Here is a 56,625-nt window from a genome sequence, read left to right on the forward strand (position 1 = left end):
ACCTGGCTGGACGACCAGGACCAGGGCGAATTCGACGCGCTCATCATGGGCTGGCTGGGGAACCTCGACCCGGACGACTACTACTACGCCCAGCACCACAGCGAAGGCCCCTCCAACGCGCAGGGCTACGCCAACCCGGACGTCGACGAGCTGCTGGACGCCGGCCGGCAGGAACTCGACGAGGACCGTCGCCGGGAGCTCTACGCCGAGGCCGCCACCCTCATCGCCGACGATGTCAGCTACCTCTACCTCTACAACCCCTCCGTCATCCAGGCGCACGCCCAGCGGCTGACCGGTTACGAGATGCGCTCGGACCGTGCCGTGCGCTTCCGCGACGTGAACCTGGAGGAGGACGCATGAGCGCCGCGCCGCAGAACGCCGCACCGGCTTCGCAGACCGCCTCCTCGAAGGTCCTCTCCTCCCCCGTCCTGCGGTTCCTGGCCCGCCGGCTGCTTTACACCGCGGTCGTCCTGCTGGGCGTCATGGTGGTGGTGTTCGCCCTCGTGCAGCTCGTTCCCGGCGATCCCATCCGCATCGCCCTGGGCACCCGCTACACGCCCGAGACCTACGCCGCCCTCCAGGCCGCCTCCGGACTGGACCGGCCACTGCCGGTGCAGTTCTTCTCCTACATCGGCTCAGCGCTCACGGGCGATCTGGGCGTGAGCTTCCGCAACGGCGCGCCGGTCACGCTGCTCCTGCTCGAACGGCTCCCGGCCACCTTGACGCTGGCGCTGGGCGGACTCGTCGTGGCGCTGCTGATCGCCATCCCGCTGGGCACCCTCGCGGCCCTGAAGGAGGGCGGCTGGGCCGATGGCGTCGTGCGGGTGCTCAGCCAGATCGGCGTGAGCGTCCCGGACTTCTGGATGGGCATGCTGCTGATCACGCTGTTCTCCACCGTGCTGGGCTGGCTGCCGTCGGCCGGCTACACCCCGTTCACGCAGGACCCGGCCGGCTGGCTCTCGCATCTACTGTTGCCGGCCGTCACCGTGGGCCTGGTCTCCGGGGCCATCATGACCCGGTATGTGCGTGCCGCCGTCCTGGACGTCGCCCATGCCGGCGTCATCCGCACCGCCCGCTCCAAGGGCCTGCGCCGGGCCGTCGTGCTCGGCCGTCACCTGGGACGCAACGCCCTGGTCCCGGTGCTCACCATCGCCGGCATCCAGCTGGCGACGCTGCTGGGCGGGGTGATCGTGGTGGAGGTGGTCTTCGCCTGGCCGGGGCTGGGCCGGATGATGTTCGACGCGGTCTCCTCCCGGGACTACCCCGTCATCCAGGGCGCTGTGCTGCTGATCGCGGTGATCTTCCTGCTCATCAACCTGATCGTCGATCTGCTCTACGCCATCGTCGACCCGAGGATCCGGCTGGCATGAACGCACACCCGACCACCGCCACAGAACAGGAGGGACGCCGATGAGTCAGCTCGCCCCCGGTGCCGGCGCCGCCTCCGGGCCCGCGCCTGAGACCGGGACTCCCGGCTCCCGCCGCGCCTCGGCGTGGCGGCTGCTGCTGTCCAGCCCCACCGGCGCGGCCGGGCTCGTGGTGCTCGCGGTCCTCATCCTGGCCGCCGTGACCGCCAGATGGCTGGCGCCCTACGGGCCCAATGACATCGACGTCCCCAATGCCCTGGCCCCGCCCAGCGGACGCAACTGGCTCGGCACGGACGAGCTGGGCCGGGACGTGTTCTCCCGGGTGCTGCTGGCGGCTGAAGTCTCCCTGCAGGTGGCGCTCGTGAGCGTCGCCATCGCCCTCGTGGTGGGCGTGACCTTCGGAGTGATCGCCGGGTATGCCGGCGGCTGGCTGGACCTGGTGGTGATGCGCAGCGCCGATGTCCTCTTCGCCTTCCCCATCCTGCTGCTGGCCCTGGCCATCGTCGCGATCCAGGGGCCGGCGATCTCCTCGGTGATGATCGCCATCGGCGTCGTCTACACCCCGATCTTCGCCCGGGTCGCCAGAGCCAGCACCCTCTCGCTGCGGCAGGAGCCCTACGTCCAGGCCGCCCGCACGATGGGCGTGCCCACCTGGCAGATCCTGCTGCGGCACATCCTGCCGGGCATCAGCGGGCCGGTGACGGTGCAGACCTCGATCTCCCTGGCGTTCGCGATCCTCTCCGAGGCGGCGCTGTCCTTCTTAGGTCTGGGCGTGCAGCCGCCCAATCCCTCCTGGGGCCGGATGCTGTTCGACGCGCAGGGCTTCCTCGCCTCCGCCTGGTGGATGGCGGTGTTCCCGGGACTGGCGATCCTGGTGACGGTGCTGGCGTTCAACCTCGTGGGCGACGCCGTCCGCGATGTGCTCGACCCGCGTCAGCGCAGCATGATCGAGAGCCGGAGGAAGCGATGAGCGCGCAAGGCCCCGTGCGGCCAGGCGCGCCCCTGCTGGAGGTCCGCGACCTGCACGTGACTCTGAGCGGGAAGAAGATCATCGACGGCGTGAGCCTCTCGGTCGAACGCGGCCGGTCGCTCGGCATCGTCGGGGAGTCCGGCTCCGGTAAGTCCGTCACAGTGCTCTCGGCGACGGGCCTGCTGGATGCGCCCCGCACCGAGATCAGCGGAACGGCCGCCGTGGACGGGAGGCCGGTCATCGGCGCCTCCCCTCAGGCCTTGCGGCAGCTGCACGGGCCCTCGGTCGGTTTCGTCTTCCAGGACCCCGCCACCAGCCTGAACCCTCTCCTGACCCTGGAACGGCAGCTGACCGAGGGGCCGCAGACCCATCTGGGCCTGACCCGGCGGCAGGCACGCAGCCGTGCCCTGGAACTGCTCGATGCCGTGGGCCTGCCGGATCCGGAGTCCCGGCTGGAGGCGTACCCGCATCAGCTCTCCGGCGGGCAGAAGCAGCGCGTGATGATCGCGGTGGCACTCGCCTGCGATCCGGCGCTGCTGGTGGCGGACGAGCCCACCACGGCACTCGACGTGACCACGCAGGCGCAGATCCTGCAGCTGGTGAACGACCTCAAGCGGGACCGGGACATGTCGGTGGTGTGGATCAGCCACGACCTGGGCGTGATCGGGCAGATCGCCGATGACGTCGCGGTGCTCTACCAGGGTCAGGTGGTGGAGCATGCGCCGGTGAAGGACATCTTCGACGCCCCGCAGCACGACTACACCCGGACCCTGCTGGCCGCCCGTCCCCGGCTCGGCGCCGCCCGGGACCTGGCGGCGGCACCGGCCGGCGACGACGCCCCGCTGCTGCAGATCAGCGATATGACGGTGGACTTCGAGCTGCGCACCAGCACCGGCAAGAAGACGGTCCGCGCCAACGAGGACGTCACGCTGCATGTGCGCCGTGGTGAGACGCTGGGCATCGTGGGCGAGTCCGGTTCGGGCAAGTCGACGATCGCCAATGTGCTCACCGGCCTGGTGACGCCGGTCTCCGGTGAGGTGCTGCTGGAGGGTGAGGACATCATCGGCGTGAAGGGACGTACCGCCAGGGAGGTCAGGCGAAGGATCGCGATGGTCTTCCAGGACCCCTATGCCGCGCTGAACCCCAGGAGGTCGGTGGCGGCATCGCTGGCCGAGGCGCTCGGCGCGGCGGGGTGGCGCGGGTCCGTCCGGCGTGGCGTTGCCTCCCGTGACGGTAACCGTTCCCGGGAAGGCAGCGCAGCGTCGATGCGGGACCGCGGGGCGGAGCTGCTGGAGTCGGTGAATCTGGACGGCTCGTTCCTGGACCGGTACCCGCACGAACTCTCCGGCGGCCAGCGGCAGCGGGTGTGCATCGCCCGGGCGCTGGCGCTCGATCCGGAGGTGCTGATCCTGGACGAGTCCACCGCCTCCCTGGACGTGTCGATCCAGTCGCAGGTGATCGAGTTGCTGCGCCGGCTGCAGGCCGAGCACGGCTTCGCCTATCTGTTCATCGCGCACGACCTGGCGGTGGTGGAGCAGATGAGCCACCGGATCGCCGTGATGAAGGACGGCCGCGTGGTGGAGGAGAACGAGGCCACCGAGCTCTACCGCGCCCCGCGCCAGCAGTACACCAGAGACCTCATCGCCGCCATCCCGCCCGAACGGCCGTCGTGAAACCTGGCACCTGTGCCACCGGTCCCCCAACGCCCCCCGAACACCACCAGTGCGAGGCGCGGCCGATCCGGAAAACACGACCGTGTTGTCAGAACAGCATCGTCGTGCCGAAACACCACCATCTACGGTGTAGTTCTGGCACTACGGTCGTGTCCTGTGACGCCGCTGGTGTGGCGCGGCACTGGGAGCGTACGGCGGTGCTACGCACCAGCGCATGATCGTCAATGTAGGGTTGCGCCATGATGATTCCCGCGGCCGCCGGCCCCCCGGCCTCACGCGGCGCCGCACGCGACCGCGTCACCCTGCTCGGCGGCGTGTTCCTCATGGCGCCGACGGCCGCGGATGTCTTCGCGATCTTCTCACCGCTGGAGTGGGTGATCGCCGGCACTCTTCCTGTTGTCCTGCTGGTGGCGGTCCTGGCACGGGCGCTCGTCCTGGCGGGAACCGTACTGCTTCTGGTCCGGCGCGGACCGGGGGCGCCTGGGCCGGTGTTGAAAGCAGCTGTGGTGACCGGTGCCCTCGCGCATCTTGTCTTCACGATCCTGGTGACCCAGTCCGCGAACCCGATCGGTGAAGTCCTGCTGATGATGACGACCGCCGCGTACCTGTTCATCCTCGGTCTCGTCGTGCTGCTGCGCGGTCTTCTGCCCGCCAGGTGACCGGAACGGCAACGGGAGACCGGCGGCTGCGGCGGCCGATCTCATGCCGCGCTACGTTGCGCGGCATAGTGGCTGTATGGACTTCGAACATTCCGTGGCGTTCAGGCTCAACCGCAGATGACCGCGAGCGCGCCCTACACCATTCGCCCGCCCGGGCGTTCTACACCCGCAACGGGGTCCGTCCCGATGGCGGGTGGCGCGAGGATCCTGACATCGAAGGACTGGCAGAGATCCGGATGCGCCGCTGAACCACTTCGTCAGGCGCTGGCGGTTCCCTGACAAGCGAAGCCGCAGGCGCTCACGAGCGGCGCCGGCGCGGGGCCGGGGCGTCCAGCTGGAAGTCCGGCCAGGGCTGCGGCAGCAGCTCGTCCATCGAGACGTCCAGAGCCTGGGCGATCGCCATCACGTGATTCAGGCTCGGATTGGCGGGCACACCCGGCGAGGTGGCGCCGCGTTCGAGCCGCTGCAGCGATGCACGGCTGATGCCGATCGCCGCGGCGACGTCCTCCTGCGAGGCGCCCCGGCGCGCACGCGCTTCGTGGATCGCGCGGCCCAGCCGCTCCATGTACTCTGCCCAGTCCTGCTGCGCTGTCGTCATGCAAGCACCCTACCGGCATGCAAGCACCCTACGGCGCGGCTTCGAGAGCCGACAACACACCGCCCGGCGAACTGGGGAACGTGGCCACACGCGCCGCGTCCTTGCCATGCCCGAAGAATAGGCGCATCCAGGCACCCAGTTAGGCCTCTCGCGCCCCAGCGTGGCGTGAGCCGCATCCCGCGCCCGGCACGCCGTGCGCGATCAGGTCGCCGCGAGCCGGGCCTTCTCCGCCTCGATATCGTAATCGGCGGCCGGCCACTGCGGGTCGATGTCCTCCAGGGTCTCCAGCAGCAGCGCCTGCACGGCCAGCCGCGCGTACCATCGGCGGTCTGCGGGCACCACGAACCAGGGCGCAGCGGGAGTGGACGTCCGGGCGATGGCGACCTCATAGGCGCGTTGGTAGTCGTCCCACAGAAGCCGCTCGTCTACATCCGAGGGATGGTATTTCCAGTGCTTGTCGGGCCGTTCCAGCCTGTTCTGCAGCCGCTCGCGCTGATGTTCCGGAGAGATGTGCAGCATCACCTTCACAATCCGCGTGCCGCCCGCCGCCAGGCGCTCCTCGAACTCCCGGATGGCCCCGTAGCGCCGCTCGATCTCCTCCTCCGGCGCGAGCCGGCGTACCCGCCCGATCAGGACGTCTTCGTAATGCGAGCGATCGAACACGCCGATGCGCCCCGCCCCCGGGACACGGCGCTCCACGCGCCAGAGGAAATCGTGGGCGAGTTCCTCCTCGGTGGGTGCTTTGAACGCCGCCAGATCGACGCCCTGGGGATCCACCGCTCCGATCACATGGCGGACGATCCCGCCTTTGCCGGAGGTGTCCATGCCCTGCAACACCAGGAGCACCGCGTCCTCCGCGCCGCCGCCCTCAGCAGCCGCGTACAGGCGCTCCTGGTAGTCGCCGAGCTGCTCGGCACCGGCGAACAGGTCACGCCGGCCCTCCCTTTTGTTCCCGTCGTATCCGGGTGTCGACTCCGGATCGATATCGCCCAGCCGCACGTCCTCCCCGACGAGGAGTGAGGCGCGGGCATCGGCGATCCATCGGCGTTGGCTCATGGCGACCATGAGGCCATTCTGCCAAGACATCGCGGGTTTGGTGACCCTGGTCACCATCGTGCCTCCGCGCGCGCCCGGCTGGACCTCCCGTCGCATGGCGAAGCTGATCAACTTCTTCGCCGCGCCTCCGCGCGCGCCCGGGCTGGACCCTGTGACGCGCGGGCGTAGTTCATGCTCGGCTGAGGCGCCGATGCCGCGATGAAGGGCCGGAGTGCGCATCTGCGCCGGGGTGAGCATCTGCGCCGAGGTGCTGCGGCCTGCTGGTCCCGGCGAAGCGCACACCCCTGGTCCGCGCTCCCGGCCGCCGGTAACGTGGCAGGCGGATCATCCGGCGGCACAGGGGGTTTCTTCGCATGCGCACGATCGTGATCACCGGCGGTAGCGACGGGATCGGCGCCGCCGCGGCCGAGCAGCTCGCCGGCCCTGGCGTCCGCCTGGTCCTGGTGGGCCGTTCGCCCGAGAAGACCCGGGCCGTCGCCGGACGGGTCGGCGCCGAGTATCACCTTGCAGACTTCAGCCGGCTCGACGAGGTCCGCGCGCTGGCAGACGCCCTGTTGGAACAGTACCCGCGCATCGACGTCCTGGCGAACAACGCCGGCGGGATGTTCCCCGGCCCCGAGCGCACGCAGGACGGCTTCGAGAGGACCTTCCAGGTGAACCATCTGGCCCCGTATCTACTTACCCACCAGCTGATCGACCGGCTGTTGGAGAGCAACGCGACCGTGGTGAACACCGCCAGCATCGCCGCCCGGCTCTACTCGCGGCTGGACCTGGAGGATCTGGGCGCCTGGGGTTCCTTCACGCCCACCCGCGCCTACGGGAACGCCAAGCTCGCCAACATCCTCTTCACCAAGGGACTGCACGAGCGCTACCACGCCTCCGGACTGTCCGCGGTGGCGTTCCACCCCGGTGTCGTGGCGACGAGCTTCGCCGCCGGCGCGGACAACTACTTCCGGTGGCTCTATCACGGGGCGGCAGCACGGTTCCTGACCTCGCCAGCGCAGGGTGGTGCCACGCTGGCGCATTTCGTCACCGGGCAACCGGGCACCGACTGGGACTCCGGGGAGTTCTACGGCTCGAACCGCAAGCCCGCCCGCACCGACCGCTCCGCCTACGATCCGTGGGTCATCCACGAGCACTGGGAACGCAGCGCCCGCCTGCTCGGCGTGCGCTGGCCCTAAGTCCCGCTGCCCGTCGAGGCAGACCCGCGACGTCGTGAGCCGCGCCGGGCTCACGGGCATCGTGAGGCCCCGGCACCGCGCGGTGCGCTTGACTGATTCCGGGTGTGCGCACTGATTCCCGGTGAGCTCACGCGGAATTTGTGCATCACGCCCGAATCAACGCGGGTGCGCCGGGCGGGCGGCAACGCTCAGACGCGGGAGAAGCCGAGTTCGCGGCCGACGACATCGGCCAGGTACTGCGCCTTGTCCCGCGCGATCTCCTCGGTCTCGGCCTCGACCATCACGCGGATGAGCGGCTCGGTGCCGGAGGCCCGCAGCAGCACGCGCCCGGTCTCCCCCAGCTCGGTCTCCACCTCAGCGACCGCACCGACGATGACCGCCTCGCTCACCCGGTTCTTGTCCACATCGGGCACGTTGATGAGCACCTGCGGCAGCTTGGCGATCTCCGCGGCCAGATCCGCCAGGGTCCGGCGCGAGTCCACCATCCGCCCGAGCAGGTGCAGCGCCGTCTGCACCCCGTCGCCGGTGGTGCCGTGGTCCAGCATCAGCAGATGCCCGGACTGCTCGCCCCCGAGCACGTACCCGTGCTCTAGCATCTCCTCTAGCACGTAACGGTCGCCCACCGCGGTCTGCACCACGTCGATGCCGTAGCGCTGCATCGCCAGGCGCAGTCCAAGATTCGACATCACGGTCGTCACCAGCGTGTTCTTCGCCAGCTTCCCGGACTCCTTCAGGCCGATCGCGAGGATGCCCATGATCTGGTCCCCGTCGACCAGCCGGCCCTGCGAATCCACCGCCAGGCATCTGTCGGCGTCACCGTCGAAGGCGACCCCGGCATCGGCGGCGTGCTCCAGGACCGCGGCCTGCAGGGGCTGGGTGTGAGTGGAGCCGATGCCGTCGTTGATGTTGTGGCCGTTGGGCTCGGCGCCCATCACGATCACCTCGGCACCGGCCTGCCGCAGCGCCGCCGGGCCCACGATGCTCGCGGCGCCATGGGCGCAGTCCACCACCACGCGCAGACCCGCCAGCGGCCGGTCACCGCCGAGCTGCGCCACCAGATGCTCGGTGTACTGGTCCGTCGCGGCCGGATAGCGCACCACGCGGCCGACGTCGGCGCCGGTGGGGCGTTCCCAGTCGGTGCCGATGAGCGCCTCGATCTCGTCCTCGACGTGATCGGGCAGCTTGGTGCCGCCGCGGGCGAAGAACTTGATGCCGTTGTCCGGCATGGGATTGTGCGAGGCGGAGAGCATCACGCCCAGATCTGCGTCGCTGCGCTGCACCGCGTAGGCCAGGCCTGGCGTGGGGAGCACGCCGGCGTCATGCACCTCGACCCCGGCGGAGGCCAGGCCCGCGCACACTGCCGCGGCCAGGAAGTCACCCGAGATGCGGGTGTCCCTCCCGACGACCGCCACCGGCCTGCGCCCGCTGCTGCGGCCGCTGGCGCCGAGCACGCGCGCCGCCGCCACGGAGACGTCCAGCGCCAGTTCGACGGTCACGTCCTTGTTCGCCAGGCCCCGGACGCCGTCCGTGCCGAAGAGACGGGCCATATGAAAGTTCTCCTTCGATCCACACCGCGCACTCCGCGGCGTTCCTCGGCCACCGGACAGCTGGACTGTCCCCGGCACCTTGTCGGTGCGTGCCGGCGCGCGTCCGGCGGCCCGGTCGTGCAGGAGGGCGTGAATGTCGGTGCCCGGTCCTCACCGGGTCCTCGGCGGCGCCCTCCAGCCCCGCCGAGTACTGCTGTCCACTCTACGACGGCGCCGTTCCCGGACGGCGGTGCCGCGCGGCCACCCGAAGCGACGGCATTCACCTGCCGAAGGCGGCGCTGTTCCGGTCACCGGCCTCGCGCGGCCGTCCCCGGCAGCGCAGTGCCGCTCGGCTGCCTCATGCCACCGCTTCGGCAGACGCGACAGCCCGAATCGTCACGGCCGGGCCGTCACCTCACAAGCCCGGCACCCGTGCCAGCAACGTCCGGCCATCGCGGACCAGGGCTCCCTGCACGCGTCGCCGCACACCGGGACTCTCCCCATCACGGGGCGGACGATGGGTCCGGCACCGGAACGCCGATGGCCCCACCGGAACCGATGGGGCCATCCGCGTGCGGGAAGATCAGCGCTTGCTGTACTGCGGCGCCTTACGGGCCTTCTTGAGGCCGGCCTTCTTGCGCTCCTTGGCCCGCGGGTCACGGGTCAGGAAGCCGGCCTTCTTCAGCTCGGCGCGGTTGTTCTCCTGGTCGATCGCGTTGAGCGAACGCGCCACGCCCAGGCGCACGGCGCCGGCCTGGCCGGAGGGGCCGCCGCCTTCGAGGCGCACATGCACGTCGAAGCGGCCTTCCAGGTCGAGCAGGCGGAACGGCTCGTTGACCAGCTGCTGGTGCAGCTTGTTCGGGAAGTACGTCTCCAGGTCACGGCCGTTGATGGTCCACTGACCGCTGCCGGGCACCAGGCGCACGCGGGCGATGGCCTGCTTGCGGCGGCCCACAGCCTGACCGGGGGCGGTCAGCGACTGACCGCGACCACCGGTCGCGGCGCCCGCGCCTGCGGGGGTCTCAGTGCTGTAGGAACTCAGGTTCTCGACGTCGTCGACGTCGACCGGGGTGTTGGCGTTGTTCTCAGCCACGGTTCTCCTCTTGGTTTCTCACTCGCCGGGCTAGACGCTTACTGGGCGACCTGGCTGATGGTGTACGGCTGGGGGTTCTGGGCACCGTGCGGGTGCTCGGCGCCCGAGTAGACCTTGAGCTTCTTGATCTGCTGGCGGCCCAGGCGGTTCTTGGGGATCATGCCCCAGACGGCCTTCTCCACGGCGCGCTCCGGGTGCGTGGCCAGCAGCTCGGCGTAGCTGACGCTCTTGAGGCCGCCCGGGTAGCCGGAGTGGCGGTAGGCCTGCTTCTGCTGCAGCTTGGAGCCGGTCAGCGCGACCTTGTCCGCGTTGATGACGATCACGAAATCGCCGGAGTCCACGTTCGGCGCGAACGTGGTCTTGTGCTTGCCGCGCAGCAGGCGGGCGACCTGCGAGGCGAGGCGGCCCAGCACGACATCGGTCGCGTCGACGACGTGCCACTGGCGCTGGATGTCGCCGGGCTTGGGTGTGTACGTGCGCACAGTCTTCAGCCTTACTTCTCGTTGTTGATGACCCGGATCAGCACACTAGGCCCCGGAAAATCCTCGGGGCCTGAATCGCATCTCCATGAAGTTGTCTTTCGCGCGCCCTTTTCGCCTGAGCCGGTCCGCTCAGGCTCCACGAGCCTTGAAGCGACGTACCGGCGCGCAGGCAGAGCGCGCAACACCGCACCACTGTACCGGAGGCACGCCCGGCGGCGCAAAGCGCGCTCACACCGGCCGCCAATGTTGCTCGGTAAGCTTGACGGGTGATGGCCCTGCTCCCGCCCGTGCCCGCCGGAAGCCCGGCGGCGCCTCGTCCTGCCGCGACGCGGCGACTGTGGCCGTCCCTGCCAGCGTACGCCGGCCGGTTCCTCCTGCTCGCCCTCACCCTGGCCCTCGCGCTCTTCACCCCGCTCCCGGCCGCCGGGTCGACCCCGGCCGGCGCGGCGGAGACCGCAGCCGGGACCGGCACCGCCGATGACGCCGCGCCCGTGGTCGTCTTCGGCGTGCCGGGACTGTCCGCCTCCGATGTCTCCGCCGCCGGGACGCCTCATCTGTGGTCGCTGGCGGAGCAGTCGGCGGTCGGCAACCTCGCGGTCCGCGCCGCCGCCTCCACCACCTGCCCGGGCGACGGATGGATGACGTTCAGCACCGGCCGGCGCGCGCTCCTGGCCCATCCCAGCAGCCCCCGCGGCACCTCGGCGCGCTGTGCCGTGGTCGCCGATCCCGTCCTGGAGGACGAGACCGACGCACGCGACGACGGCTACCGGGGCGCGGCGACGGCCCGCAACTGGGACCAGCAGCGGGAGGCGAACCTCACCGCCGCCTACAGCGCCTCCCCCGGCGCGCTCGGCCAGGCGCTCCAGGACGCCGGCGCCTCCGCCACCGCGATCGGCCCCGGCGCCGCGATCGCCCTGGCCGACGAGACCGGTGCGATCGACGACTACCGCTCCCCCGGCAGCGCGCTCGGCTCCGGCGAGGACCTCGCCGATCTGACCGTGATCGACGTCGGCGCCATCGGCACCGGCACCTGGGTCCGGGACGAGGGATTCACCACCGACATCGCCGGCTGGGACGAGGAGCGCACCGGGTACATCGACGATCACGGGGCGCCCGCGCATGAGGTGCAGGTCCGGGCCGCCGACGAGACGATCGGCCGCTATCTGGAGCAGCTGCCGCCGGAGGCCACCGTCGTGGTGGCCGGGCTGGCCGACTCCGCCACGCCATCGCGGCTGCGGTATCTGAGCATCAAAGAGGCTGACGTCGCCAGGGCGCCCGCGACGGGGCTGATCACCTCGCCATCGACCCGCCGCCCGGGTCTGAGCCAGCTGATCGACCTGGGACCGACGGTCATGACGCTCATGGCGCTGGAGCCCTCGCCCGCGTTCCAGGGCATGCCGGTCACCCAGAGTCGGGACGGGGCCGCCACCACGGACGAGCGCCTGGCCCAGCTGCGGCAGGACGCCCTGAGCGCCGCGACCATTCACCGCAGCGTGCAGGCGTTCTCCATCGGCGCGGACATCGCCCACTACCTCCTGGCCGCTGCCCTGGGCCTTCTTCTCTGGCGCCGATGGCGGGCCCCGCGGTGGAACTGGCTGGCCGGCTCGGTCCGGCTGGCACGGCGCCTGGCGTGGCTGGGGCTGGCGATGGCCGCGGTGCTCCCGGGCGTGTTCCTGGCCAGTCTGCTGCCGTGGTCGAAGGCCGCCTCCCCCGTGCTGGGCCTGGGCGCTGCCGTCGCCGCGGGCACCCTGGTGATGCTCATCCCGGTCCTGGTGGGACCGTGGCGTCATTCCTGGCGCGGACGCGCCGGTGCGCTCGGCGGCGCCACCGCGCTGCTGCTGGCCGCCGACATCGCCACCGGCTCGCATCTGCAGTTCAACTCGCTGCTGGGCTACAACTCCATCGTCGCCGGCCGGTTCTACGGCCTGAGCAATCAGGGCGTGGCGATCTTCATCGCGGCGGCGCTGATGGCGATGGCCGTCCTGGCTAGGTGGCTGATCGAACGCGGACGGCGCCGGCTGGCGCTCGTGCTGACGGCCACGGCGGGCCTGATCAGCACCGGGGTGCTGGGCAACCCCGCCTGGGGCGCCAAGTTCGGCGGCACCATCGCGACCCTGCTCGGTTTCATCGTGCTGGTGCTCATGCTGGCCGGGGTGCGGCTGAACCTCCGGCGCCTGACGCTCATCGGCCTGATCTCCCTGGGCACCCTGGTGGGCATCGCGGGCCTGGACTACCTGCGCCCGGCCGCCGACCGCTCGCACTTCGGCCTGTTCTTCGGCCAGCTCCTGAACGGCGAACTGCTCGAGGTCCTGCTGCGCAAGCTGCACGCGAATCTGTCCATCATCACGATCAACCCCATGATCGCGCTGGTGGTGCCCATCAGCATGATGGCCATCGTGCTGTTCCTCGGCTGGCTGCGCGTCTCCCGCCGATGGGGGCACCTGGCGGCCGGCTGGGCCGGACGACTGCCCGATGTGCTGGCCGACCGGAGCCTGCGCGCCGGGTTCACCGCCGTGCTGCTGGCGCTGCTGACCGGCATGCTCGTGGCCGACTCCGGCGTCGCGGTCCCGGCCACCGGCCTGATGTTCTTCCTGCCGCTGCTGCTGTGCCTGCACGCGCAGGCCACCGAAGACGCCGCGGCGGGTCCCTCTCAGGAGCAGGAGCCGGCAGGCCCGCCAGCCGCGGCGGCCCCAGCAGCGGCGGGACGCACGGAGCTGGCCGAGGCGCGGGAGCCGGAACCGGCCTTGGCAGGCCCTTCCCCGGCGGAGTATCCGCGGCTGGCGGCGCTGTGGGCCAGGTGGATGCCGCGGCTACGGCGGCGCCGGCACATCCTGGCCGTGGGCGCGCTGCTGGCCACCGCGGGCATGCTGGGCACGGGCATCGCGCTCAGTTCCCCGCCGGGAGCCACGGATGCCGCCGAGCCGCCGGGCGACCCGGTGGTGCTCATCGGCGTCTCCGGGCTGACCTGGGACGAAATCAGCCCCCGCGAGACGCCGGCGCTGCATCGCCTGGCCCGCGAGGGCGGCGTGGCCTCCCTGACCCCGCGCAGCGTCAACGCCGTCAGCTGCCACGCCGACGGCTGGCTGGCAGTCAACTCCGGCCGCCGCGCCGCGGACGAGCCGCGCGAGGTGTGCCGCGATCCCGGGGCTCCGCTGGATGGCCAGGTGCCGGACTGGGACGTGTACTCCTACCGCGCGGAACAGGACAACTACCGGCCGCCGCTGGGACTGCTGGCCGCCCAGACCCGGACCGTGCCCACGGCCGGCTTCGGCCCGGGAGCCGCGATCGCGCTGGCGGACGCCTCCGGCGGGGTCGAGGACTGGCAGCCCGTGCCGGAGAACACCGCGGTCCTGGGCGAACAGGTCGCCGAGGCCGCGGCTGAGGGCGGTCTCGTCCTCGTCGATCTGGGCAACACGGGTGAGGACGGCTACTCCATGAGCCGGCTGGACAGCCGCGTGGCGGCCGTCGAAGAGGCGCTGGAGTCCGTCCCAGGCGACCCGACCCTCGTCGTCGCCTCCCTCTCCGACGGCGGTGACGACAGCCATATGCAGTTCTTCGCCGCACGGGGAACCGCCTTCGACGGCGCCCAGCTGAGTTCGCAGTCCACCCGCCAGCCGGGCCTGACCCAGACCACCGATGTGCTGCCGACGCTGCTGGAGGAACTCGGCCTCCCCCTGCCCGACAGCCTCGCCGGCGCGCCGCTGCATCGCGTGGACGACTCCCCCGCCGCCTCGGCCGAGCGCATCCAGCTCATGCGCGACCGGGACACCGCCGTGCAGACGCAGCAGGCCCTGGCGACGTGGTTCTACCCGTTCTACGGCGGTCTCCTGGTACTGCTGGCCGGCGCAGCGGTGGCCCTGGCGAGGCTGGGCTACGGCGGCCTGCCCGCCTGGGTGCGGGTCCTGGGCATGTTCCTGGCGACGGTGCCGGTGTCCACCTACCTGGTGAACCTGGTCCCCTGGCAGCGGTCGAGCAACCCCGATGTGGCGATGCTGGGCGCCCTGCTGGGCTTCGCGCTGCTGTGCACGACCCTGGTGCTGCTCGGGCCGTGGCGACGCCGACTGGGCGGACCGCTGATGGCGGTGTCCGTGCTGACGGTGCTCGTCCTGGCCGCCGATGTGATCGCGGGCTCGCCGCTGCAGATGTCCACCATCATGGGCGAGCCCCTGCTCCTGGCCTCGCGGTTCTACGGCATCGGCAACTCCGCCTTCGCGCTGCTGAGCACGGCGCTCGTGATCGCCCTGACCTGCGCCGTGCAGCCGCTGCGGGGCCGGTTGTGGCGGGTGGCGGTCATCGGCGCTGCCGGCCTGGCGGCCTGCGTGCTGCTGGCCACCCCCGGCCTGGGCACCAAGTTCGGTTCGGTCCCGACCCTGATCGGCGGCCTGTCGGTGCTGCTGCTGGGAGCCACCGGCATCCGGCTGTCCTGGCGCCGGGTGGCGATCATCGGCGGTTCCGCCCTGACGGTGATGACGCTGGTCCTGTTCCTGGACTGGCTGCGGCCGGCGGGCCAGCGCACGCACTTCGGCCGGTTCTTCGCGACCATCCTGGACGGGCAGGCCGGCGCGGTGATCGCGCGGAAGATCGGCATGAACGTGGACATCCTCACCCAGAGCTGGTTCACCCTGCTGCTGCCGCTGCTCCTGGCAGTGGCGTTCTGGGCGCTGCTGAGCCCCCGCCTGTTCCGGCTCCGCCCGCTGGTGGACTGCTACGCGCGGATGCCGATGCTGCGCACCGGGATCGGCGCGGCGGTGGTGCTGCTGGTGATCGGCACCTTCGTCAACGACTCGGGGATCGTGCTCCCGGCGGTGGGGGCGCTGTTCCTGGCTCCGGCCATGGCCCATCTGATCGGGCAGGACCATCTGCTGCGGCAGCCGGGTTCACGACGGATCGAGAACTGAGGCCGCCACCCGGTCCCGCGCGGCGGCCAGACCGGCGCAGGCGGTCCAGCGCTGATGCGCCAGCCACAGCCGGTGCAGTCCCTTCTCCTCCAGCGTCGCCGAGGCGCCGAGCGTGTCGAACAGCTCCGTCGTCAGCCGCTCCGAGATGCCGGCGACAGCCACCAGGACCTCCTCCACCGGGGCGTGCCCGGCCAGGACCGCTCGCACGGCGGCACCGGCCAGGGCGGCCTCGGCGCGGCTGCCCGCCACCAGCTGGCGCATCTGGGGGTCATCGGCGATGCGGGCGGTATTGCCCTGCCGGATGGAGCGCGGACGTGAGGCCGTTGCGGCGGCCCCGATCCTGGCGCTGCTCTCGATCAGCACCGCAAGGCACAGCAGCGACGCGATGCGTCCCTGCCGGTCCTCAGGGTCCTGAGAGTCCTCGGTCCACCCTCCGGCGCCGAGCGAGGCAGCCGCGTCGTCCGCCCAGCGGCGGATTCGCTCCTCCCAGTCCGGGGCGGCCGGATCGACCACCGGGATCACCAGATCGGGCATCGTATCTCCACTTTCGTTCCGCCGTACGGGCATCACAGTGCATCGCCGTGCAGGGACAGCGGGAGGTTCGTCCCGGTCCATCCCGTCGCAACGTGACCATGACGGCGTCGCAACGCGACCATTACGGCTGAAAGTTACGCGGCCGGAGGCGTCACCGGCGTAGCCGCCCGTAACATCTCGACTCGTGTCCACCGCCGCTTCCGCCCCGTCCGTGCCCGGAACCCTCGCTGAGCGGTTCGCCCCCGCCGCAGCGCTGATGCGCCGCGCCGTGCGCGCCGGCTCCTCGGCAGGCCGTCCGCTGGCGGGCGATCCGCTCAAGGAACGCGCGGAAGCCGTGCGGCTTCTCGCGCAGCTGGGCTTCGGACGGCTCCGGCTGCCCCGCGCCGCCGGCGGCCTGGACGCCGATGTCCCGGCCCTGATGGATCTGCTGATCCATCTCTCCGCCGCGGACTCCGACACGGTCCAGGCCTGGCGCACGCACCTGCTGGTCACCGAGCGGAACCTCGTCCGGCCCGGCACTGCCGAGTCCTCCCGCTGGCTGGGACGGATCGCCTCCGGCGCGATGATCGGCGGCGGCTGGACCGAGCCCGGCGGCACCGCCACCGGGACCTTCGAGACGACCCTGGCCGCGGACGAGGCCGGCAATCTGCGCCTGGACGGCCGGAAGTTCTACTCCACCGGCAGCCTCTACGCCGACTGGCTGGAGTTCAGCGCCGTACGGCCCGGCGGCGAGTACGTCATCGCCGGCGTGCCCGCCTCCGCCCCCGGGGTGGAGCTGCGTGACGACTGGACCGGCTTCGGGCAGAAGTACACCGCGAGCGGCACCACCGTGCTCGGCGCCGTCCCGGTGGACCCGCGGGACGTGGTTGCCTGGGACACACAGCATCCCGCGCTGGAGGGGTGGCAGCAGGCGGTGCTGCTGGCGATCCTGGCCGGCATCGCCCAGGCTGCGGCGGAGACCGCGGCCGAGGCGCTCGAAGTCGCCGCCCGGTTCGGCGCGGACCTGCCCGGTGAGGACCTGCTGGGCCGGATCGGCCGGATCAGCGCCCGTGCCTACGGGGTGCGCGCGGTCGTGATGGAGCTGGCCCGCGAGTTGCAGGCCACCCACGAGGCGCTGGTGAACGCCTGGGAGGCTCAGCCCTGCGAGTCCGGAATCCCCGGAACCCCGCATTCTTCCCGGGAACCCGGAGCACTCCCCGGAGCTCCCGGCGCCTCGGTCGCCGCCCCGTCCGGACGTCCGGTCCCTTCCGGCACCGGAGACCTCAGCGAGATCCGCCGGCAGGCCGCGCGTGATGCGGACCTGGCCAGCGCGAAAGCGCACTCGCTCGTACTCCCGGAGGTCCTGGCCGCCACGAACGAGGCAGCCGCGGTCACCGGGCAGCTCGGCCTGTTCGACCGGCTGTCCGCGGACCGGCACTGGCGCAACGCCCGCACCCTGGGCTGCCACAATCCCGTCGTCTTCAAGGAGCGCATGATCACGGACATGGAGACTTTCGGCATCGCGCCCGGGCTCAGCCGGGAAGAACGGTCCTCAGCCCGGCAGGAGGCATGGACCAGGCTGCGGCAGGGCCAGGGGAAAGACCGGGAGCAGAAGGCTCACGACGGGACGCCCGGCACCCGCACTGCCGTGGCACAGCCCCGCCACGGCGGCCAGGACGGATCCGGCACCCGCGCCGCGCTGCTGAGCGCCCGGGCCACCGCCGAGCTCATCGCCGACCCGTCGCTGCTGGAGCGGGCCGCCGGGGTCCTGCATGACCGGGATGTCCGCGTCCTCGTGCTGCCGGACCGGCCGGCCTCCGACGGGACCGCCGGCACCGCCCCGGTCTTCGATCCGAGCATCGCCGCCGCGGTGCTGCTCTCCCGGCTGCCGGGCACCGCCTTCCTGATCCGCACGGAGGGGATCCCGCCGGGCGAGCTGCCCTACAACTTCGCCCGGCGGCTGGCCACCCTGGAGCATCTGTCCGGCGGCGCGGCAGGCTGGTGGCTGGACTCGCAGGACCACGCCCGGGACCGCGAGTTCGCCATCACGGTGCAGCAGCTGTGGGCCAGCTGGCCACTGGAGTCCGTCGCCACCTCCCAGGACGCACCGGCCTTCGCCGATGTCGCCCCCATCCGCCGGATCAACCGGGGCGGGGAGTTCGCCTCCGCCGGGCCACTCAACGTCCCCTCCAGCCCGCAGGGACTGCCCGTGGTGTTCTTCAGCGGCGGGCTGCAGGCCTCCGCCGGCGATCATCTCTACGCCGATGGCCACCTCGGCCAGGCAGGCCCGGCCAGCGGCGACGCCGGAACCGGCGAGGACGCGGGAACCACGGGGGCGACCGGCATCGGCGCCGAGGAGTGGCTGGCGGGCATCGACGCCCATCTGCTCACGCTGCCGGCCGGGCCTGGCGCCGGCGCGCAGACCCCGGACGGGACGCTGCGGGCGCTGCTGGGGCTCCCGGTGCCGGAACTGACGCCTCTTCCGGAGGCCGCTCCGCGATTCGATGTGCACGACGATGCCGACAAGGGGGCGCTGTGAGCCGCACGAGCGGACCGGTCACCGACCATATGGTGGTCAACGTCAACGTCCTGGGCGTGGGACAGCGTCCCGCCGCCTGGCGCAATCCAGAACTGCACGCCCGGTCCATCCTGGACCTGGACTACTGGCAGACCGTCGCCCGCACGGCGGAGAAGGCCCTGGTCGATGCGGTGTTCATCGCCGACCGTCCGGCGATGACGGACCCGCGGACCCGGCCGGTGCAGTACCTGGAGCCGACCGTGCAGCTGACCGCGATGGCCGCCGTCACCGAGCACGTGGGCTTCGTCGGCACCGCCTCCACCACCTTGAACACCCCGGAGGAGCTGGCGGCCCGGCTCTACTCCCTGCACGTGGCCTCCCGCGGCCGCTACGCCTGGAACGCGGTCACCACCTACGACCCCGAGGCGGTGCGGAACTTCGGCCATGCGGCGGTCGCCACGCGTGAGACCCGCTATGCCCGCGGCGAAGAGGTCATCCGCGCGGTACGGGCGCTCTGGGAGTCGGCCGGCACCGGCCAGACGGTCTCCTTCCACGGCGACTACGTGGACATGGAGGCGACGCTGCCGGCGGCCGTCACCTTCCCCGGTCATCCGGTGATCGTCCAGGCTGGCGGGTCGATGCCGGGCAAGCGCCTGGCCGGCCGGGTCGCCGATGCGGTGTACTCCGTCGAGCAGGACCTCGAGGCGGGCGTGGAGAGCCGGGAGCTGGTGCGCCGCATCGCCGCCGAGGAGGGCCGTTCCCCCGACGCCGTGCGGGTCTACCCGGGACTGGCCCTGGTCATCGGCAGCACCGAAGCCGAGGCCTGGGAGCGGTTCGATCACTGGGAGAACCTCGCTCCGCCCACCTACAGCCTGCAGGCGCTGTCCGCGGCACTGGGCGAGGATCTGAGCGACGTCGACCTGGATGCGCCGTTGCCGGCCAGGATCCTGGACGCCGAGCCGAGCCCGGAGGAGTTCTCCGGCTGGTCGCTGGGCTACCGGAACACCCTGGTGCGGATGGCCCGCCGGTCCGGCGCGCCGGTACGGAAGCTGCTGCGGGAGTTCGGCGGCTACGGGCAGCGCTTCCTGGCCGGGACGCCCGAGCAGATCGCCGACACCATGGAGGAGTGGTTCCGCGCCGGCGCCGCCGACGGCTTCAACCTGATGCTGGACCTGTTCCCCTCCGCGCTGGAGGACTACGCCGAGCAGGTCGTGCCCGAACTCCAGCGGCGCGGACTGATCCGCCGGGAGTACACCGAGGGAACGCTGCGGGACCGGTTCACCAGCCCTTGAGCCGCGCCGCGCCGGCAGAGGTCCCAGCGGGGCGCGGGCAGCGACGCGATCGCAGTGCTGGTCGATGTGATCGCAGTGCTGTGCGACGGGAGCCGAGGGAGTACGCCCCGGCCGGCGACGTGCTTGCCCGCCCACCAGCGGAGGTGCTTGCCCGGCCCACCAGAAAACAACACCGTCCTGCCAGAACCACACCGTAGACGGTGTGGTTCTGGCACTAAGGCGGTGTCCTGGCACGAAGGTCTGATTTTGCGGGCGATGCGGTGCCCTCGGATCTACGTCCCGGATGCTTCCCCACGGTGAGCGGGCCGCGCGGCTCGCTGGCCCGGGCACGCGGGGCTGCACAATCCTTCGGTCAGGGCACGCGGGCACCCGAAGCGGCACAATCCTTCAGTCGGGACACAGGGGCGCCCGAAGCGGCACAATCCTTCAGTCGGGACACAGGGGCGCCCGAAGCGGCACGGTCCTTCGGCTCAGGGCGCCCGCGGTACCGGACTCAGCGGCTCGCCTGGAGCGAATTCCCTTCTCCGGGAGGAAACGCCGGGGCCCAGTCGCCTCCGCTCGGCGGGGCGGCCGGCAGGCCGAGCGCCCACCGGAGCGTGCCGGCCGTCCGCGGGGCGGCACTGCTGAAGCCGGGTCCTTCATCGGCGGATGCGGCGTACCGGCGCTCCGCCCCGTCACGGCGTAGCGCGTCTTCACGGTCCACCGCGTCTTCCCGGGGCGGCGCACCTCCAGGGACCGGTCTTTCAGGAACCGGCGCGTCTTCCCGGGACGGCGCACCTTCATGGCGCGCCGCCTCCGCGAACGTGCGCCGCGGCAGCGGACGGTCCCGCAGCTGCAGATCCACCCAGGGATAGTCCCCCGGAGTGCCCTCCCAGATGAGGACCGGTTTGTCCCGCATGTCAGTGGGCAGGGTCAGCGGACCGCCGATGTCCGGCAGCCCCGGCGTGGTGACGCGGCCCAGGCGCGCGTCGTCCACGTACCGGCCGGCGACGGTATCACCGGTCAGCGCCTCCAGCGGCCAGCTCTCCCACAGCGCCGAGAGCGCACGCAGCACGCGCACGCCCAGCGGCGCGGACGATTCCGGCGCCTCATCGTACCAGACAGCCTGGCCGGATCCGCGCGGCTGCTCCGCCCCGCCGGTGCGCCCCGTACCCGCCTCGCCGCCCTCGCCCAGAAGCACGCCGATGCGGCCCTCATGCAGAGCGGCCAGGGTGGAGACGGTGCGGGCCAGGTTGACCGGGTGCGTGCGCAGGTCCGGGACCACCAGCACCCTGGCCTGCACGGTGCGCGCCAGTACCATGCCCGCCAGCGGCAGGGCGCTCAGCCCGCTGCCGGGCGGGAGGCGCAGGACGAGGGCGGCCGCGCCGGAGCGTTCGAGGGTTTCCAGCGGCGGAGGGGGCGCAGCCGTCTCCTCGGCGCGGGACCCGGCCCCGGCGGGCGGCAGGCCCGCCAGCTGCCCGGCCAGGGCCTCCAGCTCGGCGTCGCTCGGTTCGATCAGCCAGGGCGTCATCGGCGTGCCTTCCGTAGGCGGGCGGCGAAGGGCTCGGCGGGGTCTGCGGGCTCGGCCGGGGCCAGACCGCGTTCCCGCAGGACCGGCACCACCTGCTCGACGAAAAGGCGCAAGCCGGAGGGGTTCGCGTCCGCCAGGATGTTGAAACCGTCGCAGGCCGCGCCGCGGAACCAGTCCTCCATGATGTCCGCCAGCGGTTCCGGCGGCCCGACGTAGAACTGATGGCCGAACCCGGAGAAGTGCCGCAGCAGCGCGCTCAGCGTGATCTCGCGGCTGGCCGCATAGGACAGAATGGCCCGGGCGAAGCCGACCGAGCCGCCGTCGGGCACATCGAGCGCGCGTTCCAGCTGGGGCGCGGCCGGCCCGTGCGGATCGAGCTGGTCCAGGCGGATGCCCAGCATATGCTCGAAGCGCCGGGTGACGTAGTCGCGGGGACCGAGCTCGGTGAGCCGTTCGAAACGGCGCTCGGCCTCCTCCTGGGTGGAGCCGAGCACCATGTGGATGCCCGGCAGCACGAGTGGGGCCGGGCGGCCGTGGCGGGCGGCCCGCTCATGCAGGTCCGCGTAGTTGCGCGCGGCGGCCTCCTTGACCATCTCCGCGGCGAACACCGTCTCCGCGGTGGCTGCGGCCAGCTCGCGGCCCTGGGACGAGCCGCCGGCCTGGACGATGAGCGGCGGAGTGGCCGCGAGCGCGGCGCGGAACGACTCGGGGAGGCGCGGGGCGTCCTGTTCCGGATAGTCGAACACCTGGCCGGAGAACGACCATCGCCGCCCGCTCGCGAGCGCCTCCATGACGCGCCGGTGCACCTCCAGGAACTCCTCGGCGCGGCGGTACCGGTCCTCCCGGCCCGGGGAGGACCGGTAGCCGAAATCCCGTTCGATGGCCGCCGGCACGCCGGTGACGACGTTCCAGCCCGTGCGGCCGCCGGAGAGCACGTGCTGAGTGGCCAGCCGCGTGGTCAGCTCGGCCGGATCGTTGGAGCTGGTGGAGACGGTGGCGATCACGCCCAGCCGCTCGGTCCGGGCCAGCACGGCGCCGAGGGCTGCCAGCGGTTCGACCATCCGGTTGGGCCGCAGCGCGGGATTCGCCGCCAGGCCGGGCATGTCCGCCAGGAAGATCGCATCCAGGCCGCCCTGTTCGGCCAGGTCCGCGGCGTGGCGCCAGAACCGGGCGGTGAGGTTGTCCTGCGGCCCGGTGCCGGGCATCCGCCAGGCGCCGGCGTCGGTGCCGAAGTCGTACACATTGGCGCCCAGCAGCATGTGGCGGTCCCCGGGGTCACCGGCGCGCGGCTCGGCAGGCGCGGTCATCGGGCACCCTCCCGGCGCTCGCCGGCGGAGGGTGCAGGGCCCACATCGCCGGCGGAGGGTGCGCGGCCCGGTTCCCCGGCGTACCAGATGCCCGGCAGCGGCTCATCGAGCAGGGCCTCGGCGCCGAGCACCCGGGCTTTCTGCACCGCGGGGTTATGGGAGGCGAGGGTGCGCGCGTTGCGCCAGTGCCGGTCCCAGCGGCGGGAGGCGCCGACGAGTGATCCGCCGCCGATGTCGAAGGCCCGGGAGGCGGAGTCCAGCACCAGGTCCGGGATGATCACCTGCGCCCGGGTGACTTGCCGGTGCGCGGCGGCGATGCGCGTCTCGTCCGGCGTCTCGAAGGCGTCCTCGAGTACGGCGGCAGCGGACTCGCTCAGGACGGTGGCGGTGGCGACCCGGGCACCGAGCAGGCCGATGAGCTGCTGGACCACCGGGTCCTGCGCCGGCGTCGCGGCCGCGGCGTGGGAGAAATGCCGGGAGCTGGTCCGGGCCTGCTGCACGGCGTCGTCGTGCACCCGCACCAGGATGCCCGTGAGGGTCGCCAGATGGGTCAGCTGGAGGAGCGCGTCGTTCAGCGGCTGCGGCAGGCCGGAGGCCCGTTCCACCGGGCGGACCTCGGCGGCGTCCACCCGCACGTTCTCGAACACGGCGCCGCCGCTGGCGCTGGCGCGCTGGCCGAAGGCCGCCCAGTCATCGGCCAGGCGCACCCCGGCCTGATCGGTGCGGACCATGACGGAGCAGCGCTCTCCGGGCCGCCCGTCCGCCGCGGCCAGGACAGTGAGCCAGTCGGCGTAGAGCGCGCCGGTGCAGTAGGCCTTGGCCCCGTCCAGGCGCCAGGTCCGGCCGGCATCGTCGTCCCGGCGCACGGTGGTGCCCAGCGCTCCAGCCACCTGGCCCGGCGGTTCGGTCGTGGCACCGGCGAACATCCGGCCGGCAGCGGCCTCGGCGATCCACCGGTCCGGCCGGGTCGACGGATCGGCACGCAGCGTGCGCTCCAGGAAGGCGTAATGCGAGCGCAGCGCCTGGACGGCGGCCGGCTCCACCCGGGCCACCTCGATCAGCAGCCGGATATGGGCCGGCAGCGAAAGGCCCCAGCCGCCGTGAGACACCGGCAGCCGTGCGACGCCGATCCCGGCGGCGAGGAGCCCGCGCAGCATATCCCGCGGGGTGGCCTCGGCGGCATCGCGGCTCAGGACACCGTCCTCCAGTACCGCCAGTGCACGCGCCACGGCGTCCCGGCTGGCGGGAGGGATATCGCCCAGGCCGGGTCCGGCGCTCAGCGCGCTGCCGGCCCCGCCGCCGGCATGTCCGGAACCGGTGCTGTCGAGGGTGGATCGTCGGGTCGTCACCCCGGCGAGTGTAGGCAGTGACGGGCAATGACGACAGAAGATGACGAATCATGTCCCTGTGCGACGGTAAGCGTCATGGTGTGGCGGGGCGGCGTCACAGGGCTCGCCTAGCATCGGGCTCCGAGTGTAGGTCTTGAAGGCGCCGTCACGGAGCGCCCCGGGCAACCCGGAGCGCCACTGACCGCCTCAGGTCAAACCGGGCGAACCCGGACGGAACCGCCGACGCCGCACGGCCGCGGATCCGCCCCGGGGCCCGCCCCCGTTCACGTGAAGAGGATGCTCATGCGAATCACCCTGCCCCGGCGGCGGCTGCTGCCCGCCGCGGCCACGACCGCGCTCGCCCTGGTCCTGGTCTCCTGCGGTGGCGGCCAGAGCGCCGACGCCGGCGACGAACCGGTGGAGGGCGGGCAGCTGACCGTCGCCCTGCGGGACGAACCGGTTCAGCTCAACCCGCTGGTGGACCAGGGCTCCGGCGCGCATTCGGTGCGCCCCGTCGTGGATTCGCTCGTCTGGGACAACGGCGACGGCACCTACTCGCCGTGGCTGGCGGAGTCCTGGGAGGTCTCCGAGGACGCCTCGCACTACACCTTCCACCTGCGCGACGACGTCACCTTCCACGACGGCGAGCACCTGGATGCGGAGGCGGTCAAGGCGAACTTCGACTTCGTGGTGGACCCGGAGAACCGCTCCACCGGCTCCACCGCCAAGCTCCAGCCGGAAGCCACCGTGGTGGACGAGTACACCCTCGAGGTGCAGCTGGAGGCACCCGAGTCCAGCTTCCTGACGCTCATCGCGGCGCCGTACTTCGGGATCCTCTCCCCACGGCAGCTGCAGGACGATCCGGAGTCCCTGGCCGACACCCTCATCGGCACCGGCCCCTTCGTATTCGACGAGTGGGTGCGCGGGCAGAGCCTGACCTACACCAAGAACGAGGACTACGCCTGGGGCCCGGAAGGCACCCACGGCGGCCCGGCCTACCTGGACAGCATCAGGTACGTGTTCCTGCCGGAGGACCAGACCCGCTACAACGCTCTCCTGACCGGCGAGGCCGATATGGTCGACTACATCCCGGCCGAATACAACCAGGAGGTCCTCGACAGCGACGAGTACACTTCCGACAGCTTCCTGCTGCCCGGCGTCGGCTACACCCTGCATCTGAACACCCGCCAGGAGCCGTTCGACGACGTCCGCGTCCGGCAGGCGCTGCTGCACGGCCTGGACCGGGAGGGCATCGTCGCCAGCTCGACGTTCGGCGCGTACCCGGTGCAGGAGTACCTGGCCGAGACCACCCCGGACTTCAAGCAGGACCTGGAGAACACCATCGAGTTCGACCCGGACCTGGCCAATCAGCTGCTCGACGAGGCCGGCTGGGACGAGCGTGACAGTGAGGGCTACCGCACCCGCGACGGGGAGCGGCTGAGCACCGAGGTGCCCTTCAACAGCGAGAACCAGCTGGACCAGCGCACCCTGGAGCAGGTGCAGATCGACGCCCGCGAGCTCGGCTTCGAGGTGAACCTGCTGCCGGTCCCGGCCGCCGAGCACTCCGAGCGGATGTACAACGGCGACTACGGCATCCTGGCGTCCTTCCAGTCGGAGTCCACCGGCATGCAGCTGTGGCGGCTCTACGGCTCGGACAACGTCAGCGACGGCGAGACCATCGGCTCGAACGCCTCCTTCCTGAGCGATCCGGAACTGGACGAGCTGCTGGCACAGGCCCGGCAGTCCGCGGACCCGGAGGAGCGGGCCGGGTACTACGGCCAGGCTCAGGAACTGCTTCCGGAGCTGGCGCCGGCGGTGCCGCTGCACTCGCGGGCGCGCACCTTCGCCGCGCAGCCGTACGTCGGCGGGGTCGGCTGGGACTACGCCTGGCCTCAGCCGTACCTCTACGAGGCGTGGGTGAACCGCTAGGGTGCGGCAGCTCTCCCGGATCGGCCTGCGGCTGCTCCTGGCGGCGTTCACGCTGCTGGGGGCGGCCACGGCCGCGTTCTTCGCCCTCCGGCTGGTCCCGGTCGACCCGGCCTTCGTCATCCTCGGTGCCGCCCGCGGCGACCAGGTCGACATCTCACCGGAGGTGCTGGCGGCGGTACGCGCCGAGTACGGCCTGAACGAACCGCTGCTGGTGCAGTACGGCATGTTCATGGGCCGGCTGCTCCAGGGCGATCTGGGCATGTCCTATGTGCAGCAGGTCCCGGTCACCAGCCTGATCGCCTCGCAGGTGCAGCCCACCCTGGCGCTGGCCGGCCTGGGCACGCTGCTGGCCCTCGTGCTGTCCCTGAGCGCGGCGATCCTCACCGCCGGGCGCCGGCTGCCCAGCGGCCTGGCCTCGGTGCTGGAGCTGACCGCCGCCTCCACGCCGGTGTTCTGGCTGGGCTTCCTGCTGATGCTGATCTTCGCCGTGCAGTTGCGGGCGCTGCCCATGATCGACGACGGCTCCCTCGCCTCACTCATCCTGCCGGCCGTCACCATCGCGCTGCCGACCGCCGCTCCCCTGGCGCAGGTGCTGCGGCAGAGCCTCGAAGACGTCCTGGAGCAGCCTTTCATCACCACTGCGCGGGCGCGCGGCCTGTCCATCATGACGGTCAAGCTCCGGCACGCGCTGCGGCACGCCGCGATCCCGTATCTGACCATGATCGGCTTCGCCTTCGGCGCGCTGCTCGGCGGCGCCGCCATCACCGAGACACTGTTCAGCCGGCCCGGGCTCGGCCGGCTCCTGATCATGTCCGTCAGCAACCAGGACCTTCCCGTCGTCATCGGCGTGGTCCTGCTGAGCACCCTGGCCTTCGTGCTGGTGAACACCCTCGTGGACATCGTGTACACCCTCGTGGACCACCGGCTGAACGAGAAGACCGCCGCGACGCCCGGCGAGGGGGCGGCCGCCTCACCGGATACGCGAACAGGCACCGGGGCGGACGCAGAGGCGGACATGCGAACGGGCACAGGAACGGACGCAGAGAGGAGCGGCGCATGAGCGCGGCCACCACCCTCATCGGCGAGACCCGCGGCCCGGCCCGCAGGCGGACCGGCGTCATCGGCGCCGGCGCCATCACCGAGCGGATCATCCTGGTCGCCTGCCTGGGCCTGCTGGGGCTGTTCGCCGTGTTCGCCCTCTGGCCCTCGCTCCTGACCTGGCAGGATCCGTTCGCGGCCGACCGCTCCCTGATCCTGGCACCGCCATCGCTGACGCATCCGCTCGGCACCGACGAGATCGGCCGGGACGTGTACACCCGCATCGTCTACGGCACCCGCAGCACCCTCGCCCTCGGCGTGGGCGCGGTGCTCATCTCGCTGACGCTGGGCACCGTGGCCGGGCTGCTGGCCGGGCTGGCACCGCGCTGGGTGTCGATGATCGTCATGCGCGGCAACGACATCGGCGCCGCGTTCCCGGAGCTGCTGCTGGCGATCCTCATCATCGCGCTCTTCGGCGGCGGCCCGGTCAACGCAGCGATCGCCATCGGCATCGCCGGCATCCCCTACTACGTCCGGGTGATCCGGGCCGAGACGCTCAAGATCCGCCGCGCCACGTTCATCGAGGCCGCCCACGGCCTGGGCCTGTCCCGGACGACCGTGCTCGTTCGGCACCTGGCGCCCAATGCGCTGCGCCCGGTGGTGGTCATCGCCACCCTGGGGCTGGGCGGGGCCACGCTGGCCGGCGCCGGTCTGAGCTTCCTGGGGCTGGGCACGGCGCCACCGGCACCGGAATGGGGTTCCATGCTCTCCAATGCCCGCAGCTTCCTGGGGCTGGGCTGGTGGGCCGCGGTCTTTCCCGGGCTGGCCCTGACCCTCTTCGTGGCGAGCACCACGATCGTCGGCCGGCGCATCCAGAAATCGCTGGAGGGACGCCGATGAGCCTGCTCAGCCTGCGCGATCTGAGGGTGTCCTTCGGCCGGGGAGGCCGGGAGACGGCGGCGGTGGCCGGGATCGGCTTCGACCTCGAGCCCGGGCGCTGCGTGGCGCTGGTGGGCGAGTCCGGCTCGGGCAAGTCCGTCACCGCCCGGAGCCTGCTGGGCCTGCACGGGCCGGGCGCCCGCGTGGAGGCCGGACGGCTGGACGTCGCGGGACAGGACGCCCGGCGGTATTCGGACCGGCAGTGGCGCCCGGTCCGCGGCACCGAGATCGGCTACATCCTGCAGGACGCCCTGGTCTCCCTCGATCCCCTGCGCACCATCGGGCAGGAGCTCGGAGAGGCCGTCACCGCCACCACCGGGCTGCGCGGTCCCGCCGTCCGCGAGCGCGCGCTGGAGCTGCTTGCCCGTGCCCGCATGCCGGAGCCGGAACGGCGCCTGGACGAGTACCCGGCACAGCTCTCCGGCGGCCTGCGGCAGCGCGCGCTGATCGCCAGCGCCCTGGCCGGGGACCCCGGCGTGCTGATCGCCGACGAACCCACCACGGCGCTCGACGTGTCCGTGCAGAAGGAGATCCTGGAACTCTTCGGGGAACTCAAGGACACCGGGCTCGGCCTGCTGCTGATCAGCCACGATCTGGCGGTGGTCGCCCGGCTGGCCGATGAGATCCTGGTGCTGCGCGGCGGCGAGGTGGTGGAGTCCGGGCCGGCCGCGGACGTCCTCGGCTCCCCGCAGCACGCCTACACCCGCACGCTGCTCGACGCCGTGCCCCGGTTCGACCCGGCGGCAGGAGGCCGTCCCGTGGCACGCCCCCGGGCCGCAACGGGCGACCGGACCGGTGGCGACACCGAGGCGCCCGCTCATGTGAACGGGGCCCCCGGCACCGCGCGCGGGAACGTCGGCGAGGCGCTTCCGGGCGACGATGCCGCCGGGATCGACCGCCAGGCGGGCAGCGCCGGTGTCCTCGCCGCTCAGGTCGCGTCCGGGCCCGGCCACGGGGAGGCGCCGCGTCCGGACGGGGCCACCGAGAGGCCGCTGCTGAGCGTGGAGGGCATTGAGAAACGGTTCGGGGCGCGTCCGGTGCTGCGCGGGGTGGGGCTTCAGCTGTACCCCGGCCGCACGCTGGGACTGGTGGGCGAATCCGGCTCGGGGAAGACGACTCTCTCGCGGATCATCGCCGGCTACGAGCGACCCGACGCCGGCTCGATCCGCTGGCACGGCGCCGATGGCTCTGGACGTGCCGATGGTCCTGGTGGCGCTCGCAGCACAGGTGGCGCTCGCGGCACCTCGAAAGTCGGCGGTTCCGCTGCCCCCGACTGGCAGCGGCGCGGCGTGCAGTTCGTGTACCAGGACCCGCTGAGCTCCTTCGACCCGCGGTTCACCATCGGGCGGACGCTGGGCGAGGCGCTGAGCCTCGTGCACGGCAGGCGGCCCCGCCGGGAGCGCAAAGCCGAGATCACCTCCTGGCTGGAACGCGTCGGCCTGGACGGCGGCCTGGCCGGACGACGGGCGCTGACGCTCTCCGGGGGCCAGCGGCAGCGCGTCGCCATCGCCAGGGCGCTGGCGCTGCAGCCGCGGCTGCTGATCCTGGACGAACCGGTCTCCGCCCTGGACGTCTCGGTGCAGCGGCAGATCCTCGAACTGCTGGACGAGCTGCAGGCTGAGACGGGCGTGGCCTATCTCTTCGTCTCGCACGATCTGGGCGTCGTGCAGCGGATGAGCGACGACATCGCGGTGCTGCGCGACGGCGAGCTGCGGGAGTACGGACCCGCCGGGCAGGTGCTCGCCCGCCCCGCCGACGCCTACACGCGCACGCTCATCGACGCCGTGCCCCGCCTCCCCTGAGCCGCCACCGCACCGGGCTCAGGGTGCCTGGCGGCGGGCGCGGGTCTGCTCGGCGCGGGCGGCGAGCTCCTCGTCGGGCGGATACCCGATGCGCTCCAGGACGAGTCCCTGCGCCGGCGCCACCACTACGGGATGGTCCCGGGTGCCGCGGGCCAGCAGCATCGCCGGCCAGGTGACGTCCTCCCGGCCGGCGCCCACCCGGATGAGCGCGCCGATGAGCGAACGCACCATGTGGTGGCAGAAGGCGTCGGCGCGCAGCACCGCCTCGATGGCGGTGTCCGGCTGCCGGGAGACGTCCAGGCGCTGCAGCGTGCGGATGGTGGTGGAGCCCTCCCGGGGCTTGCAGAAGGGCAGGAAGTCGTGCAGGCCCAGCAGTTCACGGGCGGCCTGGGCCATCGCGGCCTCGTCGAGCCGCTCACGCACGGGCGTCGTCTCGCGCCGGCGCAGCGGGTCGGGGCGGGCGGCCGCATCGGCGATGCGGTACCGGTACTCCCGCCACAGCGGGGAGAACCGCGCGTCGAAGCCCTCCGGAGCCGGCGCGGCGGAGAGCACCGCGAGGTCCTGCGCGCCCTGGAACCCGAGCGCGCCGCGCAGCTTGTGGGCCAGCGCCTCCCCCGGCGTCCGCCCGGAGCCGCGGCGGCCGGGCAGTGCCGCGAAAGTCTCGGCGGGGACATCGGCGTGCACCACCTGATGCCGCGCGTGGACCCCCGCGTCGGTCCGCCCGGCGACCACGGTGCCGATGTCCTGCCGGAAGACCCTCGACAGCGCCGCCTCCAGCTCCCCCTGGACGGTGCGCAGACCCGGCTGGCGTGCCCAGCCGTGGAAATCCGTGCCCTCATAGGCCAGGTCGATGCGCAGCCGCAGCGTCATGCGGCCCCGTCGTAAGACTCGCTGACGTCCTGTCCGGGCGGGTCCTCCGCCGGCTCCGGCAGCACCGGCCGCGGGAACCGGGCCAGCCGGGGGAACCGCCATCGCAGCGGGAGGGCGGCGGGATTGGCCCGCAGGCGGGCATAGGACTCCACATGGCGGTTGTGCAGGCGGACCAGCGCCGTGGCACTGCGCTGCAAGTCCTGCAGGCGGCCGAGCAGATGCTCGTCGGTGCCCAGCTCCCCTGCCCACTGCTGGAGTTCCGGCGCTGCCAGGGCGGTGCCGAGTTCGGCTTCCACCCGGCTGCGCGCCTCCGGTCCCGGTGCCGCCGCCGCCTGATTCAGGAGCGAACGGATCTCCTGGAGTTCGCCGTCACCGTCCCGGCCGGCGTCATCGCCCAGGGCACCGGCGATGCCAGCCCGCTCGTCCCAGCAGCGCTGCAGCTGGCGGCGGGATTCGAGGCAGAGGTCACGGCGCAGCGAGAGGCGGTTGTACACCGCGATGCCGATCCCGGCCGCCAGGATCACGAGGCCGCACAGAGCGATGACCGCGATCACCAGCCACGTCACATCCGACTCCTTCGTTGCTACGACGGTACGCAGTGGACCAGCATACGCAATCCGGCTGGGTGCCGTGCCCGTCTCGTGCTGTGCCGCCACCGGCACGACGTTCATCCTGCCCGTTCTTTCATCAGGTTCGCCACCGCCGACGCGCCCGGGCCGCCCCTCACCGGCAGAGCCGTGTTCGTTCCGGGGTGATCCGCTAGTTCCCAAGCAGTGAGCTCAGGCGGAAATAGCGCACGACCCCGGAGAGAGGCCGGCGCAGTACGGCCGGGCAGAGTGAGGGGCCGCACCGGCCAGGGGTGAACTCAATCCAGATCGTCGATGCCGCGCGCCGCGAGCGCCCGCCCGGTGTCCTGCGCGTAGGCGACCGCTCCCAGCAGCAACGGAACGGTGCGGGCACGCAGATCGCGTTCCAGACCGCGAGCGCGGGCCTGCCGGCCGGCCAGCGCCGAGAGGTCCGCCAAGTACGGGATGGACCGCAGCATCACCAGTGCCGCCAGCGCTGCCCGTCCCGGCCTGGCTCCCAGCGGGCGCATAGGACGCAGCAGCGCGCGGAACACCTCCAGGAGCGCCATCGGCGGCGTGGTCAGGATCATCAGCTGGGCCGCCAGCAGGCAGGCCAGGATACGGCTGAGCACCTCCGCGGCGGTGAGAGGATCGTTGAAGATCAGCTGAGCGGCCAGGACCGCCGCCAGCAGGATCCAGATCCTGCGCAGCAGGGACAGCAGCATGCCCGCGGGCACCCGGGCGGCCGCGCACAGAACGAGCAGGCCGCCGATGACCGCGAGGCTCAGCAGCGGCTGCCGGGCCAGGAGGACGATGAGCGTGAGGGTTGCCAGTCCGAGCAGCTTGAGCCCGGCCGGGGTGCGGTGCAGGAAGCCGTCGCCGGGCGCGGTGCGGCCGAAGACCTCGTCCCGCCGCGGCAGCGGGCGCGGCGCCCTGCGCCTGATCGCCATGCGACGGCTCGCCTCAGACTTTTCCATCGTCTCCCGCCGGCATGCTCTGCGCCCGGTAGGCGGCGATCACCTCGGCCGGCGGACCGTCGGCCGCCACCCGGCCGTCCCGCACCAGCAGGGTGCGCTCGGCTCGCGCCGCCAGCTGAAGATCGTGCGTGGCGGTGAGAACCATGATGCCGTGCTCGGCGGCGAGCCGTCCGACGACGGCGGTGAACAGTTCCGCGTTCGCCAGGTCCAGCAGGGTGGTGGGCTCGTCCAGCAGCAGCACGGCGGGACGCTGTACCAGCACGGTGGCCAGCGCCACGAGCTGCTGCTGGCCGCCGGAGAGCTCATGGGAGCTGCGGCCGGCCAGCTCGCCGATGCCGAGCTCGTCCAGGCATGCCCGGGCGCGCGACCGGCGGGCGGCGGCGTCCTTCACACTGCGGCGCAGCGACAGTTCCACGTCCTCCTGAGGCGTGGGCATGACCAGCTGCGCCTGGGGGTTGGAGAACACGAAGCCCGCCCGGCGCCGGACCGCTGTCCCCTCGGCCACGGTGTCCTTCCCGGCCACGGTGACGGTTCCCTCCGCCGGCTCGATGAGGCCGTTGACGAGCTGGAGCAGCGTGGACTTCCCGCCGCCGTTGGGACCGATGACGCTGATCCGCTGTTCGGTCAGGTCGAGCCGCGGCACGGCGAGCAGCTCGCGCTCCCCGGCCAGGACCCTCACCTGGCGGAAGGCGATGGTCATCGGCGTCCGGCGGGGCTGTGCCGGCGCTGCCGGTCGTGCCGGACGAGGAGCGCGGGGTAGGCGCGGTGCAGCAGAGCCGCGGCGGCAGCGGCCGCGAGGGACTTGATCACGTCGCCGGGCCAGAAGACGATGTCCATCACGAACGCCTCGGCCAGGGTCACGCCCAGGTTCACGCTCATGCCCGCGATGCCCAGCACATGGGTGCACAGCACGCTCGCCCCGAGCGCTACCAGGAACAGCAGCGGGATCCACCAGCGGGGACGACTCCGGCGCACGACCGCGCGGGCGCCCAGGCCGGCCAGCAGCGCCGTGAACGGGAAGGCGAGCAGGTAGCCCGCGCTGGGGCCGGCCAGGACTCCCAGCCCGCCGGAGAAGCCGGCGAGGATCGGCAGTCCCAGCAGCCCGAGCGTCACGTAGAGTCCGGCGGCGGCAAAGCCCCGCCAGGGACCGAGCACCAGGCCGGCGAGGGCGACGCCCAGGCTCTGCAGGGTGATCGGCACGCCGGCGTTGCCCACCGGGATGGGCGGGGCGAAGGCCAGCACGGCGATCAGGGCGGCGAAGACGCCGATCAGGGCCAGGTCGAGGGTACGGGCGGCGCCGCGCGCCGGGCTCTGGGAGCCGGACGCGCGGGACGGGGCCGGAGAGGTGTCGGTCATGCGACTATTGAACACCATTCATTGAACGGTGTTCAAGAGCCGGCTTTCCGGCTCATTCCCATTCGATCGTGCCCGGCGGCTTGGAGGTGATGTCCAGGACGACGCGGTTGACCTCGTCGACCTCGTTGGTGATCCGGTTCGAGATGTGCGACAGCACGTCGTAGGGCACCCGCGTCCAGTCGGCCGTCATGGCGTCCTCGCTGGACACCGGCCGCAGCACGATCGGGTGCCCGTAGGTGCGGCCATCGCCCTGCACCCCGACGGAGCGGACATCGGCCAGCAGCACGACCGGGCACTGCCAGATCTCCTCGTCCAGACCAGCCCGGGACAGTTCTTCCCGGGCGATCCTGTCCGCCCGGCGGAGGATCTCCAGGCGCTCGGCCGTCACCTCGCCGATGATGCGGATGCCCAGCCCGGGACCGGGGAAGGGCTGCCGCCCGACGATCACCTCGGGCAGGCCCAGCTCGCGCCCGATGGCGCGCACCTCGTCCTTGAACAGCGTGCGCAGCGGCTCCACCAGCTCGAACTCGATGTCCTCGGGCAGGCCGCCGACGTTGTGGTGGCTCTTGATGTTCGCCGTGCCGGTGCCGCCGCCGGACTCCACCACGTCCGGGTAGAGAGTGCCCTGGACCAGGAAGCGGATCGGTTCGCCGTCCTCGCTGGCGGCCTCCGCGACGAGGTCCGCGGCGGCCTGTTCGAAGGTGCGGATGAACTCGTGCCCGATGGCTTTGCGCTTGGCCTCCGGATCGGTCAGCCCGGCCAGCTGCCCGAGGAACCGGTCCGCGGCGTCGACCGTCACCAGCCGCACGCCGGTGGAGGCGACGTAGTCCTGCTCCACCTGCCGGCGCTCATCGGCGCGGAGCAGGCCGTGGTCGACGAACACGCAGGTGAGCTGGTCCCCGACCGCCTTGTGCACGAGGGCTGCGGCGACGGCGGAGTCGACCCCGCCGGACAGGCCGCAGATGACCTTCTTGTCCCCGATCTGCGCGCGGATCCGCTCCACCTGCTGGGCGATGACGTTCTCCGAGGTCCAGTCCGGGGTGATGCCGGCGATGTTGTAGAGGAAGTTCTTCAGCACCTCCTGGCCGTACGGGCTGTGCTTGACCTCGGGGTGCCACTGCACGCCGGCCAGCCGCCGCTCCCGGTCCTCGAAGGCCACGATCGGCACGTCCCGGGTGGAGGCGAGCACCTCGAAGCCCTCCGGGGCGCGGGTGACGGAGTCGCCGTGGCTCATCCACACCGTCTGGGCGTGGGGCTGGTCGTCGAGCAGCGTGCCGCCGCGGGCGATGTCCATATGGGTGGAGCCGTATTCGCGTTTGCCGGTGCGGGCGACCTCCCCGCCGAGCGAGGTGGTCATGCACTGGAAGCCGTAGCAGATCCCCAGGACCGGGATGCCCAAGGCGAATGCCTCCACGTCGAAGGCCGGCGCGCCCGGCTCGTTCACGCTGGCCGGTCCGCCGGAGAGGATGACCGCGGCCGGCTCCCGGGCGGCGATCTCGGCGGCGGAGACGGTATGCGGGACGATCTCGGAGTAGATGCCCGCTTCCCGGACCCGGCGGGCGATGAGCTGGGCGTACTGCGCGCCGAAGTCGACGACGAGGACCGTGGCACCGGTCTGCCCCGCCGGGGCGGAGTCGGTCGTCACAGTCGTCTCAGCCGTCTCAGAACTGGACATCAAAGGTTCTCCTAGACGTTGCAGGCGTTGCAGGACAGGGGCCCGGTGCGGGGCGGGATCAGGGCTGCTTGGGCGCCACGACCACGGCGGCGTCCAGTTCGGCCTCGGTGCGGCGGGTGATGCGACGCTCCAGGAAGAACGACATCAGCGGGACGACGCCGGCCAGGGCGATGATCAGGAAGGTGCCGATCTTCCAGCGCATCTGCTGCCAGAGCCAGAAGTCGACGATGAGGTACACCACGTAGCACCAGCCGTGGGAGATCGCGATGGCGGCGGCGAGGTCGAAGCCGCCGAAGACCAGTGCGGTCTGGGAATCCAGCCCCAGCAGGAACGGCGCGATGAGGTACTTGTAGATCATCTCGACCGTCAGGATCATCAGGAACACGCCCGTGATGATCGCCATCACCCGGTAGACCTTGAGCGCGTTGCGCGCCGATGTGTACCGCTTGACCGTCCAGAGGTCCTTTCCCTCCAGATCGGGGCGGCCCGGGATCCTGGGCTCGTCCTCAGCCATGAATGCGCTTCTCCCCCGCTTCTTTCACCACGGTGTATTCGATCTTCGCCGTCCCCTGCCCGCTTGCGCCGGCCGGGTCGCCGGCACCACCCGGGCCGGCCGCGGCGTACTCCCGCCGGCGCTCGTAGTCGTCGCGCAGCAGACGCCACCAGATGTGCAGGGCGAAGGCCGCGAAGATCAGCCACTCCACAGCATAGACGGCGCTCTGCCAGTTGAAGCTCTCACCCTCCGCCGTCTGCGGCGGAGGGAAGGCCCGCAGCTCACCGGCGGCGTAGGAGGCGCCGGCGCCCTGCTCCTCTTCCGGGAACACGATCGCGCCGTAGCTGTAGACGCCGAACTCACCGGCCAGGCGGGCCGTGGACACGGTGGCCAGCTCGCCCTCCCCCAGGCCGCGGCTGCCTTCTGGCGGTTCGGCCGGTCCGAGGCGCCCGGTGATCGTCACCTGGCCGTCGGCGGCACGGGAATCCAGGGCGGTCTGCCGGTCCCCGGTCCAGCCGCGGACCACCGGGACGGCGATGGTGGCCTGGTCCTCGACGGTGAAGCCCCCGGCGTAGTCTTCGTGCGCCGGCAGCGTCGCGCCCTCGGGCTCGAACATGGTGACCACCCAGTAGCCCTCCTCACCGTCGAGGAGACGGCCCGGGACGGCCACCTGCATGCCGGGCAGATAGCGGCCGCTCAGGGAGACCCGCTGGTCGGCCAGCAGGCCGGGCATCGGTTCCTGCGGCTCGAGTGCCTCGGTGAACTCCACGACGGTGTCCAGATCGGTGCCGCGCACAGCCTCGTTCCGGTGCTGGGCGCGGTCGATCTGCCAGGCGGAGAGCGAGACGAACACGGTCGCCAGGCCCAGTGCCAGGACCAGTCCGGCGAGCCAGCGCGGGGTGAGTGCGAGCCGGAGCATTCAGGCCTTTCAGATATGGACCGGCTGGTACGGGGACACGACCACGTCCACCCGCTGGAACTCCTTCGGGTCCAGGTACCCGGTCGTGGCCATGGCGCGGCGCAGGGCGCCGGCGAGGTTCTGCTGGCCCAGGACGCTCTCCCCGGGGCCGTGCAGCACCTGGCTGAGCGGACCGACCTGCCCGACCTGCACGCGGTGCCCGCGCGGCAGCTGGCCGTGGTGGGCCTCCTGGCCCCAGTGCCAGCCGCGGCCCGGGGCCTCGTCGGCGCGGGCGAGCGCGGTGCCGAGCATGACGGCATCGGCGCCCATCGCGATCGCCTTGACGATGTCCCCGCTGGTGCCCAGGCCGCCATCGGCGATGACGTGCACGAAGCGTCCGCCGGACTCGTCCATGTAGTCGCGGCGCGCGGCGTTCACATCGGCGATGGCGGTGGCCATCGGCACGTGGATCCCGAGGGTCTTGCGGGTGGCGCTGGCGGCGCCCCCGCCGAAGCCGACGAGCACGCCGGCGGCGCCGGTGCGCATCAGGTGCAGTGCCGCGGTGTAGGTGGCGGCGCCGCCCACGATGACCGGCACGTCCAGCTCGTAGATGAACTGCTTGAGGTTGAGCGGTTCCTCGTCGGAGGAGACGTGCTCGGCGGAGACCGTGGTGCCGCGGATGACGAACAGGTCCACACCGGCGTCGACGACGGACTTCCAGTGCTCCTGCGTGCGCTGCGGAGTCAGTGAGCCGGCCACCGTGACGCCCGCGGCGCGGATCTCCGCGAGCCGCTGCGCGATGAGCTCGGGCTTGATCGGCTCGGCGTAGATCTCCTGCATCCGCCGGGTTGCCGTCTGCTCAGGCAGTTCGGCGATCTCGGCCAGCAGCGGCGCGGGATCCTCGTAGCGCGTCCAGACGCCCTCCAGGTTGAGCACGCCCAGTCCGCCCTCGCGGCCCAGCGCGATGGCGGTCTCCGGGGACATGACCGAGTCCATCGGCGCGCCGATGAAGGGCAGCTCGAACTCGTAGGCGTCGATCTGCCATCGCAGGGAGACGTCCTTGGGGTCGCGGGTGCGCCGGGAGGGCACCACGGCGATGTCGTCGAGCGAGTATGCCCGCTTACCGCGCTTGGAACGGCCGATCTCGATTTCCGTGCTCACGACAGACAAGCCTATCGCAGCACGGGCCCCGGCCGGGCCATGAACGGCCTCTCACGGCCCGCTTCCTCGGCTCATTCCCAGGTGCGCAGCCGGTGGGCGTGATCGAAGAAGTCACGCTCGTAGCGGCAGGCCTGGGTGAAGGCGGCGATCATCCGCTCACGTACCGGTGCTGGCGCCGATGCGGCGCTGCGCTCGAAGATGCCCACCGCCTGGCGGACCGCCTCGTCGAACTCCGGTGCGCCGTAGGCGGCGATCCATTCGCGGTAGGGGTGTCCCTCCAGACCGGTCTCGCCGAGCCGCGCCTTGAGATCCTTGCCCAGCTGCGCGTAGATCCAGAAGCACGGCAGCACGGCGGCGACGGCGACCTCGTATTCGGCGACGGCGGCCTGAGAGACCAGCCAGGAGGTGTACCCCTCGGTGGTGGGCGATGGCGCGGTCAGGCCGCGGTCCTCCAGCTGCTGCATCGCGGCGGCGAACGCCGAGTCTGCCAGCAGGTTCGCGTGCATGCGCTGTTCCTCGGCGATCGCCTCGGCGGCGTTGCCGGCCCAGAACCGCGCCTCCTCGGTGCTGCCGGTCCGGGCGGCCAGCAGGGACATCGCGCGGGCGTAGCCGAGCAGGTAGTGCTCGTCCTGGACGATGTAGTTGACGAAGGAGAGGCGGTCCAGGGTGCCGCCCGCCAGTTCCCGCAGGAAGGGCAGCTCATCGGTCTGCCGGCGGTAGTCCGCGCCGGCGTCCCAGGCGGCCTGGGAGTGTTCTCCGGCGGCCCACCGGCTGGTGGGGCCGGCGAGCTCGGGGCCGCGCGGCTCGTCCGCGGCTTCCCGCACGGCGGCGTCAGCAGCTTCCTGCACGGCGGCGTCAGCGGCTTCCTGCACGGCGGCGGCGTCGGCACTGGCCGCACCGGGAGTCGTGGTGAGATCCACCAGGTGGTCGACGGGGCCATGCGAGCCCTCCGGCCGGAGGCTCAGCTGCCAGGCCGCGCCCGAGCGCAGCGCCCGGGACAGGTAGCCCAGCGCCGCGCGGACGGCCCGGACGATGCCATCGGCGTCGATCGCCTCGCCCTCCTGCCGGCTGCGGGCGATCTCCGCGACGATGGCGGCGGAGAGCGTGCACCCGGTGCCGTGGGTGTGCGGGGTGTCGACGCGGCGGCCGGGGAACTCCTCGATCCGGACGCCACCGGCGCTCTCGTCCCGCACCGCCAGGACGTCGACCAGCTCGCCGGAGTCGAGGTGGCCGCCCTTGAGCAGGACGGCAGCGGGTCCCCGGTCCAGCAGCCGGCGGGCCTGGGCGCGCATGGCCGCCGGATCGGCCGCGGCCGGCTCGTCCTCCCCGAGCAGGAGGGCGGCCTCGGGCAGATTGGGGGTGACCAGGTCTGCGACCGGGAGGAGACGCTCGCGCATCGCCGCCACGGCGTCCTCCTCCAGGAGCGGGTGCCCGGAGGTGGAGACCATCACCGGGTCGACCACGAGGAAGCCGAGCCGGGCCGATTGCGCGGCGACCAGCTCGACGATGCCGGCGTTGAAGAGCATCCCGGTCTTGGCGGCGTCCACCGGCAGGTCGCTGAGCACGGACTCGAGCTGATCGGCGACGAACCCGGTCTCCAGGGGGTAGATGCGCTCCACCCCGTGGGTGTTCTGCGCCACCAGGGCGGTCAGCACGCTGGTGCCATAGGCGCGGCGGGCGGTGAATGCCTTCAGGTCCGCCTGGATGCCGGCGCCGCCGCTGGGGTCGGTGCCGGCGATGGTGAGGGCTACGGGGGGCCGGGTCATGGCTGAGGCTCCTTGTCGTCACGGGTTCCGGCGGGCGCGGTGAAGGCGCGGTGCAGTCTGGCCGCGGCGCGTTCGGGATCGTCGCTCAGGCAGATCGCCGAGACGACGCAGATGCCGGCCGGGCGGCCGCTGCGGGCGGCGAGCGCGCCGACCTCCCCCGCGCCGGAGGTGTCGACGCCGCCGATGGCGAAGGCCGGCAGCCGGGTGTGCTCGAGCAGGCCGGCCAGGCCGTCGACGCCGATCCCGGCCGGCGCGTCCGGTTTGGTGCTGGTGCTCCACACCGGGCCGATGCCCAGGAGATCGGCTTCGCCGCTGTCCTCGGCGGCGCGGATCTCCGCCGGGGTGCCGGTGGAGACGCCGATGACGGCGTCGTCTCCCAGCAGGGCGCGGGCCTCGCTCAGGGCGGCGTCGTCCTGCCCGATGTGCAGGTGAGCGTCGATGCCCTCCGCGCGGAGCCGTGCCGCCACCGTCACCCGGTCGTTGATCACCAGCAGGGCGCGCCTGCCGTGTTCGGCGGCGACGGTCTCCAGCGCGGCGGCGACCTCGCGTGCCAGCCGCTCGAAGGCGCCGTCGTCGGCGGTCTTGTCCCGGACCTGGACGATGCCGGCGCCGCCGCGGACCGCCGCCGCGGCGGTCTCGGCCACCGTACGGCCGGCGTGGGCGCACTGGGCGGTGTCGGTGATGAAGTAGAGCCGGGTGTCGATACCTGCCCCGGCGCGTCGCAGACGCCCGGTCATGCCCGCACCTCACCGCCGGCCGCGGCCGCGGCGCGGGCCTCGCCGGTGACCGGGCGGGTCTCCTCGGCGAGGTCGACGAGGGAGACGATCCGGGCGGCATCGGCGTCGGAGAGTTCCCACAGGGCGTCCAGGAACGCCACCGCGAAGCTGCCGGGGCGAGCGTCGACGCGGCCGGCCAGCGCCCCCGCGGCGGCGAAGTGCGCGTGAGCCCCGGCGGCGGACCGGGCCAGGGTGGCGGGACCGGGCTCCTCACCGCCGGCGAGAGCGGCGGCGGCATAGGCGGCGACCGCCCCGCCGAGCGCGCAGCCGGTGCCGATGACGAGCGGCATGCTCGGATGCCCGCCGGTGATGCTGGTGAGCCGCGCTTCCTCGCCCTCGACCCTCACGACGACGTCCTTCGCCCCGGAGATCGCGACGACCCCGCCGGTGCGCAGGGCGAGGACGATCGCGGCGTCGATGACCGCGTCGACCTCGTCGGTGGACTCCACTCCCCTGCCGCCGGAACCCTGCCCGGCGAGCGCGGCGATCTCGGAGGCGTTACCCCGCACGACGGACGGCCCGGCGGCGGCTGTCCGGGTGATCTGGCCGGTGCGGTACGGGATGCCCATGCCGACCGGATCCAGCACCCAGGGCTTCCCGGCGGCAGCCGCGACCGGGACGGCGGCGGCCGCTGCGTCGTACTGACGCTGGCTGGGGGTGCCGAAGTTGACCACGAGACCGGAGGCCACCCGGGCGAAGTCGGCGGCATCGAGGTCGTGATCGACCATGGCGGGGCTGGCGCCTAGGGCAAGCGCGACATTGGCGCTGAACTGCTGGACCACCGTGTTGGTGATGAACTGGATGAGTGGCTGGTGCTGTTTCACCAGAGCAGGCGCGATCAAGGGGCGCAACTGACATTCCCTCCGCTAGTACTGACTAGATCAGGTTCAACGGGTGTGTTCTCAGCCGGCGTCGTCACCGGCACCCCGTGTCGTGCGCACCAGCGTATCAAGGGACGCCGGTCCCCTGACGCCGGGCCTTACCGGCTTCCGGTGCGCGGGGCCCGCCTATGTCGTCGTCTTACGTCGTCGCCGCGCCAGTACATCGTCGCCGCCCGGGCCTGGAGAGTGACGACGTAAGAGCGCAACGACGACGTAGAAGCGGCGAAGTACGGAAGAGCGACGAGGTACGGACGCGCCGTGCAGAAAGGCCCGGCAGAGGAACGATCCCGCCCTCACGCTCGGGGTCCCGCGAGAGCAGCACCGGGAGTCAGACGGCTTCGGCGATGCGGGCGGCCTCGGCGTGCACCCGTCCGACGTAGTCATAGGAGGCGTTGTAGGCCAGGATCGCCCGCTGCCATCCCTCGTCCGTGCTCAGATCGCGGTCCGCGGCGCACAGGTAGTTCGCCGCGGAGTGGGCGGCATCGTCGATCTGGTTCGGATCGGCGCGGCCGTCGCCGTTGCCGTCCACGCCGTACCGGGAGAAGGTCTCGGGCAGGAACTGCATGGGTCCCACCGCGCGGTCGTAGACCGGATCGCCGTCCAGCTCGCCGCCGTCGGTGTCCTCCACGAGGGCGAAATCACCGCTGCCGTCGAGCGCCGGGCCGATGATCTCCCCGACGACGAAGCCGTCCTCGTCGATGGACGCGCCGCCAAGGGTGCCGTGATGCGATTCGACGGCACCGATCCCGGCGAGGGTGTTCCATCCTAGGCGGCATTCCGGGAACTCCTCGGCCGCCCAGGCGGAGGCGTCGAGGTAGGCGCGCAGCACCCGCTCGGGGATGCCCAGCAGCTGCGCGGTCTCTTCCCGCCACGCGCTCAGCTCGGAACCGGAGTCCCCGGCGTCGGGAACGCCGGAGCTTTCCTCGCCGGCCACCAGCACGGGAGGGGCCTCGTCGACGATCCGGGGTGCCTGCGCCTGGCCGTCCTGGGCCGGGGATCCCAGATAGCGGGAGGCCACCACGCCGAGGGCGAAGACCAGCGCCAGGAAGCTCGCCGCGACCAGCAGCAGGGCGGTGACCAGGCCCGCGACCCGTCCGCGGCTCATCGGCCGTGGCTGCTCAGCGCGGCCGCGGCGGTTGAGGCGACGCCGGGCTCACCGGGGCCGGTAATTGGGCGCCTCCACGGTCATCATGATGTCGTGCGGGTGGGACTCCTTCAGGCCCGCGGAGGTGATGCGGACGAACTTGCCCTTGGCCTTCAGCTCCGGGATGGTGTGCGCGCCGACGTAGAACATCGTCTGACGCAGGCCGCCGGTCAGCTGGTGCACGACGGCCGAGAGCGGTCCGCGGTAGGGCACCTGGCCCTCGATGCCCTCGGGGATGAGCTTCTCGTCGTCGGGCACGTCGGCCTGGAAGTACCTGTCCTTGGAGTAGGAGGTGTTCTTGCCGCGGGTCTGCATGGCACCCAGCGAGCCCATCCCGCGGTAGGCCTTGAACTGCTTGCCCTGGTAGAAGACCAGATCGCCCGGGGACTCGGCGGCGCCGGCCAGGAGCGAGCCGAGCATGACGGAGTCCGCGCCGGCGACCAGGGCCTTGCCGATGTCGCCGGAGTGCTGGAGCCCGCCATCGGCGATCACCGGCACGCCGGCAGGGATCGCAGCCTTCGCGGACTCGTGGATGGCGGTGATCTGCGGGACGCCCACGCCGGCGACGACGCGGGTGGTGCAGATGGAGCCCGGGCCGACGCCGACCTTGACCGCATCCGCACCGGCGTCGATGATGGCCTGCGCGCCCTCGCGGGTGGCGGCCTGACCGCCGATGACGTCGACTCCCCTGGCGCGGGGCTCAGCCTTGACCTTGGCGATCATGTCGAGCACGCCACGGGTGTGCCCGTTGGCGGTGTCCACCACCAGCACGTCCACGCCGGCGTCGATGAGCGTCATGGCACGCTCGAAACCCTCACCGAAGAAGCCCACGGCGGCACCGACGCGGAGGCGGCCCTCCTCGTCCTTGGTCGCCTGCGGGTACTTGTCGGCCTTGTCGAAGTCCTTGATGGTGATGAGCCCGGTCAGCCGGCCGGCGTCGTCCACCAGCGGGAGCTTCTCCACGCGGTGCTTGCTGAACAGCGCGATCACCTCGTCACGGGTGATGCCCTCGCGTGCCGTCACGAGGGGCTGCGGCGTCATCTTCTCGTGCACCTTGGTGGTGGCGAACTCCTCGCCCGGGACGAAGCGGATGTCGCGGTTGGTGATGATGCCCACCAGGGTGCCGTCCTCGTCCACGACCGGCAGCCCGGAGATCCGGTAGTGCGCACACAGATCGTCGAGGTCCTGGATGGTGGCGTCGGGAGAGATGGTGACTGGATCGGTGATCATCCCGGACTCGGAGCGCTTGACCTGATCGACCTGCTTGGCCTGATCCTCGATGGACAGGTTGCGGTGCAGGATGCCGATGCCGCCCAGGCGGGCAAGCGCGATCGCCATGGGCGCCTCCGTCACGGTGTCCATGGCAGCGGAGACCACGGGGGCATTGATGGTGATGTTCCTGGTCAGCCGCGTAGAAGTGTCCGCATCGGAGGGGATCACATCGGTGGCCCCGGGCATCAGCAGGACATCGTCGTAGGTCAGGCCGATCAGGCCGAATGGATCATTGCCCGCATGGGTGGCGTCTGACACGAGGTCTCTCCCTTTGGATCGTGCGGCGGATGGCTTCAGGTGGGCGGCTGATCTCGCCGGCATGCCATCCCGGCAGCGCTTGACACCATGCTATCTATTCCCGCACCCCGCCGGAGACCACATCCCCATGGGCCAGATCACACTCAGCTCTACGCACCGGCAGCACCGCATCGGGCCGCGGCATCGTCGCCGGGCCCCGCCCTCGGGTCAGACCGGTTCAGCGATGCGCCGCAGGCATGCCAGCGGCATCGCCGGCGAGGTGCCGCGCCCCGCCGGCGGAGCCGTCCGGGATCGCTTCGGGTGCTTCCTGCACCGCGGGCCCCCGGGCCCGGCCGGAGTTCCGCTCCGGCCGGCCTGCCGCCGGGATCGTCACGGGCCCGGTGAAGAGGTCTTCCACGCCGACTTCGAGGTAGTCGGCGATGCGTTGCGCCGGCCCGGGACTGATCGCCTTCGCCTCCCCTCGCAGCAGCCTGCCGAGGTAACTGTGCGTCTTCCAGCCCGCAGCCGCTGCGAGCTCACGCTGGGAGACGTCCTGCAGGATCATCAGCCGGGCCAACTTCTTCGGATCACGCACGTGCATTCCAACCGTCCTCGATGGTGCGAGAGGGCTTTTTCCCAACTCTACCCATTTTTCGGGTCGATTAGGCCCATTTTTCAGGACACTGTGGACACGGAAGTGCCCACTGCGTCTCTAGTAAAGTGAGGTCGCAAGGTTCTGGCGTGGGACTTCGCTATCCCAAACCGAACCGGCCACCAGTGCCCAGGCATTCGGTCATCGCGCCGTTTCCCTCACGGAATGCGCGCGGCGCGAGTGCGATCGTGCAGAGGAACGGATCGTGACGGACAAACATCCACTGGGGCGCCTGATCACGCAGGTGCAGGAGGCTCAAGGGTGGAGCGACCGCGACCTCGCCGAGCGTAGTGCGCCCGCCCATCCCTTGAGCAAGACCCGCGTGGGCGATCTGAAGAACAAGCCGGTCACCTCGATCAAGGCCCGCACCATCCGCACGCTGGCATACGCCCTGAATGTTCCCGAGCGTCTTGTCGCCGAGGCCGCGCTGGAAAGCATGGGCATCGAGCTGCGGCTGGACCGTCCCGCCGAGGTGATGGAGGTCCTGGCCGCCGACACCACCCTCAGCGCCCGGGACAGGTTCCTGGTCGCCACGCTGCTGGAGCAGATGCGCCGCAGCGCCGCAAAGGACTGGCGGCCGGACGAACCGGAAGCCCTGGCCGAAGCCACTCGCCTGCAGGAGCGCGCCGACTCCGCTCCGGCGCAGGCGCTGGAGGAACTCGCCGCGGACACGTCGCCGCGGGAGGAGCCGGAGGCCCGCTGAGCGGCAGACCCGGCTCGCTGTCCGTCCGCCTCGTTAGTATGCCGGCATGCAGCACAATCCCTGGCGCGAACTCGCCGCTCTCGACGGCGTGGTCGTCTCCTGGCGGGACGATCTGCCGCCCGGCGTGCTCGGCGCGACCGATGGCGTCTCGATCATCTACCTGCGAAAGGACCTACGGCAGGTGGAGCGCCGCTGCACCCTGGCGCATGAGCTCACTCATCTGCGGCTGGGACACCGCGGCTGCGTGGACCCGCGCACGGAAGCGGAGGTCCGCCGGCTGACCGCCCTGCGGCTGGTGAGCCTGCCACAGCTGCTGGACGCGGCCCGGTGGGCCGGCACGGACGCCGAGCTGGCACGGGAGCTGTGGGTCACCCGGGCGGTCCTGGCCGACCGCCTCGCCGCGCTGTCCCCGGCCGAGCGGGCGCAGCTGGACCGCGTCGCCGACGGCGCCTGGCACCACGGATGAGGCGGGCCGCCGCCAGGGCCTGAAGACCGGGCCTGCGGGTGGTGCGACCGGCCGCACGGCGCCGGGACGCCGCGCGGGACCGCACGCTAGCGGTAGTTGACGAACTGCAGGTCGACCTCCAGGTCCTTGCCCTTGAGCAGGGCGATGACCGCCTGGAGGTCGTCGCGCTGCTTGGAAGAGACCCGCAGCTCGTCGCCCTGGATCTGGGCCTTGACGCCCTTGGGTCCTTCGTCCCGGATGATCTTGGAGATCTTCTTGGCGTTCTCCTTGTCGATGCCCTCCTTGAGCGATCCCTCGATGCGGAACTCCTTGCCGGAGGGATAGGGCTCACCGTGGTCGAGGGACTTCAGCGAGATGCCCCGCTTGACCAGCTTGGTCTGGAAGACGTCGAGCACCGCTTTGGCGCGTTCCTCGGCGTTGGCCTTGATCAGGATCTTCTCGCCGCTCCACTCGATCGAGGCGCCGGTGCCCCGGAAGTCATACCGCGAGGCCACTTCCTTGGCGGCCTGGTTGAGGGCGTTGTCGGCTTCCTGGCGGTCGACCTTGCTGACGATGTCGAAGCTGGAATCGCTGGCCATGGCATGCTCCTTCGCTCGTGTCGGGAGGTGTCTGTATCCCCGACAGTCTACGGCGGCCGGCATGCCAGGACACCGGCGCCCGGAGCGCGGCGGTCGTCCTGATGGACGCGTCGCAGCGGCCATGCGCCGAAGCCGGGCGCTCCCCGGCACCCGCGAGACGGGGCGATGCTCCCGCGCAGGTCAGCGCTGCGGCGGATGCGGCGGATGCTGCCGATGCGGCTGGAAGTCGATCGGTGGGGCGGGCGCGGGCCGGGGCGGCTGTCCCTGCGCCGCCATCTGCCCCGACTGGCCGGTGGCACCGGGCTGCCCGGCAGGGATCGGCAGGACCACGGCGGCGGTGCCATAGGCGCAGAGCTGCACCCACTGCTGCCCGATCTCGGAGGTCTCGAAGCGCATGCCCAGCACGGCGTTCCCGCCCCGTGCCTGCGCGTCGGAGACCATCCGGGCGATGGCCTCCTGTCGGGATTCCTGAAGCGCCTGCGTGAACTCGGTGATCTCACCGCCGCCTATCGAACGCCAGCCGGCGGTCCAGTTGGCCAAGGCGCTGCGGGCGCGGACGGTCAGTCCCGTCACCTCGCCGAAGATGGCGTCGGTGCGGTAACCGGGAACGGAATCGGTGGTGACGACGATCATGAAGCGATCATAAGCCCGGTTGCCGTCGCGCTCGGCGTCGCCGATGTGGCATCTTCGGCACGCCGCAACCCGGCGCCCTTCCGCGACCAGGCGGGCCACGCGCACGTCCGCGGAGTGTTCACCTGCACGGTCCGGCAGCCCGGGACGGGCAGATGCGACACGGGGGACGCGCCGACCCCGGTATCCCCCTGACGCGGTGACGAAACGCTGAGCTCACCGCCCAAAATGGCAGAAATGGACAGGACCTGAGCCATAGGTACGCGAAACCCCCGCCGATCCCAGTGTTTCCGCGGGATGGCGGGGGTTTCATCTTGCTGTGGCAGGTACAGGATTCGAACCTGTGTAGGCAATGCCGGCTGATTTACAGTCAGCTCCCTTTGGCCGCTCGGGCAACCTGCCGTGACACCCGAGAGTGTCCGTAGCGGAGGCGGGGCTCGATCCCGCGACCTCACGAGTACGAGCGACCAGAACCCCGCTCGCACCTGGATATACTCGCACGTCCCTAGAATCCCGGTCAAACTGGCCCCGAGGAGACCTCCAGAACAGCCGGTCGCGACCCCATCAGCAGGGATGATTCAGGGGGTTTCCGATGTATAAGAGATGGCGGCGCCTTGCCCCGAACACAAAAAGAGGCCGTCCCCGAAAGGACGGCCTCTCCCCCGTTTGGCCGGTCCCCACCGGCCGGCGCGAGGATCCCCATCCTCGGCGCGTGCCACGAGGCTACGACCGCCCCGCTTCATGGTCAAGCATTCGACGCCGGCTCGATCAGCGTCGGATCATCCCACCGCGCGCTGCGGGTGCTATTCACTTTCCGGTCCACCTCGTACACCTCCAGCCCGTCAGCGACCCGCTCAGCGCTATCAGCCAGCAGCCGCGCCCACTCCTCACCCTCGACCGGGCCAGGGGTGAGCCAGTCCGCCGCGAGATCCTCGGTGAGGAACGCTGGCATCCGATCATGCACCTGGCCTGCCGCGTCGTGTGAGGTGGTGGTGATGATCGTGCATGAGACACCCTCGTCGGTGACCGTGTACAGGCCAGCAGCCGACAGGATGCCCTCGCCGTGACGGGGAGGTGGCGCGGGAGGTCGTCCCCGACCGGAGTCGGGGCCGCCAAAACCCCGCGTACGGCGGGGACCATTTTCAGGGTTCGTCCACTAGCGGATCACCCCCGCCAAGAGGCGGGGAGCACAGCAGCAGGATACGCCACACCCAGAGACGACGAAAGCGCCCCCGCCTGAGCATCACACTCAAGACGGGGGCGCTCCCCTACTGGTCACCGGCGCACCGAGACCTCCACACTCCGATACCGCACACCAGGCATCGAATAAAGCGACGACACCTGCACGACGAACCGACACCACACAGCCTCGGCCATCCGATTCGCGGCACTCGCCGAGACACTCCCCGACGACACTCTCCAATCCACCTCAACGAACTCCCTGGTCTGCCCATTACCACCGAGGCGCAGCATGTCCGGGCCGAGGTAGTCGAGCGACACGAGCCACCCCGTTGGCTCTGGCGCTTTCGCGTCGACCGTCCACGCGATCGCGGCGGGTGAATCCACCCGGACGCGGGTTTCTATCCGCGCCCCGACCGCTGGGAGGACCGCGCAGCGCTCTTCCGGATCCCAATAGGCTCCACCGGAATACGACCACCAGCGGACCGGCGGAGCGAGGTCCACGCCGGCAGGGACACGGGCGGCGTGCGCCACCGCGGCCCTCACCGGACACCGCCTAGGACTCGTACACCCGGATCAGAGTGCCGGCGCCGTCGTTCGCGACGTACACGTGGAGCCACGCCACACCCTCCGGGGCGGTCGTGGTGGCCTCCATCGCGCTGTCGCCGCTCCAGTAATCCACCAGCGGCAGGAAGGGACCCGGAGGATCGGCCGTGTACCCGTAACGGAACCGAACCGTGCGGGACTCCCGGACGATCCGGTACGTGCGGCCTGGTGCGACGGGTATCGACCAGGTCAGCCAGTTCCGATCCGGACCAATTAGCTGCTGGCCACTGGCGTCGGACCCGAACCCGTACCGGGTGGGGATGGCACGGCCGGCGCGGCCGTCGACTACCGTCGCTCTCATGCCGCCAACCCCAGCCCAGCACGACGGGAAGGCTGTTTGGGCCTACCCCCCCCCCCGCTGTTTTCGAGACCGTACCGTCTTACCAGCCAGCCCATCACCATCAGAACCTCCGCATCCGCGAGCGCGCGGGGCCACACGTGCGCGACGATCGGTGTCCAGTACGGGCGCGTGGTGTGCATCAGCCCGTCGAATGTCTTCGTCCCCGGTGTCACCGCCCGTGATCTGTGCTCACCGTGCACGGACCGGAACGACCCCTGGCCGGTGTTGTTGTCGAGGACCACGGCGAGGACGTCCAGGCCACGACCCAGCGGCGGGTGCAGGTGCACTGTTCCCGGTGTCGAGGTGCCCTCGTTGGGTTCGCCCTGGTCGAACCGCGCATACGAGTGGCCCTCGGCGTGGGCGGAGATCGACGCGATGCGCTCTGCGACTGACCCGGTCCCGAGCCCGGCGAAGCTGATGTAGTCATCCGACGGGCGAGGTGACGTGCCGACGATGATGAGGGTGCCCGACATCGCCGGCGCAGCGTCGCTGAACCGGGCCGTTCCTGCGCCTGACAGGGACGCGGCCGGCGGCCCCGCGATTGCTTCCAACCTACGGTCCGTGACGGCGGCTCTCACGGCTGCCACCCCGCCGGCACACGAGCATCCGGCGCGCCCACCGTCACGAACCAATCCTGGCCCGAGTGCAGCAGATGCACCATGTCGATCGCGCCCGGTGTGGACGACAACGGCACCGGCGTGCCGTACGGGGTGCGGGCACCCCGCACAGTGAGGGTGTGGCCGCCCGTGCCGCCCTGAGCGATGAAGAGCGTGCACGTGCCAGCCTTCCCGAGAGTCTGCGGTAGATCCTCCACCGTCAGATCCCCGACAGCGGTAAGCCGCACCACCGTCGAGAGGGAAAACTCCCCGAGGTCGAGGGCGCCGGCGCGGTCACCGAGACTGTAATGGTCAGCTAGGTCACCCTGTGGGCCCTGCGGGCCCCGCAGGACCGGGCTAGACGTGCGTGTGGTCATTGGTGCTGCCTCCTCCAGGCGAAAGACCCCCGGGCCCGGGGGCAGGTGAAACTCCATGGCCGGCGGGGCGAGTTCTTCTCCGGCGAGGGTGAGTTCGAGGTACCGCATCCGCCAGTGCCACGGGTACGCGCCCCGGTCGTCCATCGACACCATCAACCGGACCGGCTGGGCTACGGTCTCATCGTCCCGGGCGACGAACACCATCAGCTCACCGTCCACGATCTCAGCGCGGATCGGGCGAGGCAGAATCATCTCCGGAACCACGGAGTACGGAATCGGCCGGTCTGGATGCGCCAGGACCGGCTCGAACACCACCCGGCCCTCCATCGTGACCCTGTCCGGGTTGTAGTCGTGGTCCGACCCATCCGGGACACGGGCGGTGAACGTCCCGGCCACAGTGCGGTACTGCACGGCGTCCATGCGCTACTCCTCTACTGGCTGGTAGAGCGCCGGCTGCTCCGGCGGCAGCCAATGCTCAGCCGACTGGTGCGCCTGCACCACCCGGTACACGACCCCCGAGTAGACGACCAGCTCCCCTATGGAGTAGGCCCGCCCTGGCTCCCACGTCAGCGGACCGGGATCCGGCTCCTGGTGGTCGTCGTCCTCACCGGCGGCGTCGTCGTGCTCAGTGATAAGCAGCCACCCGCCCGGATACACATCCGGGCTCCACGCGTTCCCATCGATGAGGGACCGGTAGACGCGGCCGTCATAGAGGACCACGTCCCCATCCCGGTACGCGTCATGCGCCCTGGCCGGCTGCACCCACTCACCATACGAGCCGTCCTCAGCCAGCGGCCGCCAGCCACTTACTCCGGGCTCCCAGACATTGGCGTCGGCCATCGACACCCACCGGCGGCCCTCGTGAGTGACCTCGTCCCCGGCCAGGTACGCGTCATGCGCCCCGGCCGGCTGCACCCACTGGGCGCCCGGTGCCGGCGTGCTGATCGCTCCATGGTCTCGGGCGCCCTGCAGCACAGCCCGCACCTCGCGCTGCACCGCGAGGACAGTCTGCCGGCGGGCGAGCTCACGCCCGGCAGCGTCAGAGATCTCTTCCAGCTCCGCCGGCGTCGCGTTCTCCAGATCCATGGTGGCCTCCTTCAGGCGTGGTTCTCACCGTCGACCACGACACCGTCCCGGTCGGCCTCGTCGGCCAGGCCCGCGAGGGCGTCAGCGTCGTGCTGGACGTCGGTGCGGGTGTCCATGGGCTCGTCGGCGCGGTCGTCGATGACGGTGTCTTGGTCGGCGCCGGACCAGTCGCCCACAACCTCTGGGGAGACGGTCTCGGCCTTGACCAGAGACGGACCGGTGCCGTTAGCCCCCGATCCCACTGAGGTCAAGAAAGACAGGACCACGGCCGTGGCGACCACCGAGCAGATCTGGCTCCAGTCAAGGTCGAGGATGCCCACTTGATCGGTGCCGATCAGGGCGATAGCCGTCTGCGCGGCGGTCTTGATCGCCCGCTCGGCGGTGGCAGTCCAGAATTCCTTGCTGGCGTATACGCTCATCAGTCGCTCTCCACGGTGTAGTCGGTCGTGCGGATGGTGATGGGGTTCTGGCCGCGGTTCCGGGCGAGGAGCTGCAGGCGCAGGCTGCCACCGGACCGGGGTGTCTGGGTGACGTGGTAGGGCTGGCCGACGTAGACGTGGTCTGTCCAGGATCCGTCGGTGGTGCCTTTGACGTCGGCCGGGTAGAAGTTCCCGACGATGCGGTCCTGAGGTGTGCCGTTCGGGAGGTAGTCCACGATGACGGCGCGGACCATTAGGCGGTCCTCCTCGTGGGCGCCGACAATGCCGAGGTTCACCGTCGGGCGGACGGTGGAGCCTCGGGTGAGGGTGCACATGGAGAAGTACTCGCCGACGGCGATGCGGGCTTCTTCTCCGGGGTTGATGGTGCGCTCGGTGGTGTTGCGGCCTGTGGCGATGACAGTCATTCCGAACAGTCCCTTCGGTTTGGCAGGTGTGCTGGGGTTGGGTGTGGTGAGGCTGATGGTGCGGACACGGTCGCGGAACGCCGGCATGGAGAACGTCGGGTCGATCTTCCGGCCGAGGGGCCTGGCGGCTTCCTTGTGGCCGACGACGTCGCCGATGGGGATCCGGTAGTGGTCGGCGATGGCGCGGCACAGCTTGGCGTAGGCGTCCATCTGCTGGGCGGTCCACGGCTCGCCGACGCCGTTGTTCTCCGCCTCGATCCCGATAGAGCGCGGGTTTGTGTACCGGGTGGCGGAGACCGTGCCGGCGTGGTTGGCGCGGCCGGCGGCGACGACGTAGATCGTGCCGTCCCGGGCCAGGAGGTAGTGGCACAGCGGGCCCGGCAGGCCGACGCGGCCGTGAGTCACCACGTTCAGGCTGGGCGCGTTACGGCCGGCGGCCGAGGCGGTGTGGTGCACCATCAGGCTGGAGGTGGCGGACATCGCGGAGCGGCCACGGGTCCGCCACCCCTGGACTTCCCGCACGGGGTACCCGGTGCGTCGGGCGATGGTGACGAGGTCAGTCAGATAGGGCATGGGCGAGTCCCTTCCGGGGCATGAAAAAAGCCCCTGGTGAGGGGCTCATCGGTATATTTCCTGGAATGATTTACGGCGCCTGTTCAGAGTCGTATGGGATGCCGTGCGAGGCGAGGAGACCCTGGAGGCGGAACTTCTGCTGCTGTTCTTCCAGGAGAAGCCGCTGCAAACGTGTGACCTCGTTGGTGAACTTCGCGTTGAGGTCGTGCAGCTCGGAACGGAGCTTCGACACCTGGTCCTTGAGCTTCGCCAGTTCGGCGTCCCGTTCCTCCTCCGCCTGGTCAGCACGGCGCTCTGCCCGCTCCACCCGCTCTCGTAGACCACGCTGATGCGCCTGGTACGCCCACACCACCACCAGAGCCAGCAGCGCGATACCGGAAATGAGCGGGTGCGTTCCCTCGGGGATCGTGGGCATCGTCATCGGGCACCCCCGTCCTTCACGAGACGGCGATGCTGAGCCAGCAGTGCAGCCAGCATCACCAGCATCAGCGCCGCAGTCTCCAGCGGCGCAGCAGCAAAACGTACGCCCCGCAGATCACCGGCGATGAACGCGGTAGCGACCCCTTGCGTCATGGCTGTGGCGTACGCCGCCCACACGGCCGCAGCGGCGGCCGTCGCGGCGATCATCCCGGCCAGCCACCGAGTAGCCACAGCGACGAGGATCAGAAGACTCGCGATCGCGTGTGCCCATCCCCACACGTGCGAGCCGAGCATCTCCACCACGTACATGAGGTCCGAGCTCGACGGCTCCGAGAACGCCCGGTCGATGCCCTTGACGATCCCCGCGACAGCGAGGATCACGAGGACCGTAAGCGCGAGGCGGTCGCCGGAGGATTCGAGGCGGAAGCGTGCGGTGAGGTACCGGTGAAGCGGCACGGGGTCTTTGTGAGTCATGGGTTTCCTCACTGGATGTAGGCGCGGATGCCATCGAGAGCAAGAGTGGTCACGCTCCGCCCCGGAGTGGCGACAATCCTGCCCTCAGGCTCGATCAGGATGGTGCCGTCTCCGAGGCCCACCTGCCCGGAATATCGGGAGACATACGTCAATCGCGGCACAGGGAGTCCGTACTGGTACGGCGGGTTGTCTCCGACTCCTCGGATGTACCCGATGGTGTACGACGTGCCGCCCTGGAAGGCCTGGGTATTCTCCGGGGAGCCTCGGCGAATGACACCGCGAAGCTCCCACCCCCAAGAGTGACGCTGCTGGGTCGGCGGGGCGCCGAACCCCGGGTGGAAGATCCCCGACTGCAGGCGGATGGGCAGCCACGGGGAGGGATCGACTGGCACCCACTGGTCCGGGTGACCGTTCGGGTCGGACCCCCAGGCGCGGAATTTTTCTCCTGTACGGTGGAGCAGAACTTCCGTCCCCCATAGCATGTGCCGCAAGGGAAGCCGGTCCAGGAATTCCTTCGAAGCGATGGAGAGCGTCGGTACGTATTTCGGGCGGATCTCGATGACCTCAGCATCAGTCAGAAGCTGGTTGGGGCGGCGCACCACATCCCACAGCGGGAGGTGAATACGGCCCTGCCCGGTCGGGTACTCGTTCGTGTAGTTCCGGACCTGGATCGGACCGATGTTCTGGTCATCGAAAAGGGGGTTGTACTCCAGGCAGACCCGGTAGGTGGTGGTGGATGCCACCGGCGGGAAGTCGAGTGTCATGCTCTCGGTCATGCGGTGGTAGAAGCCCATGATCCGGGCCCGCGCGTCGCCCGTGGTGGACGAGACAGCAAGACGGCCGGTGTTCGTGACGTTCGACAGGTCTGTCAGCCTGTATGGGAAGCCGCCCTGCTCTAGGATGCCGAAATCCCCGAGGTTGACGGACTGCCACATCTCGTCGTTCACTGGCCGGCCCACCACCGGGTAGGAGTACTCCGGGCCGGTCTGGGGCTGAGACTGGACAGTGATCAGCGACCTGAGGTCCGCGATCTCCTGCTGGAGTTCTTCAAGCGTTGCCATGGTGCTCCTATCGGGTCTGCAGCTCGCGAAGTTGCTTCGACGCGGCCCGCGCCCATTCCACGAGCCGGCCGGACGCCTGGTTCAGCTGGGTTTCGTCAGCGACGGGACCGACCTGGAGTTTCTCGGTGCGGCCCGTGTGATCCCAATGCAGCTCGGCGATCTGCACCGGCTCGGTGACGGGATGGTCCAGGTCGACGGTGATCCGATCCCCCAGGTGGAAGTCCCTGCCAAACCGACGGTGCGGGAGGGACCGCGCTTCGAACGTGACCGACGCGGTCTCTTGGCCTTCTTCCAGGGCGGTGCGGACTGCCTGCTGGAGTTCTTCACTGCGGGACGACGATCCCCGGTCCAAGAAGACAGTCGTCCTGAGTCCCCACGGGCCCGGATCGACGGCCTGCCGGTAGAGGACACGGGCGGACCCTTCGCCCTGCCCACCGGCGATAGCTTCAGTGACGGTCGGCGCTGTCCGGGTGAGGGTGTACTCCCCCACCCCGCCGTTCACGCGGCTGAGCTTCACCCGCCGCGTGAGGTCCTTCGGAGCGCGGAACCTCGTGACGAGCTGGCGGCCGTCCTGGACGATGTCCATCACCAGACCACCAGCGGTGAGCTGCTCCTGGACCTCATCAAGGAGGTTCGTGAACCTGGCTGACATTGAGACTGGTTCGCCGCGGCCACGGTCAGGCTCCATCACCAGTCCCGGCACCCGGTAAAAGTCGGGCGCGTCCGGGCCGATCTGCTCCCGCACCAGCCGGTGAAGAACCGTCTCGGCGGGGCCGTTCGCGGTCCACGCCGCGCCCTGTCCCGTCGGGCTCTGCGGGTCGGGGATGACCAGGGATCCTTCAAGGTGGCGCATCTCCGAGAGCCCTCTGAGGGTCACTGTGCGTGACTTCGACCTTCCGTCCGCATGGTAGGTGATCTCATGAGCGGGTCCGGACAGGAGGACACCGTCCTCGATGAGGACGATGCCCCACCCGTCCCGCCACCGTTCCCACTGCCGGGAGTTGGCGTTCACCGTGACCTCCCAGGCGTGGACGCCGTTGCAGCGCATCACCACCCGGGCCTCCGTGTACGGGAGGGGCCCGCGGGTCTGCAGGGTGGGGTCTCGCATGAGGATGCGCATCAGTACCCCGCCAGGAAGCGCTCGTCATAACGAAGGTTGATCTCCGACTGGGGTGTCGCGCCGACCATCGACACCCTGAGACGATTCGGGCCCGGGCGGAGGTGGAAGAAATCAGCCTTGTCGATGGGGATGCGCTCCATCAGCTCTCCATTCGAGAGGGTCGGGGTGCGGATGTCCTCCACCTGCGGGCGGGTGTCGATCGTTATCTGCTCCGTGAAGGCCCCTTCGACGAACAGCTGCTCGCCGGTGCCTTCGTGGATCAGTAGGAGGTCTTCTCCGGGCGCGTCGATCGTCCAGACCGGGTAGGCGATGTCGTCTCCCTGCACGTCCACGACGATTTGGCCCTGCACCGTGCTGGAGGCGAGGACGACGGGCAGGAAGGGAATGTTCCTTCCCGCCATGCCCCGCACCGCGCGCGAGACCGACGCGTTCGGGGCGCCCTCCCAGGAGTGCACCCACCCGTCCGTGACGGGGGTGGACCCGTCGAAGTAGTCGTGGACAGTCGTGCCGGTCGTGAGCATCGCCGCGTCCACGAGGACCGGGCCGGTGAACCCACCCGCCGGGGCGGTCAGGACAGCACGGATCTGCACGGACGATCCCGTCGCGGTGCGGGTCTGCGTGACACTCGCCCGCCCCCACTGAGCGGCGGTGAGAGTGTGCGTCTCCGACCCCAGGACAGTGGACCCGAAAGTCGACCACTGCTCAATGTCCACCCGCGCCTGCGCGGCACCGCGCACATACAGGGATGCTGTGGTGATCGCGCCCAGCGGGATGGGGGACGGCTGCAGCACCACCGTCACCGACTCCGCCCCCGGGTTCGGGGTGATCTGCAGAGCGGTGTCCCCCACATACCCGCCGGCGACGACCTGCCCCTGCCCACCGGCGATGGACTTCCCATCCAGGGAGGCCATCGACGGATCCGCGATGAGGTTGCGTCGCTCTTCCAGGCTCTCGGAGGTGGACGACAGGAAAGGCTTCAACGCCGGCGCGACCCGCCACGGGCCCGGCACGCGCGTCACGCCCAACCAGATCGGGTCCAGCGCCCGGAGCCGGAGGGGGATGTGCCGGAACGTGTAGTGGGAATCCCGCCCACCCAGCGCGCCTTCGAGGCCTTCGACGTAGTAGGCGTACCGGCGTCGGGTGGTGTCGGTTTTCGGCGCGGTGACCTG

The 56,625-nt window shown here is 71.0% G+C and carries 53 protein-coding genes, 1 tRNA gene and 1 riboswitch (2 of these 55 cut by a window edge); of the genes, 15 read left to right on the plus strand and 39 right to left on the minus strand.

All coding sequences use genetic code 11. The annotated features are described in order from the left end of the window. The 5 genes from IEW13_RS05585 to IEW13_RS05605 all read left to right on the plus strand — a co-directional run. Window positions 1-360, plus strand: partial view of an ABC transporter substrate-binding protein gene (locus IEW13_RS05585; protein ID WP_188549955.1) — the final stretch only. 1,191 nt of this gene lie to the left of the window's left edge; only the last 360 of its 1,551 coding nucleotides appear in the window; its start codon lies off the left edge, out of view; its stop codon occupies window positions 358-360. Continuing rightward, window positions 357-1,370, plus strand: a complete 1,014-nt coding sequence (locus IEW13_RS05590; RefSeq protein ID WP_188549956.1) for an ABC transporter permease — start codon at window positions 357-359, stop codon at window positions 1,368-1,370. The genes IEW13_RS05585 and IEW13_RS05590 overlap by 4 nt, the downstream gene beginning before the upstream one ends. Window positions 1,371-1,410: 40 nt before the next feature. Beyond that, window positions 1,411-2,337: an ABC transporter permease gene (locus tag IEW13_RS05595; RefSeq protein WP_188549957.1), complete on the plus strand. Its 927-nt coding sequence runs from the start codon at window positions 1,411-1,413 to the stop codon at window positions 2,335-2,337. Next, window positions 2,334-4,010, plus strand: coding sequence for a dipeptide ABC transporter ATP-binding protein (locus tag IEW13_RS05600; RefSeq protein WP_188549958.1), 1,677 nt, complete (start codon window positions 2,334-2,336; stop codon window positions 4,008-4,010). The genes IEW13_RS05595 and IEW13_RS05600 overlap by 4 nt, the downstream gene beginning before the upstream one ends. Before the next feature lie 239 nt (window positions 4,011-4,249). Next, window positions 4,250-4,669: a hypothetical protein gene (locus tag IEW13_RS05605; RefSeq protein WP_188549959.1), complete on the plus strand. Its 420-nt coding sequence runs from the start codon at window positions 4,250-4,252 to the stop codon at window positions 4,667-4,669. Between the two features lie 298 nt (window positions 4,670-4,967). Here IEW13_RS05605 and IEW13_RS05610 read toward each other — a convergent pair whose 3' ends face one another. After that, complete coding sequence (locus IEW13_RS05610; protein WP_188549960.1) at window positions 4,968-5,267, minus strand: helix-turn-helix domain-containing protein; 300 nt, start codon at window positions 5,265-5,267, stop codon at window positions 4,968-4,970. 201 nt (window positions 5,268-5,468) lie between these two features. Continuing rightward, window positions 5,469-6,332, minus strand: coding sequence for a PPK2 family polyphosphate kinase (locus tag IEW13_RS05615; protein ID WP_188549961.1), 864 nt, complete (start codon window positions 6,330-6,332; stop codon window positions 5,469-5,471). Window positions 6,333-6,676: 344 nt separating this feature from the next. On the opposite strand from IEW13_RS05615, the gene IEW13_RS05620 reads away from it, so the two are divergent. After that, complete coding sequence (locus IEW13_RS05620; RefSeq protein ID WP_188549962.1) at window positions 6,677-7,504, plus strand: SDR family NAD(P)-dependent oxidoreductase; 828 nt, start codon at window positions 6,677-6,679, stop codon at window positions 7,502-7,504. Between the two features lie 188 nt (window positions 7,505-7,692). On the opposite strand, the gene glmM is transcribed toward IEW13_RS05620, so the two are convergent. The 3 genes from glmM to rplM form a co-directional block, all read right to left on the minus strand. Beyond that, complete coding sequence (gene glmM / locus IEW13_RS05625) at window positions 7,693-9,051, minus strand: phosphoglucosamine mutase (protein ID WP_188549963.1); 1,359 nt, start codon at window positions 9,049-9,051, stop codon at window positions 7,693-7,695. 562 nt (window positions 9,052-9,613) lie between these two features. Then, the gene (gene rpsI / locus IEW13_RS05630; protein ID WP_308420801.1) at window positions 9,614-10,123 is read right to left on the minus strand and encodes a 30S ribosomal protein S9; all 510 of its coding nucleotides are present in this window, start codon (window positions 10,121-10,123) and stop codon (window positions 9,614-9,616) included. 38 nt (window positions 10,124-10,161) lie between these two features. Beyond that, window positions 10,162-10,605, minus strand: a complete 444-nt coding sequence (gene rplM, locus IEW13_RS05635; protein WP_188549964.1) for a 50S ribosomal protein L13 — start codon at window positions 10,603-10,605, stop codon at window positions 10,162-10,164. Window positions 10,606-10,871: 266 nt separating this feature from the next. On the opposite strand from rplM, the gene IEW13_RS05640 reads away from it, so the two are divergent. Continuing rightward, window positions 10,872-15,503 (plus strand): hypothetical protein, encoded by a 4,632-nt coding sequence (locus tag IEW13_RS05640; RefSeq protein WP_188549965.1) that lies wholly within the window; start codon window positions 10,872-10,874, stop codon window positions 15,501-15,503. Here IEW13_RS05640 and IEW13_RS05645 read toward each other — a convergent pair. Then, window positions 15,483-16,037, minus strand: a complete 555-nt coding sequence (locus tag IEW13_RS05645) for a hypothetical protein (protein WP_188549966.1) — start codon at window positions 16,035-16,037, stop codon at window positions 15,483-15,485. The two genes, IEW13_RS05640 and IEW13_RS05645, sit on opposite strands and share 21 nt — an antisense overlap. Before the next feature lie 184 nt (window positions 16,038-16,221). Here IEW13_RS05645 and IEW13_RS05650 point away from each other — a divergent pair, with 184 nt between their 5' ends. Further along, a complete protein-coding gene (locus IEW13_RS05650; protein WP_188549967.1) occupies window positions 16,222-18,555 on the plus strand; it encodes an acyl-CoA dehydrogenase family protein in 2,334 nt (777 codons plus the stop codon). Further along, a complete protein-coding gene (locus IEW13_RS05655) occupies window positions 18,552-19,826 on the plus strand; it encodes an NtaA/DmoA family FMN-dependent monooxygenase (protein WP_229744955.1) in 1,275 nt (424 codons plus the stop codon). The genes IEW13_RS05650 and IEW13_RS05655 overlap by 4 nt, the downstream gene beginning before the upstream one ends. 493 nt (window positions 19,827-20,319) lie before the next feature. On the opposite strand, the gene IEW13_RS05660 is transcribed toward IEW13_RS05655, so the two are convergent. From IEW13_RS05660 to IEW13_RS05670, 3 genes are read right to left on the minus strand one after another with little or no spacing between them, the layout of a single operon-like run. Continuing rightward, window positions 20,320-21,336 carry an amino acid adenylation domain-containing protein gene (locus IEW13_RS05660; RefSeq protein ID WP_188549968.1) on the minus strand — a complete coding sequence of 339 codons (1,017 nt, stop codon included), beginning with the start codon at window positions 21,334-21,336 and terminating at the stop codon, window positions 20,320-20,322. Next, window positions 21,333-22,643, minus strand: a complete 1,311-nt coding sequence (locus IEW13_RS05665; protein WP_188549969.1) for an LLM class flavin-dependent oxidoreductase — start codon at window positions 22,641-22,643, stop codon at window positions 21,333-21,335. Before IEW13_RS05665 ends, IEW13_RS05660 begins: the two co-directional genes overlap by 4 nt. Then, a complete protein-coding gene (locus IEW13_RS05670) occupies window positions 22,640-23,992 on the minus strand; it encodes an acyl-CoA dehydrogenase family protein (protein WP_188549970.1) in 1,353 nt (450 codons plus the stop codon). Before IEW13_RS05670 ends, IEW13_RS05665 begins: the two co-directional genes overlap by 4 nt. Before the next feature lie 282 nt (window positions 23,993-24,274). Between IEW13_RS05670 and IEW13_RS05675 the strand changes: the two genes are divergently transcribed. Genes IEW13_RS05675 through IEW13_RS05690 form a run of 4 tightly spaced genes read left to right on the plus strand, consistent with a single transcriptional unit; the run spans window position 24,275 to window position 29,679 of the window. Next, window positions 24,275-25,900, plus strand: coding sequence for an ABC transporter substrate-binding protein (locus IEW13_RS05675; RefSeq protein ID WP_188549971.1), 1,626 nt, complete (start codon window positions 24,275-24,277; stop codon window positions 25,898-25,900). 1 nt (window position 25,901) lies between these two features. Further along, window positions 25,902-26,960 (plus strand): ABC transporter permease, encoded by a 1,059-nt coding sequence (locus tag IEW13_RS05680; protein ID WP_188549972.1) that lies wholly within the window; start codon window positions 25,902-25,904, stop codon window positions 26,958-26,960. Beyond that, entirely contained in the window at window positions 26,957-27,838 is an 882-nt protein-coding gene (locus tag IEW13_RS05685) for an ABC transporter permease (protein WP_188549973.1), read from the plus strand. Before IEW13_RS05680 ends, IEW13_RS05685 begins: the two co-directional genes overlap by 4 nt. Then, a complete protein-coding gene (locus IEW13_RS05690; protein WP_188549974.1) occupies window positions 27,835-29,679 on the plus strand; it encodes an ATP-binding cassette domain-containing protein in 1,845 nt (614 codons plus the stop codon). Before IEW13_RS05685 ends, IEW13_RS05690 begins: the two co-directional genes overlap by 4 nt. 18 nt (window positions 29,680-29,697) lie before the next feature. Here the strand turns inward: IEW13_RS05690 and truA are convergent, their stop codons facing one another. The 15 genes from truA to IEW13_RS05765 all read right to left on the minus strand — a co-directional run bounded on the left by truA (window position 29,698) and on the right by IEW13_RS05765 (window position 44,352). Beyond that, window positions 29,698-30,549 carry a tRNA pseudouridine(38-40) synthase TruA gene (gene truA, locus IEW13_RS05695; protein WP_188549975.1) on the minus strand — a complete coding sequence of 284 codons (852 nt, stop codon included), beginning with the start codon at window positions 30,547-30,549 and terminating at the stop codon, window positions 29,698-29,700. After that, window positions 30,546-31,115, minus strand: a complete 570-nt coding sequence (locus tag IEW13_RS05700; RefSeq protein ID WP_188549976.1) for a hypothetical protein — start codon at window positions 31,113-31,115, stop codon at window positions 30,546-30,548. Before IEW13_RS05700 ends, truA begins: the two co-directional genes overlap by 4 nt. A 299-nt stretch (window positions 31,116-31,414) precedes the next feature. Next, window positions 31,415-32,065: an energy-coupling factor transporter transmembrane component T family protein gene (locus IEW13_RS05705; protein WP_188549977.1), complete on the minus strand. Its 651-nt coding sequence runs from the start codon at window positions 32,063-32,065 to the stop codon at window positions 31,415-31,417. A 13-nt stretch (window positions 32,066-32,078) separates the two neighbouring features. Beyond that, window positions 32,079-32,792, minus strand: coding sequence for an energy-coupling factor ABC transporter ATP-binding protein (locus tag IEW13_RS05710; RefSeq protein ID WP_188549978.1), 714 nt, complete (start codon window positions 32,790-32,792; stop codon window positions 32,079-32,081). Continuing rightward, window positions 32,789-33,448 (minus strand): biotin transporter BioY, encoded by a 660-nt coding sequence (locus tag IEW13_RS05715; protein ID WP_188549979.1) that lies wholly within the window; start codon window positions 33,446-33,448, stop codon window positions 32,789-32,791. Before IEW13_RS05715 ends, IEW13_RS05710 begins: the two co-directional genes overlap by 4 nt. Window positions 33,449-33,500: 52 nt before the next feature. Then, window positions 33,501-35,123, minus strand: coding sequence for a glutamine-hydrolyzing GMP synthase (gene guaA / locus IEW13_RS05720; protein ID WP_188549980.1), 1,623 nt, complete (start codon window positions 35,121-35,123; stop codon window positions 33,501-33,503). A gap of 58 nt (window positions 35,124-35,181) precedes the next feature. Continuing rightward, complete coding sequence (locus IEW13_RS05725; RefSeq protein ID WP_188549981.1) at window positions 35,182-35,637, minus strand: DUF3817 domain-containing protein; 456 nt, start codon at window positions 35,635-35,637, stop codon at window positions 35,182-35,184. Beyond that, a complete protein-coding gene (locus IEW13_RS05730) occupies window positions 35,630-36,535 on the minus strand; it encodes an SURF1 family protein (protein WP_188549982.1) in 906 nt (301 codons plus the stop codon). The genes IEW13_RS05725 and IEW13_RS05730 overlap by 8 nt, the downstream gene beginning before the upstream one ends. 9 nt (window positions 36,536-36,544) lie before the next feature. Beyond that, window positions 36,545-37,675 carry a GuaB3 family IMP dehydrogenase-related protein gene (locus tag IEW13_RS05735; protein WP_188549983.1) on the minus strand — a complete coding sequence of 377 codons (1,131 nt, stop codon included), beginning with the start codon at window positions 37,673-37,675 and terminating at the stop codon, window positions 36,545-36,547. A gap of 71 nt (window positions 37,676-37,746) precedes the next feature. Next, on the minus strand, window positions 37,747-39,441 hold the full coding sequence (thiD, locus tag IEW13_RS05740; protein ID WP_188549984.1) for a bifunctional hydroxymethylpyrimidine kinase/phosphomethylpyrimidine kinase: 1,695 nt from the start codon (window positions 39,439-39,441) through the stop codon (window positions 37,747-37,749). Then, the gene (gene thiE / locus IEW13_RS05745; RefSeq protein ID WP_188549985.1) at window positions 39,438-40,178 is read right to left on the minus strand and encodes a thiamine phosphate synthase; all 741 of its coding nucleotides are present in this window, start codon (window positions 40,176-40,178) and stop codon (window positions 39,438-39,440) included. The genes thiD and thiE overlap by 4 nt, the downstream gene beginning before the upstream one ends. Continuing rightward, window positions 40,175-41,041, minus strand: a complete 867-nt coding sequence (gene thiM / locus IEW13_RS05750) for a hydroxyethylthiazole kinase (protein ID WP_229744956.1) — start codon at window positions 41,039-41,041, stop codon at window positions 40,175-40,177. The genes thiE and thiM overlap by 4 nt, the downstream gene beginning before the upstream one ends. A 16-nt stretch (window positions 41,042-41,057) precedes the next feature. Beyond that, window positions 41,058-41,156: riboswitch (TPP riboswitch) on the minus strand. 270 nt (window positions 41,157-41,426) lie between these two features. After that, window positions 41,427-42,203 carry a lytic transglycosylase domain-containing protein gene (locus IEW13_RS05755; protein ID WP_188549987.1) on the minus strand — a complete coding sequence of 259 codons (777 nt, stop codon included), beginning with the start codon at window positions 42,201-42,203 and terminating at the stop codon, window positions 41,427-41,429. Window positions 42,204-42,251: 48 nt separating this feature from the next. Then, entirely contained in the window at window positions 42,252-43,772 is a 1,521-nt protein-coding gene (guaB, locus tag IEW13_RS05760) for an IMP dehydrogenase (protein WP_268235172.1), read from the minus strand. A 217-nt stretch (window positions 43,773-43,989) separates the two neighbouring features. Beyond that, window positions 43,990-44,352 carry a helix-turn-helix domain-containing protein gene (locus IEW13_RS05765; RefSeq protein WP_188549989.1) on the minus strand — a complete coding sequence of 121 codons (363 nt, stop codon included), beginning with the start codon at window positions 44,350-44,352 and terminating at the stop codon, window positions 43,990-43,992. 256 nt (window positions 44,353-44,608) lie between these two features. On the opposite strand from IEW13_RS05765, the gene IEW13_RS05770 reads away from it, so the two are divergent. After that, window positions 44,609-45,106: a hypothetical protein gene (locus tag IEW13_RS05770; RefSeq protein WP_188549990.1), complete on the plus strand. Its 498-nt coding sequence runs from the start codon at window positions 44,609-44,611 to the stop codon at window positions 45,104-45,106. A gap of 46 nt (window positions 45,107-45,152) precedes the next feature. Then, window positions 45,153-45,572, plus strand: coding sequence for an ImmA/IrrE family metallo-endopeptidase (locus tag IEW13_RS05775; RefSeq protein WP_188549991.1), 420 nt, complete (start codon window positions 45,153-45,155; stop codon window positions 45,570-45,572). 86 nt (window positions 45,573-45,658) lie between these two features. Here the strand turns inward: IEW13_RS05775 and IEW13_RS05780 are convergent, their stop codons facing one another. The 15 genes from IEW13_RS05780 to IEW13_RS05850 form a co-directional block, all read right to left on the minus strand. Next, window positions 45,659-46,150 (minus strand): YajQ family cyclic di-GMP-binding protein, encoded by a 492-nt coding sequence (locus IEW13_RS05780; protein ID WP_188549992.1) that lies wholly within the window; start codon window positions 46,148-46,150, stop codon window positions 45,659-45,661. Between the two features lie 180 nt (window positions 46,151-46,330). Next, on the minus strand, window positions 46,331-46,783 hold the full coding sequence (locus tag IEW13_RS05785) for a YbjQ family protein (RefSeq protein WP_188549993.1): 453 nt from the start codon (window positions 46,781-46,783) through the stop codon (window positions 46,331-46,333). 317 nt (window positions 46,784-47,100) lie between these two features. Beyond that, window positions 47,101-47,182, minus strand: a tRNA-Tyr gene (locus IEW13_RS05790). A 343-nt stretch (window positions 47,183-47,525) separates the two neighbouring features. After that, window positions 47,526-47,834: an SOS response-associated peptidase family protein gene (locus tag IEW13_RS05795; protein ID WP_188550161.1), complete on the minus strand. Its 309-nt coding sequence runs from the start codon at window positions 47,832-47,834 to the stop codon at window positions 47,526-47,528. 681 nt (window positions 47,835-48,515) lie between these two features. Further along, window positions 48,516-48,866, minus strand: coding sequence for a hypothetical protein (locus IEW13_RS05800; RefSeq protein WP_188549994.1), 351 nt, complete (start codon window positions 48,864-48,866; stop codon window positions 48,516-48,518). Next, on the minus strand, window positions 48,863-49,378 hold the full coding sequence (locus IEW13_RS05805; RefSeq protein WP_188549995.1) for a hypothetical protein: 516 nt from the start codon (window positions 49,376-49,378) through the stop codon (window positions 48,863-48,865). The genes IEW13_RS05800 and IEW13_RS05805 overlap by 4 nt, the downstream gene beginning before the upstream one ends. A gap of 101 nt (window positions 49,379-49,479) precedes the next feature. After that, the gene (locus IEW13_RS05810; RefSeq protein WP_188549996.1) at window positions 49,480-50,298 is read right to left on the minus strand and encodes a hypothetical protein; all 819 of its coding nucleotides are present in this window, start codon (window positions 50,296-50,298) and stop codon (window positions 49,480-49,482) included. Window positions 50,299-50,301: 3 nt separating this feature from the next. Next, a complete protein-coding gene (locus IEW13_RS05815) occupies window positions 50,302-50,964 on the minus strand; it encodes a carbohydrate-binding protein (RefSeq protein WP_188549997.1) in 663 nt (220 codons plus the stop codon). A gap of 11 nt (window positions 50,965-50,975) precedes the next feature. Then, window positions 50,976-51,383, minus strand: a complete 408-nt coding sequence (locus IEW13_RS05820) for a holin (protein WP_188549998.1) — start codon at window positions 51,381-51,383, stop codon at window positions 50,976-50,978. Next, window positions 51,383-52,381 (minus strand): N-acetylmuramoyl-L-alanine amidase, encoded by a 999-nt coding sequence (locus IEW13_RS05825; RefSeq protein ID WP_188549999.1) that lies wholly within the window; start codon window positions 52,379-52,381, stop codon window positions 51,383-51,385. The genes IEW13_RS05820 and IEW13_RS05825 overlap by 1 nt, the downstream gene beginning before the upstream one ends. Window positions 52,382-52,451: 70 nt before the next feature. Then, entirely contained in the window at window positions 52,452-52,802 is a 351-nt protein-coding gene (locus tag IEW13_RS05830) for a hypothetical protein (protein WP_188550000.1), read from the minus strand. Further along, a complete protein-coding gene (locus IEW13_RS05835) occupies window positions 52,799-53,275 on the minus strand; it encodes a hypothetical protein (protein ID WP_188550001.1) in 477 nt (158 codons plus the stop codon). The genes IEW13_RS05830 and IEW13_RS05835 overlap by 4 nt, the downstream gene beginning before the upstream one ends. A gap of 8 nt (window positions 53,276-53,283) precedes the next feature. Next, complete coding sequence (locus IEW13_RS05840) at window positions 53,284-54,336, minus strand: hypothetical protein (RefSeq protein WP_188550002.1); 1,053 nt, start codon at window positions 54,334-54,336, stop codon at window positions 53,284-53,286. A 7-nt stretch (window positions 54,337-54,343) separates the two neighbouring features. Continuing rightward, window positions 54,344-55,444, minus strand: a complete 1,101-nt coding sequence (locus IEW13_RS05845; RefSeq protein WP_188550003.1) for a Gp37-like protein — start codon at window positions 55,442-55,444, stop codon at window positions 54,344-54,346. Between the two features lie 11 nt (window positions 55,445-55,455). After that, window positions 55,456-56,625, minus strand: partial view of a phage tail family protein gene (locus IEW13_RS05850; protein ID WP_188550004.1) — the 3' portion only. The gene runs 324 nt beyond the window's last position; 1,170 of the gene's 1,494 nt are visible here — the last part of the coding sequence; the start codon falls outside the window, past its right edge; the stop codon is at window positions 55,456-55,458.

The sequence above is a fragment of the Sediminivirga luteola genome (assembly GCF_014639315.1).
In the GTDB taxonomy this organism is placed as follows: domain Bacteria; phylum Actinomycetota; class Actinomycetes; order Actinomycetales; family Brevibacteriaceae; genus Sediminivirga; species Sediminivirga luteola.

Excerpts from the sequence above, each read along its gene's own strand:
- IEW13_RS05590 (WP_188549956.1), top strand. The coding sequence starts at position 357 with ATGAGCGCCGCGCCGCAGAACGCCGCACCGGCTTCGCAGACCGCCTCC.
- IEW13_RS05595 (WP_188549957.1), top strand. The coding sequence starts at position 1,411 with ATGAGTCAGCTCGCCCCCGGTGCCGGCGCCGCCTCCGGGCCCGCGCCT.
- IEW13_RS05600 (WP_188549958.1), top strand. The coding sequence starts at position 2,334 with ATGAGCGCGCAAGGCCCCGTGCGGCCAGGCGCGCCCCTGCTGGAGGTC.
- IEW13_RS05605 (WP_188549959.1), top strand. The coding sequence starts at position 4,250 with ATGATGATTCCCGCGGCCGCCGGCCCCCCGGCCTCACGCGGCGCCGCA.
- IEW13_RS05610 (WP_188549960.1), bottom strand. The coding sequence starts at position 5,267 with ATGACGACAGCGCAGCAGGACTGGGCAGAGTACATGGAGCGGCTGGGC.
- IEW13_RS05615 (WP_188549961.1), bottom strand. The coding sequence starts at position 6,332 with ATGGTCGCCATGAGCCAACGCCGATGGATCGCCGATGCCCGCGCCTCA.
- IEW13_RS05620 (WP_188549962.1), top strand. The coding sequence starts at position 6,677 with ATGCGCACGATCGTGATCACCGGCGGTAGCGACGGGATCGGCGCCGCC.
- glmM (WP_188549963.1), bottom strand. The coding sequence starts at position 9,051 with ATGGCCCGTCTCTTCGGCACGGACGGCGTCCGGGGCCTGGCGAACAAG.
- IEW13_RS05645 (WP_188549966.1), bottom strand. The coding sequence starts at position 16,037 with ATGCCCGATCTGGTGATCCCGGTGGTCGATCCGGCCGCCCCGGACTGG.
- IEW13_RS05660 (WP_188549968.1), bottom strand. The coding sequence starts at position 21,336 with ATGACGCCCTGGCTGATCGAACCGAGCGACGCCGAGCTGGAGGCCCTG.
- IEW13_RS05665 (WP_188549969.1), bottom strand. The coding sequence starts at position 22,643 with ATGACCGCGCCTGCCGAGCCGCGCGCCGGTGACCCCGGGGACCGCCAC.
- IEW13_RS05675 (WP_188549971.1), top strand. The coding sequence starts at position 24,275 with ATGCGAATCACCCTGCCCCGGCGGCGGCTGCTGCCCGCCGCGGCCACG.
- IEW13_RS05685 (WP_188549973.1), top strand. The coding sequence starts at position 26,957 with ATGAGCGCGGCCACCACCCTCATCGGCGAGACCCGCGGCCCGGCCCGC.
- IEW13_RS05690 (WP_188549974.1), top strand. The coding sequence starts at position 27,835 with ATGAGCCTGCTCAGCCTGCGCGATCTGAGGGTGTCCTTCGGCCGGGGA.
- truA (WP_188549975.1), bottom strand. The coding sequence starts at position 30,549 with ATGACGCTGCGGCTGCGCATCGACCTGGCCTATGAGGGCACGGATTTC.
- IEW13_RS05705 (WP_188549977.1), bottom strand. The coding sequence starts at position 32,065 with ATGGCGATCAGGCGCAGGGCGCCGCGCCCGCTGCCGCGGCGGGACGAG.
- IEW13_RS05710 (WP_188549978.1), bottom strand. The coding sequence starts at position 32,792 with ATGACCATCGCCTTCCGCCAGGTGAGGGTCCTGGCCGGGGAGCGCGAG.
- IEW13_RS05715 (WP_188549979.1), bottom strand. The coding sequence starts at position 33,448 with ATGACCGACACCTCTCCGGCCCCGTCCCGCGCGTCCGGCTCCCAGAGC.
- guaA (WP_188549980.1), bottom strand. The coding sequence starts at position 35,123 with ATGTCCAGTTCTGAGACGGCTGAGACGACTGTGACGACCGACTCCGCC.
- IEW13_RS05725 (WP_188549981.1), bottom strand. The coding sequence starts at position 35,637 with ATGGCTGAGGACGAGCCCAGGATCCCGGGCCGCCCCGATCTGGAGGGA.
- IEW13_RS05730 (WP_188549982.1), bottom strand. The coding sequence starts at position 36,535 with ATGCTCCGGCTCGCACTCACCCCGCGCTGGCTCGCCGGACTGGTCCTG.
- thiD (WP_188549984.1), bottom strand. The coding sequence starts at position 39,441 with ATGACCCGGCCCCCCGTAGCCCTCACCATCGCCGGCACCGACCCCAGC.
- thiE (WP_188549985.1), bottom strand. The coding sequence starts at position 40,178 with ATGACCGGGCGTCTGCGACGCGCCGGGGCAGGTATCGACACCCGGCTC.
- IEW13_RS05755 (WP_188549987.1), bottom strand. The coding sequence starts at position 42,203 with ATGAGCCGCGGACGGGTCGCGGGCCTGGTCACCGCCCTGCTGCTGGTC.
- IEW13_RS05765 (WP_188549989.1), bottom strand. The coding sequence starts at position 44,352 with ATGCACGTGCGTGATCCGAAGAAGTTGGCCCGGCTGATGATCCTGCAG.
- IEW13_RS05775 (WP_188549991.1), top strand. The coding sequence starts at position 45,153 with ATGCAGCACAATCCCTGGCGCGAACTCGCCGCTCTCGACGGCGTGGTC.
- IEW13_RS05780 (WP_188549992.1), bottom strand. The coding sequence starts at position 46,150 with ATGGCCAGCGATTCCAGCTTCGACATCGTCAGCAAGGTCGACCGCCAG.
- IEW13_RS05785 (WP_188549993.1), bottom strand. The coding sequence starts at position 46,783 with ATGATCGTCGTCACCACCGATTCCGTTCCCGGTTACCGCACCGACGCC.
- IEW13_RS05800 (WP_188549994.1), bottom strand. The coding sequence starts at position 48,866 with ATGAGAGCGACGGTAGTCGACGGCCGCGCCGGCCGTGCCATCCCCACC.
- IEW13_RS05805 (WP_188549995.1), bottom strand. The coding sequence starts at position 49,378 with ATGTCGGGCACCCTCATCATCGTCGGCACGTCACCTCGCCCGTCGGAT.
- IEW13_RS05810 (WP_188549996.1), bottom strand. The coding sequence starts at position 50,298 with ATGGACGCCGTGCAGTACCGCACTGTGGCCGGGACGTTCACCGCCCGT.
- IEW13_RS05815 (WP_188549997.1), bottom strand. The coding sequence starts at position 50,964 with ATGGATCTGGAGAACGCGACGCCGGCGGAGCTGGAAGAGATCTCTGAC.
- IEW13_RS05820 (WP_188549998.1), bottom strand. The coding sequence starts at position 51,383 with ATGAGCGTATACGCCAGCAAGGAATTCTGGACTGCCACCGCCGAGCGG.
- IEW13_RS05825 (WP_188549999.1), bottom strand. The coding sequence starts at position 52,381 with ATGCCCTATCTGACTGACCTCGTCACCATCGCCCGACGCACCGGGTAC.
- IEW13_RS05830 (WP_188550000.1), bottom strand. The coding sequence starts at position 52,802 with ATGACGATGCCCACGATCCCCGAGGGAACGCACCCGCTCATTTCCGGT.
- IEW13_RS05835 (WP_188550001.1), bottom strand. The coding sequence starts at position 53,275 with ATGACTCACAAAGACCCCGTGCCGCTTCACCGGTACCTCACCGCACGC.
- IEW13_RS05840 (WP_188550002.1), bottom strand. The coding sequence starts at position 54,336 with ATGGCAACGCTTGAAGAACTCCAGCAGGAGATCGCGGACCTCAGGTCG.
- IEW13_RS05845 (WP_188550003.1), bottom strand. The coding sequence starts at position 55,444 with ATGCGAGACCCCACCCTGCAGACCCGCGGGCCCCTCCCGTACACGGAG.